The sequence below is a fragment of the Ruegeria sp. CJ9 genome, assembly GCF_056536625.1.
This window is the reverse complement of record NZ_JBQFPY010000001.1, coordinates 337,702-394,771: the sequence shown is the minus strand read 5'-3', so window position 1 is coordinate 394,771 and position 57,070 is coordinate 337,702. Positions and strand designations below refer to the sequence as shown.

Below are 57,070 nucleotides of genomic sequence, written 5' to 3'. Positions count from 1 at the left end.
CGACCGCTCTTTTGATTTTGGCGCACCGCTCTGGAGCCGTGACAGTTCAATTGACATCGGCATTCCGCTTTGGCCTGCCAAGCTGCTGGCGCCAGTGGCGTTTTCGGTCCTGTGCGCGCGGCTGGTGTTGCAGGTCTGGGGATATGGGCGTGCTTTTGTGCTGGGGCTCGAACATCCGGTGGCCGTGCCGTTGATCCAGGATGCGGCGGCGCAGGCCGCTGCCGAGGCTGAGCAATTCGAAGGGCAGGACTAACGCATGGACACAATAGATATTGGTCTGTGGGTTACAGGTGGCCTGCTTGTATTGGTCGTCACGGGGATGCGGGTCGCCTTTGCCGCTGGGCTTGCCGGGTTGGTCGGGCTGGTGTGGATCTTCTGGGCCAAATTCGGATATGACCCCGACCGGTTTGGCAAAGCCTTAACAGTTGCCGTGAAAACGGCCGGGCAGGTGCCGCATTCCAAGGTGGCCGCCCATACGCTCAGCCTGATCCCAACCTTTATCCTGATCGGATACTTGGCCTATTACGCGGGCCTGACCAAGGCATTGTTTGAGGCGGCCAAACGCTGGGTGGCGTGGGTGCCGGGTGGGCTGGCAGTTTCGACCGTGTTCGCGACAGCCGGGTTTGCCGCCGTGTCGGGCGCGTCGGTCGCCACATCCGCGGTTTTCGCCCGCATCGCCATCCCCGAGATGCTGAAAGTCGGTTACAACAAGCAATTCGCTGCCGGAGTCGTTGCTGCCGGGGGTACGCTGGCCTCTCTGATCCCACCTTCGGCCATTCTTGTGATCTATGCCATCATCGTTGAACAGGACGTGGGTAAGCTACTGTTGGCCGGGTTCATCCCCGGGGCGTTTTCGGCAGTTATCTATGGCCTGCTTATTGTGGGAATAGCGGTGATTTTCAAATCCGTTGGACCTCCGGTCACGGGGTTTACATGGAAACAGCGCTTTGCGTCCTTGCCCGGTGCCTTGCCGATTGTGGCCGTGATCCTGATCATCATCTGCTTTGTCTATAACCCGTTCGGAGAAAAGGCCTGGGGCACGCCAACCGAGGGTGGTGCCATCGGCGCCTTCATTGTCTTCTGTTTTGCCCTGTTTCACGGCATGCGCTGGACCGAGCTGAAATCCGCGTTGCTTGAAACCGCCAAACTGACCGCGATGATCTTTTCGATCATCTGGGGCGTGCTGATCTACGTGCGGTTCCTTGGTTTCGCCGACCTGCCGGGCGAGTTTTCGGACTGGATCACCTCGCTTGAGATGTCGCCGATGCTGATCCTGATTTGCATCCTGCTGGCCTATGCGGTGTTGGGCATGTTCATGGATGCCATCGGAATGCTTCTGCTAACGCTACCGGTCGTGTACCCGGCCGTCATGGCTCTGAACGGTGGGGAAGCCGTCAGCGCCGCTGAAAGCGCCTTTGGCATGTCGGGGCCGATGTGTGCGATCTGGTTCGGTATTCTGGTTGTGAAAATGGCCGAATTCTGCCTGATCACGCCGCCGATTGGCCTGAACTGCTTTGTCGTCGCTGGCGTGCGCCCGGACCTGAGCGTTCAGGACGTCTTCAAAGGCGTGACACCGTTCTTCATCGCCGACGCGATTACCATCGCGTTGCTTGTGGCGTTCCCGGCCATCGTCCTCTTCCTGCCTTCACTAGCCGGATAGAAAAAGCCCCCGGTGATGAACCGGGGGCGAGGTAATGCCATTTGCGGGTTCTTTAGCTTGCCCGCATCAGCATTCCAAATAGATCGCGCGGATCGTCAGGATCGGCCAACATGTCCAAAGGTTCAAAAAAATCAGTGTCCTCGATAGCGGACTTGATGTAGCGGAGGGCCGAGAAATCCTCGATCGCAAAGCCGACGCTGTCGAACAGAGTGATTTGACGATCATCGCTGCGCCCTTTGGCCTGGCCGGTCATGACCTGCCACATTTCTGTCACCGGATGGGTGTCGTCCAGTGCCTGAATCTCGCCTTCGATACGGGTCTGCTCGGGGTATTCCACGAAGATTTCCGACCGCAACAGGATATCACGATGCAATTCGGTTTTGCCGGGACAGTCTCCGCCGATGGCGTTGATGTGAACGCCGGGGCCGACCATGTTGTCAGTCAGGATCGTGGCGTATTTCTTGTCGGCGGTGCAGGTCGTGATGATGTGTGCGCCTTCGATGGCCTCTTCGGCGGTTTTGCAGGGCACTACTGTCAGACCCTTGCCTTGAAGGTTCGCGGCACATTTCTTGGTGGCATTCGGATCGGTGTCATACAAACGAACCGTATCAATCCCGCACATGGCCTTGAAAGCCAGGCACTGGAACTCTGATTGCGCGCCGTTGCCGATCATGGCCATAACCGACGAAGACTTCGGCGCCAGATAGCTGCCCACAAGGGCCGAGGTCGCCGCCGTACGCAGTGCCGTCAGCATCGTCATCTCAGTCAGCAGGGTGGGGTAACCGGTGTAGACATCAGCCAGCAGGCCAAAAGCGGTCACGGTCTGCAGCCCTTCGGAGGTGTTCTTGGGGTGACCGTTCACGTATTTGAATCCGTAGGCCTCACCATCCGACGTGGGCATCAACTCGATCACGCCATGCGGCGAGTGGGCCGGGATGCGCGGGGTTTTGTCGAAGCTCTCCCAACGCTTGAAATCGGCTTCGATCTGGGCCGCGATTTGGGTGATCATCTTCTCAAGCCCGACGTGATGCACCAGACGCATCATGTTGTCGACGGATACAAAGGGCACAAGCGCCTTTTCAGATGGTTGCATTGGGGTCTCCTATCGACGGGACAGGTGGATGCCTGCAATCATGCAGCGCACGGATCCACCGGCAGTTTCAATTGTGGGAACCGACAGCGGCAGCGGCGTTGCGCTGGCTTCGATTTTTGCGAGTTGATCCGGGGTCAGGGCGGCAAGCGCCCGGCTCGACAGCGCCAAAACCAGGCCATCCCGACCGCTAAGTTCGATGGCGTTGCCCGCAAATTCGGCGATCTGTTCGTGGGTCAGGTCAATGACCGTGCGACCGGATTCTTCCAACCGGGCTTTTACGGTCGCGCGCCGTTCCGGATCGGTGATCATGTCCAGACAGATCAGCGCGTACTCGCTGCCGATGCCCATCAGAACATTGGTGTGATAGACATCTCGCCCTTCGGCATCATGTGCTTCGAACACAATAGGCTCATAATTGAAATGGGTGCAGAAACGCTCCAACAAAACGGGATCGGCACGGTTGGATTTGACTGTGTAAGCGACGCGGCCGACGTGGTCCAGAACCATTGCTCCGGTGCCTTCCAGCGCCAGTTTGTCCTGCTCAAGCCCGGAATAGTCAATCACGTCCTGAACACGGTATTCCTGTTTCAGCATCTCAATGACGTCCACGCGGCGTTCCCGCCTGCGCGACGGTACAAACATCGGATAGATCGCCACATGCCCGCCGGGATGGGTCGAGAACCAGTTGTTCGGAAATACGCTGTCGGGTGTGTCGAGGTCCCCGTGATCGTCGAAGACATGAACCTTTACACCTGCATCGCGCAGCAATGCGACCGCCTGGTCATGTTCATCGCGCGCCTGAGCAGATGTGGCTTCGGCCGAGCGGTTGGCCAATGTCTGAAACGCATTGTCGTCGCGCGTCTCAGGGTTAGAAGCAAACGCATGGGGCCGGATCATCACGACGGCAGGGGGAGCTTGCAGAGAGTGCATCAGAAGCTCCGTGTTGGGCGGTCAAAAATGCGGCGGCCCAACAATGAGGCGGCCAGATCGACCATCAGTTTTGCGGTACGGCCGCGTTCGTCCAGAAACGGGTTCAGCTCGACCAGGTCCAAAGAGCAGACATGGCCGCTCTCGTGCAGCAGCTCCATCACCAGATGCGCCTCGCGTTCGGTCGCGCCGCCGGGGACGGTGGTGCCGACGGCAGGGGCGATCGAGGGATCAAGAAAGTCGACATCCAGCGAGACATGCAGGATGCCATTCTCCGCCCGGACCCGATCAAGAAACGCGTTCAATGGGGCTTTGATTCCGTGTTCGTCAATGCTGCGCATATCGGCCAGCATGGCGTGATCTTCCTCAAGCCGTGCGCGCTCGGCAGGATCGACCGAGCGCAAGCCAATCATGCCCACGCGATCTGTTGGAACCGGGGCGGGTACGGTTGGGAAATTATCAAAACCCGCCTGGCCGGTGAAATAGGCGACAGGAGTACCGTGCAGGTTGCCGCTGCCAGTGCTGTCGGGGGTGTGAAAGTCGCTATGGGCATCCAGCCAAAGCACGAACAGAGGGCGTCCGATCTGCTGGGCATGGGCGGCCATCCCTGCAACGGTTCCCATCGACAGCGCGTGGTCGCCGCCCATAAAGATCGGCAGACCCTTGGGGGCAGTTTCCTGCGCCGCACGGCTTAGCGCGTTGGTCCAGCCGATAACCTCGGGCAGGGCGAACAGAAGTGTGTCCTCAGCCACATCCGTGCTGTCCGGCTGGACATCGCCAATGTCTGAAACCTGATGACCCAGATTGGCCAAAGCCTGATCCAGACCGGCCACTCGATAGGCGTCAGGCCCCATTCGGCAGCCCTGACGACGCTTGCCAGCGTCCATCGGGGCGCCGACCAATATAACGTGTTTGTTGTCCATATGTTTGTTTAGTTCCGCAGGGTGGGTTGCGAAAAGAGAGCAAAATGTTCAAAATGAAACCTCAATAAGCGAAATGAGAAATGACTATGGACGATTTGGACAGTAGGTTGCTGAATGCGCTGCACCGGGACGCGCGGGCCTCGCTGTCTGAACTGGCCGAGACGCTGGGCGTCACCCGCACCACGGTGCGCAGCCGCCTGCAGCGTCTGAAACAATCGGGTGAGATTGTGGGCTTTACCGTCCTGACCCGTTTGGATGTGGCGGAAAGCCCGGTGCGGGGCCTTATGATGCTTGAGATCGAAGGCCGCGGGACCGAACGCACGATGGCCAGAATCGCGGCCCTGCGCCAAGTGCGTGCCGTGCATACGACCAACGGCAGTTGGGATCTGATTGCCGAGATCGGCACCGAAACTTTGGCCGAACTGGACGAGGTCTTGTTTCAGATCCGGCGGATGGAGGGGATAACTCGGTCCGAGACCAATCTGTTGCTGTCCACGCGTAAAGGGCGGGTCTGATCCCTTGTAGTGCTTTGACGTTCAAGGAAATTGTGCCAAGGTTGCCCTGCGTCGCCGATCCACGCACAGGATCGTTGCAGTGCCTCAGAGCAGGGGGGAACCATGACCACGCAGGAGACAGACAAAGAGCTTTGGGCCGTTCGTCTGGCCGAGCGGGTCACCGGGTTCCTTGAAAAGCCCGCGGTCAGAATTGCGGTTCCGATCCTGGTGACGTTGATTGCACTGGTCGTACTGCACGAACTGTCCCAGCACGTGAAATGGACCGATGTTCAGGTGGATGTGGCAAATACATCCTGGAAACTGATGTTCATCGCCCTGTGCTGGACCTGTTTCAGCTTTTTGTCCTTGTCCATGTACGACGTGCTGGCCGTACAAAGCGTGGCGGACGGAGAGGTTCCCCTGACCGTAGCTGGCATGGCCGGAGCCAGTGGTTATGCCGTATCGAACTGCCTAGGCTTTTCCTACATTACCGGAACGGCGATCCGCTATCGCATCTACGCCTCGCTTGGGTTGGACCTAAGCCGGGTTGCCGGGGTCATCGCGACCTCTTGGATCGCGTTCTGGTCCGGGCTGGTGCTGTTGCTGGGCATACTGCTTACCCTGCATCCCGATGGTATTTCAAATGTTCTACCGATCAGCGACACGACTGAGACGATAATCGGTCTGTGCCTGTTGGCCGCGCTGGTGGCCTTGTTCCTCTGGCTCGCGCGTGGCGGGCGCAAGTTGGCCTATGGCGGATTTGGGTTCAACTTGCCTGGCGGCAAACTGGCAGGCTTGCTAACGCTGGCCGCGATCGGGGACCTGTTTGGCGCTTCGATGGTGCTTTATACCCTGATGCCCGATGACCTTGGGGTCGGCTACCCCTATTTCTTCACGATCTTTATTGGGGCTATTGCCGTTGGGATCGTAAGTCACGCGCCGGGCGGCATTGGCGCGTTCGAGGCGACATTGATCGCAGGTTTGGGTGCCTCTGGCCGGTCTGACGTAATCGCGGCCTTGCTGCTGTATCGTCTGGTCTACACATTTCTGCCTTTTGTCATTGCCAGCGTGTCGATTGCTGTGGCCTCGGCGCTGACGCATCGCCACCATATCAGTGGCGCGGCCACGTGGGTCTATCGCGCGATCCGGCCGATTGTGCCGATGGTTGCCGCAGGCGTGACGGCGGTTGCCGGGATCATCCTGTTGGTGTCCGGGGCCTTACCGTCCAGCAGTCAAAGCCTTGGTGTTTTGCGAGATTTTCTGCCTTTGTCCTTTGTCGAAGCCTCACATCTGGCAGGCAGTGCAATAGGTGTTCTTCTGATCCTGATTTCGCGCGGTTTGTTCCGCAAACTTTATCGTGCCTGGATCGTGGCGATGTTGCTGATGGTAGCCGGTTTCGTTGCCTCGTTGACCAAGGGGTTGGATACGCACGAGGCGATCGGCATGCTGGCCTCAATCGCGGTGCTGGCCACATTCCGGGGTGCGTTTTACCGAGTCAGCGGCGCGTCGATTTTTCGGCTGAACATCCCGTGGCTGGTCAGCGTAGTGGCCCTGTTGGCGGTCATTTTCTGGATCGGGCTGTTTGCCTATTCGCATGTCGAATACCAGAACGCCCTGTGGTGGGATTTCGCGTGGAGCGGCGACGCCTCACGGTTCCTGCGTTCCAGCTTGGTGGTAGCGGTCATACTCGGTGTGGTGGCTGTGAACTCACTCTTCGGGCGGGAAATCCCTGAACCGGTACGCACAGAAATACCGCCTGCCGTCGAACGGTTGGCATTGGAAAGCGAAGATACCGAAGCGCAGATTTCACTGACCGGTGACAAGCAGTTTCTGATCGCGCCCGATGAATCCGCGTTTCTTGCTTATGCCGACACCGGCAACGCTCTAATCACCAAGGGAGAGCCGGTTGGCGATGAAAAAGCCGGTCAACAACTGATCTGGCAGCTGCGCGAAATGGCGGATCGCGAGGGCAAGCTCTGTGCGTTTTACAGCGTTTCTACCAAATATCTGCCAACCTTTCTGGATCTGGGTCTGTCCATCTTGAAAATCGGTGAGGTCGCGCGGGTGCCGCTGCAAGATTTCTCGCTGGATGGCAAATCCCGCAAACGGTTCCGCCAGGCCAAGAACCGGGCCGAGCGTGAAGGGTATGTGTTCGAGATCATCCCAAAGGAAGAACTGACCCCGGTCCTGCCGGAGCTACGCAAAATTTCTGACGACTGGCTCGAGCATAAAGCGGGTGAGGAAAAGGGATTTGCCCTAGGCGGGTTCGACGATGACTACCTGTCCTATTTCGATTTTGCTGTGCTGCGAAATGGGGACACAGGCAAGATCGTGGCTTTTGCCAATCTGTTCCAAGGCGGCCATAAATCTGAACTGTCGCTGGATTTGATGCGCTACGAACCTGACGGCTCGAACTTCATTATGGACGCGCTGTTTGCCGAGATGATGTCATGGGGGGCAGAGCAGGGGTTCCACTGGTTCTCGCTGGGCGCGGCGCCGTTTTCGGGGATCGAGAACCGGCAACTGGCTTCGTTCTGGAACCGTGTCGGCGGGTTCGTCTATGAGCATGGCGAACAGTTTTATCACTTTGAAGGATTGCGATCCTTCAAGCAGAAGTTCGACCCGGAATGGAGCCCGAATTATCTGGCCAGCCCGGGCGGTTTTGCAGCGCCGCGCATCCTGTATGAAGTGAACATCCTGATTTCCGGCGGGCTGCGCGGATTGACCAAATAGCGATTAGTTGAGGCTTGCCCGCGTCGGGTCTTGTTGCAGCAGGTCGCCCCAATCGGTGCGGTATGCCATCTCGGCCAGCACGGTTTCAGGCAGGAATTCCTGATTTTGGCGAATCTGCCAGCCGCCACCCAGTCCCTTGTACACGGCAACCAGATTGCTTGAGACCTGTTGCCGCGCCTCGATCAGATTGGCCTGCGACCGCAGCAACGCGGTCTGAGTGTTCAGAATGCGGGAATAGTCGGCAATTCCATCGCGATATTGGTCCACCGCGATCTGGGCGGCCTTGCGCGACGCGGTGACGCTGTTTTCGTAAAAAACCACCTGCTTGCGCGATTGGGCATAGGCGACCATCGCGCTTTCCACCTCGGAATAGGCGGTTAGAACAGTGTTTTGGTAGTTGGCGATAAGTGCTTGATAAGCCGCGTCTTGCGCACGGACGTTGTTCTTGATCCGGCCGTAGTTCAGCACGTTCCAGACCACACCTGCATTGGCCAGACTGGTTGAGCTGGCTGCGGAAAACAAATCCCGCCCGCCCGAGGCTTGCAGGCCGATGGACCCTGACAGAATGAATTGCGGGTACAGATCAGCCATCGCAATGCCGACCTCGGCCGATTGCGTTGCCGCCGCCAACTCGGCCGCGCGGACATCGGGACGGCGACGCAGCAGCTCGGCCGGAACACCCACGGCAACATTCGACCGGGCTGAAGGGATGCGCCCCGAATTACCCAGCAGACTGGTCATTCGCGAGGGCGTTGCCCCCAGCAACACAGCCAGCGCATTTTTGGCTTGCTGCAAGTCGCTTTCAATCTCTGGGACCAGCGCCTTGGTGTTGTTCAGCAGGGCAGTGGATTCCTGCACGTCCAGCTCGGTCGTCACACCGTTGTCAAAGCGCAATTGCGTCAGATCAGCAGACGCCTGTTGCAGCTGAATGTTCTCACGCGCGACTGCCAGAGATTCCTGCAAAGCGCGGATGTTCACGTACAAGGCGGCGACGTCGCCGGTCAGCGTCACCAGGGCGTCGTCGTAATTCGCCACCTGCAGCGCCAGATTGGACCGCGCCGCCTGAACGCCGCGCCTTTGCTGACCCCAGACGTCCAGCTCCCATTGCGCATCGAACCCGACCTGAGATGTCGAAAACTCGGTATCTAAGGGGATGATCCGATTTACATCCGAAATCGGCCCAAGATTGTCACTGATTTGGCGCCGCTCGATTGATCCGCCGATGGCTTGCGATTGCGGATACAGCTCGCCGAACGCAATCCCCAACTGCGCGCGAGCCTGCAGGACACGGGCACCTGCCACCTGTAGATCAAGGTTTTGGGCATAAGCCTCGGCCACCAGTTTGTTCAGGATGGGGTCGTTAAACGTCTCCCACCATTTCACCACCGGCGCGCTGCGCGAGGTTAGGCCGCTGGGTCCGGCGCTGGGGCTGTTCACCTCGATCCATTCTTTCACGACCGGAGAGTTCGGGCGCACGAAATCCGGGCCAACTGGCGTGCAGCCGACCAGCAGGGCCGCGCATAGGGCGGTGCCGATCAATCTGCGGTGAAGTCTGGCCCGGGTCATGTCATGTGTCCTCAGATGTCCAGTGGTCGGATGAAGTTGGCGAAGGAATACAGGCGGATATTGATGCGGCGCAGGAATTCAAAGCTTTTGCCCTGACCGGTGTAGATGGCGACCGCCGCGTGGCCGCCGGCGGGAAATGTGTGACCGTCTGGGATGTCGACCGAGATCTGCACCGCGATGCGACCCGGTAGTTTTGGAAACTCAAAGCCGGGCAGGCGGCCCGAGGGCAGGTACTGACCCTGACGTGTGGCCCACCAGATTGCTTCGACCTTGCCTGTTAGAATCTCGCCGGGATAAAGGTCCAGCGCGACTTCTACCTCCTGACCGGGCTCGACAAATTTCAGGTTCTGCTGGCGATAGGTGGCCAGAATGTAAGGATTGTCCTTGGTCACGAAGCTGGCAATTGCACCTAGCCGGATATCGCCAACAACCAGACCGGGACGCGCCTGTTGCGAGACGATCATGCCGTCTTCGGGTGCATAGATCGTCGTGTTATCAAGAAAATACTGGGCTTTATCTAGCTGTGCCTGCGCCTGAAGGATGCCGGTATTGACCCCGTCAATCTGGGAATCCAGCGCCAGTTGGGCCTTTTCGAGATTGGCCTCGGCCTCTTTGACCTGTGCCTGATCCTCGGTGACCTGCTCATCCCAGCGATCCAGTTCGTCCTGCCTTGCGCCACCAGCAGGCACGAGGTTCTCGTACCGCGCCTGTTGGGTCAGCGCGTAGGCCAGCTGCGCATTTGCGCGCTCGATGGCCTCGGACGCCGCGATCACGTCCTGTTCCAGGATTTTGGCATTCTGCTCGGCTGCCACCAGCTGAGCGGTCGCCTCTTCAACTTCCAAAGCGAATACCGTGTCGTCAAAGCGATAGAGGGGATCGCCCTTTTTCACTTCGGTATTCGGCTCGACCAGCACCTCGGTCAGGATCGTCGGCTCAGTCAGTCGCGGCACGATTTGGATGGTCGAACGTACTACGTGGCTGTCGAGCGAAAACGGTTGAAAAAAGCGCAGTGCGACAAGGAAAATCAGCAGCAGATGCGCGCCGACCCAGAATGAAACGACACCCCAGGTGATGTTGAACTTCAGTAACTTCGCTTTGAAGAAAATGAACCAGACGAAAATGATGTAGAACAGCGTAATGCCGAGGGCGACAAACATATTCTGTGACTTCCTTTGGCCTTAGCTTTTCTGCGTCTCGTCAGGGTCTAGCGGATCGCTGTATTCTTCGTTCACCGTTCCGCCCAACCGCTTGATTTCCTTGCGGATCGCATCTTTTTCGTCATCGGGTGTGCGCCGAATGTCGACTGTGACGCCATCGTGGAAGGCCCACATAAAGGCATGCACCCACGGCACAACAGCCAGAAAACCCATCCACCCCATGATCTTGACGGCTTCGGCATGGGGGTGATTGCGTTTGATCGCGATCCGCCCCGGTAACCCCATGATGAACAGGATCAGCGCCATCACAGCCGCAAGAAGCAGGATCAATGCCACGAAAGTCAGGTAGTCATAGTAGCCAAGTGGCTGCCCCAATAGTCCCATGCTCGTGCCTCCTTTTGGGCAGGTTGTCCTATCCTCAGCCGTCGGTGCCCAGTTCGTCAATCAATTTGTAGCTGGTGGGTGGGTCTGCGCAGATTCCAGGCCCGCATTCCACCAGTGTCGAGACCGCATTCAGCGCCGCCAGCCCCAGCATGATAAAGAATGCGCTTTTGGCCAGTACGCTGCCACCAAAACGCGGCTGTTGGGTGTTTTCGGCGTATTGCCGGTCAAACAGCAGCATACAGGCCGTACCCAGCAAGATCAGGAAAAAGCAGATCGCGGACCAGGTATAATAGTGCAACCCCAGAACCGGTGACCCATAGTGACCTGTGCCCGGTACGATATGCAGCAGAATCTGGCGTACGGCGACGCTGCCGCCGAACAGCGCCGCAAGCAGCATGATCGCATAGTGCTGCGGCCGCGCTCCGTACAGCAGGTTCAGGCCTAGACCAACGCCCACGGCCACCAGTCCAACCCTTTGCAACAGGCACAGAGGGCAGGGCAGTTCATCGAGTTTAAGCTGGTAGAAATAGGCCAGCACCAACACCAGACTGACAGCCAGCATACCAAGAGCGTTGAGATTGCGTGAAAGTTCCGGTGTCATCGCGGCCCCCTTACAATTGGATCGTCAGTTGGCTGGTGGCATGGAATTTCAGCCAATACACACTCAACGCCAGCGTGAAAAAGAACAGCACATTGGCCGCTGTTGTCCGATTAAAGTAATTCAGTCCCATCGTGGCTGTAAGTAACGCAAATAAAAGCGCTATCATGGCTCGGTTCTCCCCTCCCGTGCGACGATTGCAATATGGGGGAGTGTGTCAGGTGAATTTGGTTCTGGCAAGAAGTCGCGAAGGAAATTCCCGTTTAATGCGAATTACTTGGGGTCAGGCGCACAGCTTTAATTGTGTTCGCCATTCGGAACATTTCTTGGTCAGAGAATTGGGAAGGGCTTTGTCGGTATAGAACACATCGACATCGGACAATGAGGCAATTCGGGCGGGGGCTGAACGTTGGAATTTGGAGTGATCGGCCACCACGCAGGTTCGGCGGGCTTGGGCAATGATGGTCTGACTGACCCGGACTTCTTGAAAGTCAAAATCCATCAGATCACCTTCGGCATCCAACGCCGAACATCCGATGATGGCATAGTCGAACTTGAACTGTTCGATGGTAGCAATCGTCAGGTTGCCGACCAGTCCCCCATCCGAACGGCGCAGCACACCGCCCGCCACAACAATCTGACAGTTTGGGTTGTCGACCAGAATATTGGCGACGTTCATGTTATTGGTCACCACCATCAAGTCTTTGTGGTTCAGTAATTGCCGGGCAACAGCCTCGGTCGAGGTGCCGATGTTCAGGAACACAGATGCGCCATCGGGAATATCCTGCGCGCAAAGTTGCGCGATGCTCGTCTTGGCGTCTGCGTGAAGCGCCCGGCGATCCTCATACCCGATATTCGACACCCCCGAACGAAGGACAGCACCACCATGCACGCGGTCCAGTTTGCCCATGTCAGCAAGTTCCGAAAGATCGCGGCGGATGGTCTGAACCGTCACATCAAACCGCAGCGCCAGGTCTTCGACCATCACGCGGCCATCTTGTTTAGCGATGTTCAGAATGTCTGACTGGCGAAAGGAAAGGGACACGGTTGGCTCCAATTATGATGTGTTCGTTTTTGTTCTGTTTCCGTTGAATTGCAATAATGTGCTGGGCGAATGCACAAAAAAGCAAGTATTTTGTGGCAAAACGAACAAAAACGAAAACAAACATTGACGAAGCGCGGGCCTGTACGGTTAATGAGCGCGCGTTTTCGGCAAACGGGAATCATCCAGATATGGAACAGTCACACGACCAGATCTCAGACCTTTTTATCATTGGCGGCGGCATCAATGGATGCGGCATCGCACGCGATGCAGCGGGGCGCGGGCTGTCGGTGACTCTGGCCGAGATGAACGATCTGGCCTCGGCAACCTCGTCGGCGTCGACCAAACTGTTTCACGGCGGATTGCGGTACCTGGAGTTCTTTGAATTCCGCCTTGTCCGCGAGGCCCTGATCGAACGTGAAACCTTGCTGCAGGCGATGCCGCATATCAGCTGGCCGATGCGATTTGTGCTGCCGTACCACGCAGACATGCGGTTCGATTCCGAAACGCCGACCTCGCGCCTGTTAAGCACCGTGATGCCTTGGATGAAGGGTCGTCGTCCGGCCTGGCTGATCCGGTTGGGGTTGTTCATGTACGACCATCTGGGTGGGCGTAAAATTCTACCGGGCACGGCGTCTCTGAACCTGAAAACAGCACCCGAAGGGCGACCGCTGCAGGACAAGTTTGAGACCGCCTATGAGTATTCCGATTGCTGGGTCGAGGATTCGCGCCTTGTCGTTCTCAACGCCCGCGATGCCGCGGCACGCGGTGCTAATATTATGGTTCGCACCGAGGTTCTGGCGGCGAAGCGCGTAGACGACCTATGGGAGGTGACGGTTCGGGACCGCGACAGTGACGAGACACGCGTGATCAAGGCTAGAATGCTGATCAATGCTGGTGGTCCCTGGGTTGGGGATATCATTCAATCGAAAATCCACGTGAATTCGCGCGAGGGCGTCCGGTTGGTGCGGGGCAGTCATATCGTGACCCGCAGGCTGTTTGACCACGACAAGTGTTACTTTTTTCAGGGCGAGGATGGGCGCATCATTTTCGCCATCCCGTACGAGCGTGATTTCACCTTGATCGGCACGACAGATCAGGATCATCCGAATCCATCTGAATCTCCGGTGTGTACCGAGGCGGAACAGGAATATCTGTGCGCGTTTGCGACCAAATATTTCAAGACGCCAGTGACGCGAGATGAAATCGTCTGGACATACTCAGGTGTCCGCCCGCTGTACGATGACGGTGCCAGTAGCGCCACCGCCGCGACTCGGGACTATACGTTGAAAGTGGACGCGCAAGGCGGGGCACCGGTGCTGAATGTCTTCGGCGGCAAGATCACAACCTACCGACGTCTGGCCGAGAGTGCGTTGGAGAAAGCAGCCGAGCATTTCCCGGACTTACCCGGTCCCTGGACGGCTGGTGTGGCTTTGCCTGGCGGAGATTTCCCTGTCGACGGGGTGCAAAATCTGGTGGCTGGGTTGGAAGCTGACTTTGGCTTTTTGGAGCGCGCCTGGGCCGAGCGTCTTGTGAGCGCCTACGGCACCGAGGCCAGGATCATTCTAGGGGATGCGAAATCCGCCCAAGACTTGGGAGAGGACTTTGGTGCCACACTGACTGCGCGCGAGTTGGAATGGCTGATGGATAAAGAATATGCCCGCACGGCCGAGGATGTCGTCTGGCGTCGAAACAAGCTGGGCTTGCGTCTGAGCGTTGAGCAGATCGCCCGGATACAGGATTGGATGGACCATCGCAGCGCTCAGGCTGCTGCCTAAGAAAAAGCCCCGCCGATTTGGCGGGGCTTTTATTATTACGCTGTTTCTTCCGAGGGACCGGGGTCGTTCTTGGTGCCCTTGATCCATTCCCTGAGACTCTGCATCAGGGCATAGAGAACCGGCACCAGAATGACACCAACCAGCGTGGCTGCCAGCATCCCGCCAAAGACGGCAACACCGATCGCTTTCTGGCTGGCCGCACCCGCACCACTCGCTGCTAGCAGCGGTACAACGCCCAGCAGGAAGGACAGGGCGGTCATCATCACCGCGCGAAAACGCTGATAGGCTGCCTCGGCGGCGGCATCCCGGATCGAAAGGCCATTTGCCCGTTGCTCCATCGCGAACTCAACGATCAGAATGCCGTTTTTCGATGCCAACCCCACAAGCATGATCATCCCGATCTGTGTGTAGAGGTTGATATCACTGCCCACGATGGCCACGGCGGCCACCGCCCCGAACAGGGCCACAATCACCGACAGCAGAATCGACACCGGCATCGACCAGCTTTCGTATTGCCCCACAAGGAACAGATAGCCAAACAAGATCGCCAGCCCCAGGATCACAATCACCAGACTGCCCGAGGCCAACTGCTGCTGCGCCGTACCAGTCCATTCGAACGCGTATCCCGGGGGCAGGGCGGTCGCTGATTCCTCGGTCATCACGTTGATAGCATCGCCAGTGGACAAGCCCGGCGCTGGTACAGCTGTAACGGTCGCCGACCGGAACAGGTTGTGCCGCTTAAGCAGCACTGGTCCCAGCACGTTTTCCACGTCGATCAGCGTACCCAGTGGCACCATCTCACCTTGTTCCGAGCGGACATAAAGGTTCGAGATATCTTCGACATTGTCGCGATAGCTGCCATCGGCCTGGATCATCACGCGATACACCCGTCCGAACAGGTTGAAGTCGTTGACGTAGTACGACCCCAACTGCGCCTGCATGGTCTGGAACACTTCGGCCACGGACACTTGCAGTGTTTTGGCTTTTTCGCGGTCCAGATCGACGAACAACTGCGGCACGTTTGCGCGGAAGGTCGTATAGGACTGCCCGATTTCGGGCCGCTGGTTCGCTGCGTAGACGAACGACCCCACGGCCGAGGCCAGATCCTGCGGTGTGCCGCCCCCGGTTTGTTGCACCTCCATCTCGACTCCGGCCGAATTACCAAGGCCCTGAATAGGCGGCGGGTTAAAGGCCACGATCGAGGCGGCGGATTCACCATACGCAATCGCCAGAACCTTTTGCAGAATAGCATCCGCACTCAGGTCATCGTCCTGACGATCATCCCAGTTTTCGAGGTTCACAAAGATCGCCGCGCCATTTGTGGTGGTGCCATTCAGGATCGAAAATCCGTTGATCAGAACGGTACTTGAAACGCCAGGGATCTGCTGAATCTGATCATCCACACGAGCCGAGACGACCTCGGTCCGTTCCAGCGTTGCCGCGTCTGGCAGCTGAATGTCGACGAACAGGTAACCGTTATCCTCAAGCGGCAGGAAGCCGCTGGATGTGTTGGACATGATGGTCCCGGTGCCCATCGCCAGCGCAACGATAACGCCCAGACCGACGACCGGCAGGATCAACAGTTTGCGCACGATGGCGACATAGCCGCTGCGGATTGTGCCGATGAAGCGTTCAAACACGGCCAGCAACCCCTTGGGTGGCCCCGAACGCGCCTTCAGAACAAGGCCGCACAAGGCTGGCGACAGGGTCAGCGCGTTGATTGAGGAAATCACAACGGCGGTTGAGATGGTTACCGCGAACTGTGAATACAGCCGCCCCGAGATACCGGGCATGAAAGTCACCGGTACGAACACGGCCAGCAGAACCAGCGTGGTAGCAATAACTGGGCCGGTGATCTGTCCCATGGCCTTTCGGGTTGCTTCTGCTGGGGGCAATCCTTCGTCCGCGATGATCCGTTCGACGTTTTCAACCACAACAATCGCGTCATCCACCACGATGCCGATGGCCAGAACCAACGCAAACAGCGAGATCGTGTTCAGTGACATTCCGAACAGCAGCAAAAACGCGAATGTACCAATCAGAGAGACCGGGATCGCAACAGCCGGGATGATCGTCGCCCGCCAACTGCCCAGAAAGACAAACACAACCGAGATTACCAAAGTGAACGTCAAGATCAGGGTCGTCACCACGTCGTTCAGTGATTGCTCGACAAAGTCGGTGGTGTTGAAGGGAACGTCATATTCCACATCGTTGGGGAAGCTGCGAGACAGCCGCTGCAATTCGGCCTCGACACGTTCAGAAACCGCCAGCGCGTTTGCGCCAGGGGCCTGATATATACCAATGACGGTGGCCGGAACGCTATCGAAATAGCCGGACGCCGCATAGTATTCTGCACCCAGTTCCACCCGTGCGATATCTTTGACCCGCACGATAGATCCTGCATCGCCGGTGCGGATGACAATTTCGCCGAATTCCTCGGCCGAGGTCAGGCGGCCCTTGGTCTTGATTGTGTACTGAAATGTCTGCCCCTCGGGCACTGGTGGGGCACCGATCGAACCTGCCGATACTTCGACGTTCTGCTCGCGGATGGCGTTGATCACGTCGCCCGGAGTAATGGACAACGCGGCCATTTGATCCGGGTCCATCCAGATCCGCATGGCGTATTCCAGATTGGTCAGAACGTCCGCCTTACCAACGCCCTGAACGCGCGCCAGTGCGTCTTTCAGGTTGATCGAGGCATAATTCGACAGAAACACGCTGTCATACGTTCCCTCGGGCGAGGTCAGCGTCACCAGCAGCAGCATGTTGGTGGACGCCTTCTGCGTCACCACGCCCGAAGATGTCACTTCGGCCGGTAACGAGGACATCGCTTGTGCCACGCGGTTTTGCACGTTCACCGAGGCGATATCGGGATCGGTGCCGACCTCGAAGGTGACATTCAATGAATACGAGCCGTTATCGGCCGACGTGGACGTCATGTAGATCATGTCATCCACACCGTTCACCTGCGCCTCAATGGGTGCGGCAACGGTGTTTTCAACGGTCTCGGCGTTGGCACCGGTATAGGTGGTCGTTACGCTGACCACCGGTGGCGTGATGTCGGGGAACTGGGCCACTGGCAGAACCAGATAGCCGATGGCGCCCATGATGGTCAGGACAAGCGAAATAACAAGCGCCAGCTTGGGCCGGCTGATGAACAGGGCTGAGAACATCTGTTACTCTCCCGGCTGCTCAGATGCCACGACGGCATCGACGGCAACCCCGGGACGAACCCTTTGCAGGCCCTCGACAATGACGCTTTCGCCTTCGCGCAGGCCGTCCTTGACGATCACCGCCGTGCCTTCGTTGTCGCCGGTGGTGATATAACGCTGTTCGACCATTTGCTGGTCATTGACGACCAGAACGAATTCACCCCTCTGATCGCGTTGCAGTGCGGCCTGTGGCACCAGAACCTCAAGCGTAGGTTGCAGGGCCTCGATCCGCACGTTCAGAAATGCACCGTCCACGATCAACCGGTCGGCGTTCGAGAATTCGGCACGCATCGTAATGGCACCGGTCAGAGGGTCGATCCGGTTGTCGACAAACACGATTTTGCCCGTTTCGTCTAGTTCTGAGCCGTTTGGCAGATCTATATGAACATTCGGGCTTTTGTCGCTTTCGCTTAGGGATGCGGGGTTCTCACCCACGGTTTCAAGAACCGAGGTAAACTGCTTTTCATTCAGTGAAAAATTCACATAGATCGGTGCCTCGCTGACGATATTGACCAGCGGCGGGTTGTTCGGACCGACCACGTCTCCGACGCTGATTGCAACCCGACCAATGCGCCCGTCAAACGGGGCGTGGATTTTGGTGTAGCTCAGATCAAGTTCGGCCTGCTGGATCGCGGCTTTGGCAGCTTTGACTTGTGCTTCGGCCACCAGTTCATTTGCGCGTGCGATATCGCGTTCGGATTCAGGGGTGGCGTCTCGTTCGTACAGCTCTTGTTTGCGGGCCAGCTCGACCTTGGCGAGTTCCAGATTGGCCTCAGCCTTGTCCAGGTCGGCGTTGCGTGCCTCTACCGTCGCCTCATAGAGGTCGGGTTCAATAGTGAACAGCAAATCGCCCTGTTTCACCAGCGCGCCGTCTTCGACATTCTGACTTTCCAGAAACCCGCTGACGCGCGCCACGATGTCGGCCTTGTTCAGGGCCTCGGCGCGGCCGATAAAGCTGGCCTCTTCGGTGATTTCCTCAGTATACGCAGCCGCGATCGAAACTTTGGGCGGCGGGGCGTCGCTTTGGTCTTGTGCTGTGGCTGTGTGTGCCATGCCCAGATAAACCAAGACAGCAAAGGCCTGGACCGGTCCGCTGTAACGGATATTCAAGTTCTTCAATGCAAGGGACATGGCAGGCGCCTCGTTCATTATAAGGATTTTGCGCCCGGGCAGGTTGGTCGCCCCGGCGAGTCGACTGAATTCAGGTCAGGATGACCGTTTTAGGATTATATCTCAAGCTTCTTGAATACGACGAACGGGCAGAGACTTGCGGGAATTTTCTCGTCAACAGGCCGACTTAGGCCGATTTGCCTGCGGTCGCATGGCTGGATTCAGTTGAGACAACGGAAAACGGGGACCGTTTGGCCCCCGTTTCCAAATTCAGATGTTGCATCGGATCATTCGCGCGCGCCGGCGAACCGGTTTTCCCAATCTTCGCGCTGTTCGTCAGTGATTTTGGCGAACAGCACGTCTGGTACCGTAAAGGCATGCCCAGCGGGCAGTGCGTTCAGCGCAGCCGCGACATCGTCGGGCCAGCTGGTGTCCAGAGTATTCATCGCGCTCAGCATCCGGGCCGACGTTTCGGGGATGAAAGGGGCGCTGAGAACGGCATACAGGCGGATCAGGTTCAACCCCAGACGTACCTGAGCTGCGGCCTGTTCTGGATCTTCTTTGAAGGTTGACCAAGGGGCAGCGGCCTGCAGATATTCGTTGCCCGCGACCCAAATCGCCCGCAATTCCTGCGCGGATTTGCGAACCTCCATCGCCTCCATATGTCCTTCATAGGCCCGAACGCGTTTTGTGAGATCGTCAATCAGGTTCTTTTCACGTTCACCAAAACTACCGCCCTCGGGCACGGCCTCAGAGAATTTAGACCGGCAGAATTTGGTGATCCGGCTGACAAAGTTGCCCAGAACATCCGCAAGGTCTTTGTTCACAGATTGCTGGAAGTTCTCCCACGTGAACTCGCTGTCGCTGCTTTCGGGCGCATGGCTCAGCAGCCACCAGCGCCAGTAATCAGCGGGCAGAATCTCAAGCGCCTGATCCATGAAGACGCCGCGGCCCTGAGAGGTCGAGAACTGGCCGCCGTCATAGTTCAGGTAGTTGAACGATTTCAGGTGGTCGACCATCTTCCACGGCTCACCCGAACCCAGAATGGTGGCCGGGAAGGACAGCGTATGGAAGGGCACGTTGTCCTTGCCCATGAACTGCACATAGCGCACGTCGTCCGCTCCCTTGTCGGTGCGCCACCAGCGCTGCCAATCGGCGTCGGCTTTGCCGTTTGCGTCGGCCCATTCCTTGGCGCAGGCGATGTATTCGATGGGCGCGTCGAACCAGACATAGAAGACTTTACCCTCCATCCCCGGCCAGTCCTGATCACCTTTCTGGACCGGTACGCCCCAGTCCAGATCACGGGTGATGCCGCGATCTTGCAGACCGTCGCCATCGTGCAGCCATTTCTTGGCGATGGAGGTCGTCAGGATCGGCCAGTCGGTCTTGCTGTCAATCCAGGCGTCCAGTTGATCCTTCATGGCCGACTGACGCAGATACAGGTGCTTGGTTTCGCGCACCTCCAAATCGGTCGAACCACTGATCGCACTGCGCGGCTCAATCAGGTCGGTCGGGTCCAGCTGCTTGGTGCAGTTTTCACACTGATCGCCGCGCGCGCGCTCATAGCCGCAATTGGGGCAGGTGCCCTCAATATAACGGTCGGGCAGAAAGCGGCCATCGGCATTGGAATAAACCTGCTTTTCCGTGACTTCGCGGATCAGTCCGGCGTCATCCAGCTTACCTGCAAAATGCTGGGTCAGCTTCTTGTTCTGATCGCTGGACGAACGGCCAAAGTGATCGAAGCTCAGACCAAAGCGGTTGGCGATGTCGGCCTGAACGCCGTACATCTCGGCGCAATATTCGGCCACTGGTTTACCCGCCTTGGCGGCGGCCAGTTCGGCGGGGGTGCCGTGTTCATCCGTGGCGCACAGGAACATGACCTCATTTCCCCGGCCACGCTGATAGCGTGCGTACAGATCAGCAGGCAATTGCGAGCCGATCAGATTGCCGAGGTGCTTGATCCCGTTGATGTAAGGGATCGCCGAGGTGATGAGAATCCGAGCCATTTTGCGTTTCCACGTATCTATCTGCGCGCCCGTCTATCTTATGTGGAAGGCCAGCAAAAGCCCGGCTTTTGCTCAGGGGCGAATTAAAACAACAACAACCCCGAAAATCCATCTAGCAGAGGAATACGATTGCATCCGGCTGGTGGTCCACAATACCCCTAGGTTGAATAACGGAATCACAGCTACTTGAATTTATGTTATCGCTACCTATCTAATGTATACAAAAGTATACACAAAATGAGGGCAGTCTACTGATGTTCGACTTTCTGCTTGAGGGTGCGTTTGTGCCCTTTACTCTGGCGCTTGCGCTTCTGTTCGGTCTTCTTGGGCTGGAACTGATCGCATTGGTTCTGGGCGGAAGTCTTATGGCAGGCGAGGCCGAGGTTGACCTGGATGTGGTTGACGGTCCCGATCTGGACATTGGTGATTTTGACCTCGATGTCGACGCGGATGTTGATCTGGGCGAATTCGAATTGGCCGAGGTTGAGGCGGACGCACCGGGCGCAGCCCCTTCGGGTCCGTTGGCGTGGCTTGGGATCGGCAAGGTGCCATTCATGATATGGCTGGCGGTTCTGCTGGCTGGATTCGGCCTGTCGGGAATTGGCCTGCAATTGGCGCTGCGCGATCTGCTGGGCTTTGACCTGCCAAGCTGGATGGCGGCACTTCCGGCCGGTGCCTTTGCCCTGTGGTTTGCGCGCGGCTTTGGTGGTGTCTTTGCCCGCCTGTTGCCGAAAACCGAGACCGAGGCGATGTCGGAACGCATGCTTGCACGCCGTCGTGGCGTGATCACGCAAGGAACGGCCTCGCGCGGGCGTCCGGCTGAGGTCCGCGTCACCGACCGTTTTGGAAACTCTCACTACCTTCGCGCCGAACCGCTGCAGGACAAGGATGCGCTGAAACAAGGCACCGAAGTGCTGGTTTTGCGTGACCGACGGCGTGACCGGTTCGTTCTGGTCGGCTTGTCAGACTAACAAAATTCAAACCCCAACCTGGAGGATTTAGCATGGAACTACCATTCCTGGCCGTCACAGTTGTGACCTTATTAGCAGTCGTTTTGTTCGTCGGCCTTGTTCTTGGCCGTCTGTATCGCCGCGCGACCCGAGAGGTCAGTCTGGTGAAAACCGGGGCAGGTGGCAAGAAAGTCATCATGGATGGCGGCGTCATCATCGTACCGCTGCTGCACGAGGTCAGCCCGGTCAACATGAAGACCTTGCGCCTTGAAGTGCAGCGCAGCGGCGAGGCTGCTCTGATCACCAAGGACCGGATGCGTGTGGACGTTGGCGTGGAATTCTACGTCTCGGTCATGGCCACCGAAGAAGGTATTTCGCGCGCGGCTCAAACACTTGGTGGTCGCACTTTTGACGTCGAGCAACTGCGCGAGATGATCGAAGGTAAGCTGATCGACGGTCTGCGTGCTGTGGCCGCACAGATGACCATGGATGGTCTGCATGAAAACCGCGCTGATTTTGTACAAGAGGTGCAAAATGCGGTGTCCGAAGACCTGTTGAAGAACGGCTTGTCGCTGGAATCCGTTTCGCTGACGGCGCTGGACCAGACACCGTTTGAGGCGTTGGACGAGAACAACGCGTTTAACGCCGTAGGTATGCGCAAACTGGCCGAGGTCATTGCGACCTCAAAAAAAGAGCGTGCGCAGATTGATGCGGATGCTGAGGTCGAAGTACGTCGTGCAGCGATGGAAGCTCAGCGTCAGAAACTGCTGATCGAAAAGGACGAAGAGCAGGCACGCATTGAGCAGACGCAGCAGGTTGAAACCCTGCGTGTGGCGCAAGAGGCTGAGATTGCGGCCCGGACCGAGGACTCGGTGCGCGAAACCGAACGCGCCCGGATCGCGCGTGAAGAAGCCATCCGTGCTGCTGAGATCGAACGCGAGCGCAATATCCGCGATGCCGAGATCGCAAAAGAGCGGGAGCTGGAAGTGGCCGAGCAAGAGCGCCAGATCATCATCGCGCAGAAATCCGAAGAGGAAAGCCGCGCGCGTGCCTCTGCTGATCTTGCCCGTGCCGAGGCAACCAAGGCGACCGAAGCCGTGGCAACTGCCCGCGAAGTGGCCGAGGCCGAGCGTCAAAAGCAGATCGTACTGATCGAAGCCACGCGTGAAGCCGAACGTCAGGCCACCGCGATCCGTTTGGCCGCAAAGGCCGAGAAAGAGGCCGCCGCCGACCGCGCCGAAGCCCGCCGTGAAGAAGCGCAGGCCGAAGCGGACGCGCTGAATATCCGCGCCGAGGCCAAGAAGAACGACATGCTGGCCGAAGCGGAAGGTAAGCGCGCGATTGTTGAGGCAGACAATGCCCTGTCGCCCGAACAGATCCGCATGAAGGTTGATCTGACCCGGATCGAAACCATGCCGTCGATCATCTCGGAAATGGTGAAGCCGGCTGAAAAGATCGACTCGATCAAGATCCATCAGGTCGGCGGCATCGGCGCTGCCAATGGAGGCGGGGCTGCAAATGGCGACAAGCCGGTGGTCAATCAGGCGCTGGATTCGATCATGGGTATGGCGGTGCAGATGCCCGCGCTCAAGAAGCTGGGTGAAGAACTTGGTTTGTCGATGGAGCAAGGCGTCGGTGGCGTGGTGAACGGCGCGCTGGAGCAGTCGGTTGAACCCGCCAAAGTGGCCGAGGTGGTGGAAGACGAAACACCGCCGACACAGCAATAACGGAATAAGGGGCCGGGATTTCCCGGCCCTTTAATCTTCGCGCGACTTTTTCAACAACCGCCCGATGGTGAACGAAGTGCGTGGGGCGTAAACATAGTTGGTCCGCTCGTCCGGTGTTGGGCGGGACCGCATCCGGGCCAGGCCAAACACGATCAAAACCAGATGCCCGGCTGCCACAAAGGCAAACAGGGCACTTGGACCGAATTGCTGGATCAGGGTGGACGAAATGTAGGGCGAAGCAATAGCCCCCAGCGCGTACCAGAACATCAAAGCGGCTGATAATTCGACCCGTTCCTCGGTGGTAGCAAAGTCATTTGCGTGCGCCGATGACACCGAGAAGATCGGGAAAGTTGTCAGGCCAAAAATGGCAGCGGCCAGCATGACGCCCAAGGTGCCGGTTCCGCTGGCGGCCATTGTTACGCCACAGCTAAGCACGGCAGCACCGGACAACCAGATCAGTACCCAGCGCCGGTCGAATTTGTCGGCCAACCATCCCAGCGGATATTGCGCCAGCGCCCCACCCAGAACAAATGAGGCCAGGAAGAACGCGATCTGATCCACGCCTAGTCCGACCTCTTGCCCATAAACCGGACCGACCATTCGGAACGAGGCTGAGCTGAGCGCCGCAACAATCACACCTGCCACAGCAAGGGGCGAACTGCGCCAGGCCAGTTTGGGCCGCAAGCGGGGGGCGTTAGGTGTGATCGGCTGACTGGCGCGGGTCAGGGTCAGCGGCAGCAGGGCGGCACAGCACAAAATCGCCAACAGGTTATAAGACACGTATGAGGCGGGCGGCAGCACGGCGATGATCAACTGTGCCCCCAGTGACGCCCCCATATCCACGAACCGATAGGTCCCCATCGCCCGGCCACGGGTTTCGTTGGTGACCTTGGCATTCAGCCAGGCCTCGATCACGGTATAGCAGCCCGCCACACAGGTGCCCGAAGCGATCCGCAATGCGGCCCATAGATAGGGGTTGTCGGTCAGGGTATGCCCGATCAACCCCATTGCACCCAAAGCCGTGCAGACCGCGAAGGCGCGAGAGTGGCCGACATTCCCCATCAGTCTCGGGGCCCACCAGCAACCAATGAAAAAGCCTAGGAAATGGGACGAGCCCAGCAGACCGATCTGCTCGGTCGTGAATTCCAGTGTAATGCCCGAGATGGCGTCCAGCGGCCCGACGCCACCTGTGGAAAGTTGCAGCAGAATGACTGAAAGAAAGAGGGCGGCAAAAGAAATGATCGTACGCATGATGGGGGCACCTTGGCGAATTTTGCCGGTGATGCGCGCGCCTAATCGACGCGGGGACGTCGTTTTTTGCCTATTCGGCTTTTTTGATTTCAGCCCGGATGTCTAGCCCGACGGTGTCCTGTACCAGATCGGCATAGCCGGACGCCCCATAGTCGTGACGGTTGAGCGAGCCGGTCAATTGGATCGAGAGCATATCCAGGATATTTGCGGCGCTGCCGGGCGGTCGGTGAAGGTTGGCTTGCAGGGTGATCGGGCGGGTGACACCGCGCAGGGTCAGGTCTCCGGTAACCTCTGCACCGCGCGAAATTCGACCGCCTTCTCCAAGCTGCACCTTGGTTGACGTAAAGTGAATGGTTGGAAAGTTCTCAACGTCCAGCACCCCGGCGCTCAGCATTGCGGTTCGGGCAAAGGGCAATCTGGTGCGGGCTTCAGCCGCGTTCAGGGTCACGCTGACGCGGCTGTTGATCAGATTGCTCAAGTCGATCTGAATATCCGCCGACTGGATTGGCATGGTACCGGATTGTGCAAGGCCCGACAGATCAAAGGTAAAGTCGACGGATGTGCCCTGTGACACCAGCTCGTATTGAGTAAGCGCAGCTTGGGCTGGACGCGCCATGGGCAAGGCGGCCAACCCGGCCAGAACGATGCGCCGGGACAGCAGGCTCATGCCAACGCCCCGTGCCCGCGAGGGCGCGAGCGGTGCAGCAGCACCAGCAGGATGGCGATGTTCAACCCGTTCCAAAGAAGGCCGTTGACGAAGGCCAACTGATAGCTTCCCGTCACGTCGTATATCCACCCGGACATCCACCCGCCCAAAGCCATACCCATGATGGTCATCATCAGGACGAACCCCACCCGTGCGCCGGCCTCTTTCGGGGGCATGTATTCGCGCACCACTAAGGCATAGCTGGGCACGATCCCACCCTGCGCCAGCCCGAACAGCATACTGATGACATAAAGCGAGACCATCCCGTCATAGGGCAGGAATAGAAACAGGGCGATGCATTGCAGTGTAGAACCGATAAGCAAGGTCCTGATTCCACCCAACTTGTCGGCGACCAACCCCGAAACGATCCGGCTGAGGACGCCACCCAACAGCATTAGTGACAACATCTCGGCCCCGACCGCAGGGCCATAGCCCAGTCCGACGCAATAGGACACGATATGAACTTGTGGCATGGACATGGCTACGCAACAGCCGATCCCGGCCAGACCCAGGATGTATTGAAGGGTGCGCGGAGGTATTCCAACGCTGCGCGTATTTATTTGAGCAGTAGCAGCTGCAGTACTGTGGGCTTCGTCCGGAACCTTACGACCTAGTAGTAAGGAAAGAGGTATAACAACGATCAGTGTCACGATGGCCAATGTCAGATAGACTTGCTGCCACCCTTCTCGGGCCAGAATTCCGGCCAGCAGGGTGGGCCAGATGGCCCCAGACAGGTAGTTTCCGCTGGCGACCAGCGCGACGGCGATCCCGCGTCGCCGCATGAACCAATGGGAAATGTCCGCGATCAAGGGGCCAAACCCGATGGATGCGCCCAAGCCCATCAATAGATGCGCCACCGAGAGCATCAACATGTTCGGGGCCAATGTCGCCAATAGATAGCTGACTGCACTTAGCACAGAAGCCCCGATCAGCGCTTTGGTCACGCCCAGCCGATCCACCAGTTGCCCCAGCCACATATTACCAAACGCAAAGCCGATCATGGCGAGCGTGTAGGGCATCGACACTTCGGCTCTTCCGGCGTTGAACTGTACCTCGATTGCGGGCATCACCACGACCACCGCCCACATACCGGCATTCGCCACCATGGCGATGCCAAGCGTGATCAGAAGGCGAAGCCAGGAATATCGGCTGTCATGGATTGGATGGCCCATGCTGGCACGCTAGGGCGGGGGTCCGGCTTTTGCCAGTCACAAGTTGCGTGAACTGCGTGATGTGTCACACCAAAACATCTTCGGCTTCGGTCCGGGTCAGATTCAGCCCGGCGCGCGGTTTGATCTGGGTGGCGTGCCAGCTGACCGGAGGCAGGGCGCGGGCGCGGCGGCGGGTCAGGGTCCAGCGGCGGGCCTCGCCCTGATGGTTCGCGGCCATGTGCCAGCGGGTCTCGACCCCCTGCGCGCCACCGTCGCCGGGCGTCAGCAGCAGCCCTAGCGGCGCCCGCCCCATCGTGCCACCCTGTTCAGCAGCCAGATGCATGCGCCGCACCGGCGTCAGCCCCGGTGCGCCCGGCAGGTCGCCGATGATCAGCGGAATGGCCCCGCTGCGCAGCGCCTCTTCCATGCACCACAGCAGGTCTTCGGCGCGGGTGGGGCGGACGAACAGGAACCGGGCAGGATCGGCAAAGGGCATCATCCCGTCCGGGTTCAATTGGCCGGACTCCCAAGCTGGAGAAATCCACAGCACCGGCCCCTGCGCCTGGCCGGCCAACCACATGGCAAAGCTGCGCCGGGCGGGGCCGCAGGCCTCATGCACGCGGGCCAGCTGCAGAGTGATCTGAGGGTGTAAGGTCAGCCCCGGCGCCTCACGCGCAGGTTTGCGGCCAAGAAGGTTTGTAGACATGCCCGCAGCTTAGCATGTTCTTATTTTGTTCTCAATTCGGAAATGCCGCCGCAGACCCTTTAACGAGACAGGATCAGACGGCCATCCGCGAACTGGATATTCGAAAAGCGATGCAGATAATCCATGCCCAGTAGCGATTGGCGCAAATCGCCTTCGTTGACCCAGGCCGAGACGTTGTGATCGGTGATCGGCCCCAGCTCAAGGCTATCCAGCCGAACGGGTGCGGTGCGGACCTCTCCATTTGCGGTCGAGGCGCGGCCGAGATAGTTCAGTTGGTCAGGGTCAATACCAATGCGTCGGGCGTCCTGATCGCTCAGCACGATCTGGCTGGCACCGGTGTCGACAAGAAAGGTTATCGGCTCTCCATTAACCACAACGGGCAGGTAATAATGGCCGTCACGTGCCCGAGGCACCGCGATCGTTTCGCCAGTGACAGTCATCTGCGGGGCAGGGCCAACGGTTGATCGGATGTCTTCCCACAGTCCGACAACGGCAATGGCACCGACGAAAATGAACACCCAGGCCATCGCCTGTTGCATGGTCTTGTTCAGAGACTGACGGTTCTGCGAGACGAACCACGCCACCACCGCCGCACCAAGCACGGCCAGATATACCAAACGTCCAATGCTGTCGCCGTCCATGCCGTACCCCTTACCACGCTCACTTTAATCTATATGGGGATTTACGACGCAAAACCAAAGGCTTTAAGCCCGTCCAAAATAAACTGAACCGACAACGCCGCCAGCAGCATGCCCAGCAGCCGGGTCAACACATTCAGCCCGGTTTTGCCCAATACACGTGCCACCGCCCCAGATGTCAGATACATCACAAAGACCATTGCCAACACGACCAGCATTACTCCGACGACCACGGCCAAGCCCTGAATACCGGGCTGCTGACCTGCCAGCAGGATCATGGTCGCAATCGAGCCGGGGCCAGCGATCAGTGGAATACCCAGCGGAAATACCGATGGATCCGGATGTTCCTCTTCCTCGGCACTGTTTTCCCGACGTTTGGTGCGGCGTTCAAACAGCATGTCGAGCGCGGTCAGAAACAACAGAACGCCCCCTGCGACGCGAAACGCTTCCATCGAGATGCCTACAAACCCCAGAAGGGCCTCACCGAAGGCGGCGAAGGCGGCCAAAATCACACCTGCTGTCAAACAGGCCCTGATCGCGATTGAGCGACGGGTGTGCCAGTCCATGCCCTGGGTCAACGCCACAAAGATAGGCGTTTGGGCCGGCGGGTCGAGGACCACGAAAAGCGTCGTGAACGCGGTGATAAGGAATGCGCTGTCTATCATGCTGCTGTTTCTGCCTGTTCAAGTCGTTCGGCGGCTGCCACCCACAAAGTCTCGGCCTTTTTCATGGCTTCAACCACTTCGGCAAATTTCCGGTTCCAGGTTTCCAGATCGTTGATGCGGTCATCTTCGTACAATGCTGGATCTGCTAGTTTTGCGGACAGTTTCTCATGCATGTCCGTCAGCTTTTCAATCCGGTCCTCGCATTTGCGCAGTTCGGCGCGCAGGGCCTGCATCGTATCACGCGAAGGGCGTTTGGGTTTCGCCGCCTTGGGTTTCTCTTTGACCGGTTTGTCACGGGCCAGCAGCATGGCGCGATAAGCCTCAAGGTCTCCGTCAAAGGGTTTGACCGTTCCGTCCGAGACCAGCCAAAGTCGGTCAGCAACCAGTGACAGTAGATGCATATCGTGGCTGACCAGAACGACTGCGCCGGAGTATTCAGTCAGCGCCTCGACCAGCGCTTCGCGGCTTTCGATATCCAGGTGGTTGGTCGGTTCGTCCAGGATTAGCATATGAGGCGCGTCGATGGTTGCGATCAGCAACGACAAGCGGGCCTTTTGGCCGCCCGAAAGGCGCCCAACCAGCGTTTCCGCCTGATCCGCGTTCAGCCCGAACCCGGCCAGACGTGATCGCCATTTGCCCGGTGCCTCATCTGGGCGCAGACGGCGCAGGTGGTCCAGCGGTGTTTCGTCCACATGAAGCTCATCCACCTGATGTTGTGCGAAATACCCGATGCGGAGTTTGTTGCTGCGGGTCATCTTCCCCGCCATCAGGGGCAGGCGGTCGGATAGCAGCTTGGACAGCGTCGATTTTCCCTGACCGTTTTTACCTAACAACGCGATGCGGTCGTCCTGATCAATGCGCAAGTTCAGACGGCGCAATACTTCGGTTTCGCCATAGCCAGTCATACCGCCTTCGATCTGGATGATCGGAGGGGACAGTTCCTCGGGCTCAGGAAATGAAAACGCCCGCAGCGCGGCCTCTTGTGGGGTCGAGACCAGCTGGATGCGTTCGATCATCTTCAGGCGCGACTGGGCCTGGACGGCTTTGGATGCTTTGTACCGAAACCTGTCCACGAAGCTCTGCAGGTGAGCGATGCGGGCCTTGGCCTTGGCGTTTTCCGATTCCGCTTGCGCCAGCCGTTCCGCCCGGCGTTCGGCGAATTTGTCATAAGGCACCGCGTAGTAGGTCAGTTTGCGGTCTTCCAGATGCAAGATCGAGCCCACCGCACGGTTCAGCAACCCGCGGTCGTGGCTGATGATGATCACCGTATGCGGATATTTGGCCAGATAGCTTTCCAGCCACAGTGCGCCTTCTAGGTCCAGATAGTTGGTCGGCTCGTCCAGCAGCAGCAGATCGGGCTGCGAAAACAGCACTGCTGCCAACGCCACGCGCATCCGCCAACCGCCCGAGAAATCCGAACAGGGGCGCAGCTGGTCTTCGTCATCGAACCCCAGACCCTTGAGGATCGAGGCTGCGCGGGATTCGGCAGACCACGCGTCGATATCCGCCAGCCGGGTCTGAATCTCGGCAATGCGCGCGGGGTCTTCGGCGCTATCGGCCTCGGCCATTAGGGCGCTGCGTTCGGTGTCGGCGGCCAGTACCGTGTTGATCAGCGACACGTCGGACGAGGGGACCTCTTGCGCCACGCCGCCGATCCGTGCGCGTTTCGGCAACACGATATTGCCCGATTCCAGCGCCAACTCGCCCCGGATCAAGCGGAACAGAGTGGTCTTGCCGGTGCCGTTACGCCCAACCAGACCAACCTTGTGTCCATCGGGAATGGTGGCGCTGGCACCGTCAAACAGGGGGCGGCCTTCGACCGCATAGGTGATGTCTTCGATCCGTAACATGAGCCGCTCATAACAGAGCATGTCAGACGCCGCCAGCGGGTTGGCATGTTCATCGATCAGCCTATGTGTTAGCGCTGGTCCGGTTGGATTTTGACGGTTTTAACATGCGCGCGGCTTCTTCGCCTCCCTCTCTGATCACTTTGGTGTTCGCCACGGCGATTTCCGTGCTGACGCTGAATATGTTCCTGCCGTCGCTGGCCCGAATGGCCGGGGATTTTCAGGTCGACTATGCATTGGTGAACCTGTCGGTGGCCGGATATCTGGCGGTGTCAGCAGTATTGCAACTGATCATGGGGCCGCTGTCCGACCGATTTGGTCGCAGGCCCGTTTTGCTGATCTGTATGTCGGTCTTTGTTGTGGCCTCGGTTGGTTGCGTTTTAGCTGAATCAATCTGGGCCTTTCTGGGCTTTCGTCTGTTGCAGGCGGCTGTGGTTGCCGGGCCTGTGCTGTCGAGCGCCGCAATCCGGGACATATACCCGCCGAACGAGGCCGCCAGCAAACTGGGCTATGTGGCCATGGCGATGGCGCTGGCCCCGATGCTTGGGCCAATGCTAGGCGGTGCGCTGGACGGCCTGTTCGGCTGGCGGGCAGGCTTTGTTCTGTACTCCGGCTTAGGGGCGGGGATGCTGCTGTTGCTGTGGGTCGATATGGGTGAGACCAATACCAACCGTTCTTCAACCTTCGCGGCGCAGTTGCGTGAATACCCCCACCTTTTTCGTGCTCGCCGGTTCTGGGGTTATGCCTTGTGTGCATCGTTTTCGATCGGCGGGTTCTACAGTTTCATCACCGGCGCGCCCCTTGTCGCCGCTGCTTGGTTCGATCTAAGCCCCGCGATGTTGGGATTGGGGATCGGCATCATCACCGGTGGCTTCATGGTGGGAAATTTCATCACGGGTCGGATCGCCGCCAGAACACCACTGACAACCATGATCCTGATCGGACGCATGGTCGCGTCAACCGGGCCGCTTTTGGGTCTTCTTCTGTTTCTTGCGGATCTGGGCTCGGTCTGGGTGTTCTTCGGGTCGGCTATTTTTGTTGGCTTTGGCAACGGATTGACCAACGCCAATGCCTCGGCCGGTCTGATGTCTGTCCGGCCCAAACTGGCAGGCAGCGCCGCTGGCTTGTCAGGTGCGATGATCGTGGCGCTTGGGGCGGTACTGACCTCGCTAACCGGGTTGTGGGTCAGCCCCGACAACGGGCCGTTTCTGGTTTTGGGTATGATGTGGGCATGCAGCTTTGCCGGACTGTTGGCCGTGGTTTATGTGCGCTGGGTTGACCGTCAGGACCCACTGCCCGAGACGATCTGAGCCGCTGCGCATCATAGTCCTTTTCATATCAGACAGACCGTGCTACGCGGCGCGCGATGGATTTCGGCGCGACCCCGCGCCTTATGTTAAGGAGAGGCCGACATGGCACTGGAACGCACATTCTCGATTATCAAACCTGATGCAACCCGCCGCAACCTGACTGGCAAGATCAACGCCAAGTTCGAGGAAGCTGGCCTGCGCATCGTCGCGCAAAAGCGCATCCACATGACCAAAGCTCAGGCTGGCAAGTTCTATGACGTGCATGCCGAGCGTCCGTTCTATGACGAACTGTGCGAATTCATGTCGTCGGCTCCGGTTGTTGTTCAGGTTCTGGAAGGCGAAGGCGCCATTGCAAAGAACCGCGAAGTCATGGGCGCAACCAACCCTGCAGACGCAGCCCCCGGCACCATCCGCGCCGAGTTTGCTGAATCGGTTGGTGAAAACTCGGTCCACGGTTCGGACGCACCGGAAACCGCAGCGGTTGAAATCGCATATTTCTTCTCGGGTATCGAACTGGTCGGCTAAGCCGCCGTCAGACCGAATTCTTGAGCCGCGCCAGTTGACGGGTGCGGCTCTTTTTATTTCGGCTTGAGGTCGTCGGCTGACACGCGCACGCCGATTGCATCCAGATCCGAGATCATCTGGGTTTCAGGCATCGCGGTGACGCTGGCCTTAATGGCATCGAACCGCTGCCGCAGGGCCTTTTTCTCATCGCCCTTGCAATCGTTCCACGGGCGGCCCTGCAACCCCATGACCAGCACGTAATAGCCGATGAAATGCGGCTTGGTTCCTGTCTGCAAAAGCCGGGAATAGGCTTTATCGGGACCTAATTCGCGCAATTCCCGTGCCGAATGGATACCTGCACGGGCGCAGGCTTGTTCGTAAGCCGGGCCGAGGTTGCGGATTGAGGAGATAGGGTCGGACATGCGCTACTTCTAGCGGGGTGTTTAGGGGCTGTCGACCTGACGCACGGTCAGTAAGACATCAAGCTTGCCAGACGGAATAGTATGCGATTTCATGGCACCATGCTGTCATGAGGGTGCCGATGTTCAAGAACCGGGAGACCGCTAAGAGACACGGCAAGAACCCGCGCTGGCAGTTCGATGGCACGGCACTACGAAGCCTTGATGCCTTGAAAACGAGGCGCGGGTGATGGGGCGGAAACGCAGGGTGTTCGTCCTTTCAGGCAAGTTCGACCAGGACGAATTCTCAGGATTAGTTAAGGGGTTGACGATCGCGTTTGAACCGCATTCCGCTGCCCGCTCCTTTGACCTGCTAGACAGCCATGATCAGTCGCTACGGGCTAAAGGGCGGTTATTGATCGAAACAGGCGGCTCGTTGCAGCTGCTGAACGACAGGGACTTTCTGTTTCAAGATGGCTGCGGCACAGGCATGTTCGTACAGGACCTGCCGGATGGACCTGTCCGCGCGGCGTTGAAAGATTTCCCAAAGTTGCGCGCGCTTATGTGTATCGGCTCTGGCACCATCAAAAGCAGCACCTTTGCCGTATTGGACGATCTGCAAAAAACACAAGTTCGCGGCCGCGCCCTGACTTTGGGCACACACCACGGGCAGGTGACGATCCTGACCGTTCAACCCCTGCGCGGGTATAAACGCCCCTTTCAAAAGGTCTGTTTGGCGCTAGAGGAATTGGCGGCTGGCGCGTCAGGTGCAGAGGTGGTCATGCAAGGCTTTTTTGCAGATTTCCCTGCCTACAATGCCAAACCCGATATCGAGTTGGGCAAACAGGAACCCTCGATCGAAGTGGCGGTGGATATCATCCGCACCTATCTGGAGGTCGCGCGCAAGAACGAGGCGGGAATTGTCGCGGATATAGACACGGAATTTCTGCATGATTATCGCGTCTCGCTCAGGCGCGTGCGGTCCGTACTAAGCCTGTTCAAAGGCGTGTTTTCGCCAGAGCAGATAAGCGCACTAAAACGCGAATTCTCGGACCTGATGGCGTCTACCGGGCGGGTGCGAGATTTGGATGTCTATCTTTTGGAAAAAGACATTTACTTCAACCTAATACCGCCTAACCTTCATCCTGGTGCCGAGGCGATGTTCGCGCAGTTTGAAAAAGAACGTAACCGCGAACTTGCTGTGCTGAGTCGGCGTTTGCGCAGTGCCGCCTATGGCAGACAGATGAAGCAACTTCTAGCACTGTTTGCTGATACCAAACGGTTGGAACCCGGACCCAACGCCGAGCGCAAAGCTTATGACTATGCCCGTTCGTTGATCTGGAAACGCTACCGAAAAGTATGCAAGCTTGCCCGTGGGATTACCCCGAAAACTCCAGACGAGGCGGTGCATAAACTGCGGATAGATTGCAAGAAGTTGCGCTATCTGATGGAGTTCTTTGGGCCTTTGTTCGACAAGAGTGATTTCAAAACGCTCATTAAGCCATTGAAAAAAATGCAAGATAATTTGGGTTTGTTCAATGACTATTCGGTGCAACAAGAGGCGCTGCTTAATTTTGTTTCCACTCAAAGTGATGCCCGAAATCGGACAAGTGCGCCGCTTGCCATGGCCGCCGGAGGGCTGATCGCCGTACTCGACCAGCGCCAAAAAGCAGAGCGTGACCACGTGATTGCCAATTTTCAGCATTTCGATAGCCCCGAGATTCAGAACCTGTTCCGAGCCCTGTTTCGCCAAAAGGAGGATTGACTGATGAAGATCATTGCCTGCTACAGCAACAAGGGTGGTGTGGGTAAAACCGCAACCTCGGTAAACCTGGCCTATGCCTATGCGCAAGCAGGGTACACCGTGTTGTTGTGCGACCTTGATCCGCAGGGTGCGGCGGGGTTCTATTTTCGGGTAAAACCTTCAAAAAAGCTGACCGACGCGCGGTTTTTCGAGGATGTTTCCCGGTTCACCAAATCTATCAAGGCCAGTGATTTCGAAGGGCTGGACGTGTTGCCAGCGAACCTGACCTTCCGCGACTTTGACGTGTTCCTATCGCGTATGAGAAACAAGCGATCCCGGTTGAAAAAGGCTCTGGCCGCCGCCGGCAGTGACTACGACGTGATCATTCTGGATTGCCCCCCGAACTTTTCGACCCTGTCCGAGAACGTTTTTAAGGCGGCGGATCAGATCGTGGTGCCGGTCATTCCGACCACTTTGTCCGAGCGAACGCTTGCGCAGTTGGTGGCCTTCTTTGACCAACAGAAGCTGCCCAAGAAGAAGATTAGAGCGTTCTTTTCGATGGTGCAGCGGCGCAAAACCTTGCATCTGGAAACGATGGAGAAGATGCGTAAACAGTACAAAAAACGGTTCCTGCAAACCGAAATACCTTTTGCCACCGATATCGAACGTATGGGCCAAAACCGCGCCCCGGTCAGTATCTTTGCTGGTCGCAGTGACGCCAGCTCTGCCTATCAGTCGTTGTTCGATGAATTGGAAAACGGAGTGATTTCAAGCAAATGAGCATGGAAATTGAACGCAAGTTTTTGGTCGCAGACCTGCCGGACCTCAGCGGCGCAGAGAAAGCTGTCGTGCGGCAGGGATATTTGACTGCGCCCGACGATTCCACCGAACTGCGCCTGCGTCAAAAGAATGACCGGTTCTTCCTAACCCTCAAAGGTGGCGGCTCGATGGTGCGGGTAGAGCGTGAGGCTGAAATTACGGCCGAGCAATTCGAAACATTCTGGCCGGAAACTGATGGGCGCCGAGTGGAAAAGGAACGTTTCACAGGCCAGTTATCCGACGGGCGCGCGTTCGAGTTGGACGTGTTTCAGGGCGATCTGGCCCCGCTGCAGTTGGTCGAGGTGGAATTTGAGACCGATGTCGAGGCTATGGCCTACACTCCGCCGGATTGGTTCGGTGAGGATGTTACCGCTGATAAACGCTATAAAAACAAGACAATGGCAATCAACGGCGTGCCCACTTAGGGTTTGCGCGCCAATTTGATTTTCGCTTCAAGCCCCGGATTGCAATTGCTGGCTTCAAACGCGCCGCCATGCATGTGGGAAATCGCAGCGACAAGGGCCAGGCCCAGACCGGCATTCCGCTCGGTTCGGGCCGGGTCCAGTGTGACAAACGGCATTTGTAGGCGCGGCAGGTCTTCTTGCGGAACGCCGGGACCACGATCGCGAACGCTCAGATTTGTATAGGCACCATCTTCGGACAGGTGGATCGTGACAGTGGTGTCCTGCGGCGCATAGCGCATCGCGTTTTCCAGCAGGTTCGACAGGGCCTGGGACAACAGCGGGCGATGCCCCGGTATTGGCGCTGCTGTACCCGTGACCTCAAGCTGGATACCCTGATCGACTGCCACGGGATCGTAAAGCTCCACTACATCCGCCACCAGTTGCTGAAGATCGACCGGTTCGAATTGTTCCCGACCAACACCAGCTTCGGCGCGTGAGATTTCGGTCAGTTGCCCCAATACTCGCAACACATGGTCGATTTCCACACTGGCCCGCGCGATATCAATCTCGCGCTCTTGATCCGTTTTCGAAGGGTCAGACAGCGTTTCTACTCGTTGCTTCAACCGCGACAGGGGCGAGCGCAGATCGTGGGCGATTGAGTTTGACGTTGTACGCAGATTGCTAACCAGTTCCTCAATCCGGTCCAGCATGGTGTTGAGTGTCCCGGATACCTGATCGAATTCGTCCCCAGTGCCGCGCAGGGGCATGCGCCGGGTTAGGTCGCCCGATACGATGTTCTCTGCCGTGTTGGCGATATCGGACAAGCGAGAAAAGACCAGGCGGGTGAATAGCCAACCGGTGAGTACACTCAGCGCCAGGGCAATTGCCAGCGCGATGCCGACCGACCGCAGCAGAACCCGGTCGAATTGCTGCCGCGCCAGTGCGTCGCGTCCTACCAGCAGGCGTTCACCGCCGGGCAGGCTAACCGAGGCGGCCGAGACGGGCACCAATTCATCATTTTCGGCCCGGCGCAGTTCCAGATCGACCCAGCCGCTTCCGGCTGCGATATTCTCGGGCCATTGTTTGAGGTTGCCAGCCAGGTTGACGCCAAAGCGATCGGTCAGAAGATATAACGCATCGCGGTCTGCGGCGGTTGGAAGACGCCGCTCAATCGCCCGCATCAACCCGATCAGGCCTCGGCGTTCGTATTCATCCGCCAACCCTGTCAGCTCTGCCGACACGACCGAGCGTGTCTCGCTTTCAATGCTGCGGTTCGCCGTTACATAGACCAACGCCAGCACGGTCGCGGTCAGCAAGGTACTGAGGACCATGCTGGCCAGTACGAGGCGTGTGCGTGAATTGTTAAAGGAAAGTCGCAGGTTATCCATCAGATATCATGTAACCGGCGCCCCGGACGGTTTCAATCAACGGCGGCTCGCCGCCTTCGTCCAGTTGACGCCGAAGTTTCGAGATATGGACATCGACCACATTGGTATTGGGGTCGAAGTGATAGTCCCAAACCCCCTCAAGCAGCATGGTGCGCGATACCACGCGGTTCTTCCGGCGCAGGAAAAACTCGAGGATCTGAAACTCACGCGGGGTGAGGGTGATCTCGCGCCCGTTGCGGGTGACCTTGCGGGTCAGCAGGTCCATCTCAAGGTCGCGGCAATTCAGGGTCGGGCTTTCCTCGGCCTCTTGCGGTCGGCGCAGAAGGGCCTCGATCCGGGCGTGCAATTCCTGGAACGAGAACGGTTTGACCAGATAGTCATCCGCACCGGCACGCAGCCCTTTGACACGTTCATCAACGGCGCTCATGGCGGTTAGCATCAGAACCGGCGTTTTAACGCCCGCCGCACGCATCGATTTGATCAGCGACAGGCCATCCAAACCCGGCAACATCCGGTCCAGAACAACCGCGTCAAACCCGCCGTCGGTGGCATGGTAAAGACCTTCCCGGCCGTCCTCGGCCTGCTCGATGACATAACCTTCTTCGCCAAATCCCTTGGCGATGAACTCTCGTGTGTCTTCATCATCTTCGACGATCAGCAAGCGACGGCTCATGATGCGAGTTCCTTTCTACCGGGATTTAAACACAATTTTTGGGCAAAGCACATGGGTTGGCTAATCAATCTGCCGGGTGCGGTGTATCGCACCCGGCAGTCTCGGAGGTTTGCGGACAATTCAAACCACCGAGGAGGCGCCCGCCAGATTTCCCCATCACGTGGCGCGCGCTGGTGTCAGATCAGGCGATTTCCACCGCTACAAAGATCTGGTTTCCACCGCGATTGATAAGAACAAGCGCGGGGTCGGTTTTTTCGCTGTCCAGAGCGGCCTTCAACGCGTCCGGTGTTGCGGTTTCCTGGCCGCCCAGTTTCACGATCACATCGCCCCGTTGCAGACCGGCTTTGGCTGCCGGGCTATCGGGTTTCAGGTCAGTGACGATCACACCATCGACATTATCAGCCACACCCATCTCGGCGCGGTTGGTGTCGGTCAGCGGTGCAATAGTTACGCCCAAAGCAGTGCCCGAGACGGTTTCGTCCACTGACTTATCGATCTGGGCCGATGCGCTTTGATGCTGGCCGACGGTCAACTCGATCTGTTGTTCCTTGCCATCGCGCAGAACGGTCAGAACGCTGTCAGTGCCCACTTTGGTGGTGCCGACAAGGACCGGAAGATCGCTGCTGGAATCGACCACTTCATCGTTGAAGGTCAGAATGACATCACCCTGTTGCAGAACGCCCTCGGCCGGGCTGTCGGCAACAACGTCCGCAACCAGCGCGCCGATTGAGCTATCGATGCCCATGGCTGCCGCAAGCTCGGGGCTGACATTCTGGATCGACACACCCAGCCAACCCCGGCTGACCTGGCCGTCATCGCGCAGGTCGGCCGCGATGTGTTCCACAATGTTCGATGTCACCGCAAACCCCAGACCCACTGAGCCACCGGTGGGCGAGTAGATCGCCGAATTTACGCCGACGACTTCACCTTCCATGTTGAACAGCGGACCACCCGAGTTGCCTTTGTTGATAGCTGCGTCGGTTTGAATGAATTCAGCATACGGCCCTTGCGAGATGTTGCGCCCTTTGGCCGATACGATACCGGTCGTCACGGTTGAATGCAGCCCGAACGGGTTGCCGATGGCTACGACGTCTTCGCCCACGCGGATGGCGTCGCTGTCACCCAGTTCAACCGCCTGCAGGGTTTCATCTGCGTCGATCTTCAGAACTGCGATGTCGGTCAGCGGGTCGGTGCCAATAACCTCGGCGTCAAACGTACGGTCGTCCGACATGCGAACCGTTACGGACTCGGCATTGTCTACGACATGGTGATTGGTAACGATGTAACCCGCTTCATCCAAAACGAAACCCGAACCCAGACCTTGTGCCGGTCCACGCTGCGGGGCGTTAAACCCTTCGGGCGCGCCGAAGCGTTTGAAAAATTCTCCGAACGGGTGTTGGTCAAAGTCAAACTCCTGTCCCTGCGTGGGAACCGGTGTGGCACCTTGTTCGGCGATGATGGTGACGACCGAGGGCGATACATTTTCAACAAGATCGGCCAGTGCTTCGTCGGCCATCGAGGGCAGGGCGGTGGTCGCCAGCAATGCGGCGCTCAGTGCGCCAGCGCCAACCCAACTGGCTGTCCCGGGCAAAAGAAGTGAGGACTTGCGGATGCTCATTTTTATCTCCTGTTTATATCACGCGGGTGCGGCCGCGCGTTGAAACAGGAGATGCGCCTTCACTCTGTGTGTTTCCTGAGCGAATTGTTAAGATATCTTAATTTTGCCACAAACTAGCGGTTCTATCGCGACGTTCGAGGACTGGAGTCGGAGGATTTGTGCGAATCACTGAGCACGAATCGGTGGATTGTTGCCGGTTTGGACGCCAAAGCGCGAAAAAGGTTGAATTGAATCAAAATCGTTAACAAGTCAGCCGTCGCAAACTCCGATTTTCAGGTGATACCGTCTTGGTTGTGTCGACCTTCAAGTGTTAATGCGATTATCGAAAACAATTTATAACATTTAGACCAGATAGCACATTAGGTTTATGCTTAATGGTGAAATGTGGTGTTTCGAGCAAAAATGGCACTCATCTTATGGTTGATTCACGCTTAATAAATGTTGCGGAAAAACCATCCTGATATCGGCAAAATTAACCGTTCTTTCCAATTTTACGTTGTTTGAATCCAACGGATGGGTGACGATGAACGTGCCCAAGCGAGGGGGAGCCAAAGGCACTAGGGGGTGCCCAAGGCTTGTCACAGTCACTGGAAACGCTGAGCGGCATGTTAACGAGGGGGTCTTGTTTAGGTTCGGCGGCGGAATAGCCAGAGTGTCGACAGACATTATTGGCCGCGTTTCCGGGATTGATGAAAAGTGGTAGTCCTGTTTTGGGTACCGGCCCGGTCGTTATCGACCGGGCCGACTTACTTTCAGACCTGTCGATTTTAGATGGTCCGCTTTGCGCGCCATGTCGCCCAATCCGCGGGCGTATCCAAATCCAGCAACGCGTGTTGGCCGGGCAGGGCGTGCAGATGCACCTTGTCCGCATGCGCGCGCACCACGGATTGCGCACCTTCGTCTCCTGTCAGACGGCTGAGCTGATCAAACAGGCTGCGATCAAAGATGACCGGATGACCTGGTTTGCCGTTCTCTGTGGCGCCGCGCCATATCAGGTTGTCCGGGTGGGCCTGGACCGCGGATAGCACTGCAAGCAAATCTTCGGTTGTGATGTCCGGCAAATCTGCCAGCAAGATCATTGCGCCGCTCGCTTCGGGAGACACGTGCGCAAGTGCGCCGCGCAGGCTGGCATTCATACCTTCTTGGGCATCCGGAATTTCGACCTGATGCAGATCCAATCCATCAAGGGCTTGGTAACGGAGATGCGGGGCGGAGGGCAATGCGACGATGACTGGTGCCGCTAGCCCGGCAATCAATGCCGCGCGACGTAGCAAGGGTTGGCCGTCGATGATCTGCAACAGCTTGTCTTGGCCGCCCATGCGGCTGGATTGCCCAGCGGCCAATAGAATTATGGGTATTTGTGTCATACCACCACCATGCCGCCGCAACAGGGCAGAGTCATCCCCGCATGCGTGCGCCATCTGCGTCAAATAGTGGTTCCGAGATCACCCTAGCCTTACACAGTTGACCAAGGATTTCGATTTCGACCTGCAGTCCGTCAATCACCCGGTCCACGGGCAAGAACCCCATTGCAACCGATCTTTGGGCATGGTGCGAGTATCCGCCAGACGTGCAGAAGCCAACAACCTTACCGTCCAACCAGATCGGTTCATACGCATTCACATCGGCGTCGTCGGCGTCCACCTCAAATGCCACCAATTTGCGCGCCGGGCCCTGCGATCGGTCTTGCTCGGCGGCGGTTCGGCCGATGAAATCGGCGTTTTTCGAGAATGATATGAACCGATCCAGACCTGTTTCCGCGGCGGTATAGTCAGGTGAGAATTCCCTCATCCATGAGCCAAAGAACTTGTCCAGACGCAGGCTCATCATCGCACGCATTCCAAACGGCACCATCCCGTGCGGTTGCCCAGCCTGCCATAGAACCCACCAGAGCTGTCTTTGTGCCATCGGATCGCAATAAATCTCGTACCCCAGATCGCCGGTATAGCTGACCCGCTGCACGATGCAGTCGGTCATGCCAACGGTCATACGCCGCACGTCTAGAAAGCTGAGGTCCGAAACATTGTCGCGGGTGCAGGCGTCCAGGACTTGCTTTGCTTTTGGACCCGCGATCTGAAACCCGTTCAACCGGTCGCTGATGTTATCGATTTGTACGCCGTTCTGCTGATGTGTCAGGAACCAGCGCATGTGGAACGCCTGACTGCCGTATGATGCGGTCAGTTGAAACTCGCCTTCAGCCAGGCACGAAACGGTAAAGTCTCCGATCAGTTTACCCCTGGGTGATAGCATCGGTGTCAGAGACACTCGGCCAGGTTGTGGAATGCGTCCGGCCATAATCCGATCCAGCCACGCGCGGGCCGTAGGGCCGGCAATGCGGTACTTGCCGAAATTGTGGACCTCGTTGATGCCGACACTGTTGCGAACGGCGCGCACTTCGCGCCCCGTCGCGTCAAACGCGTCCGAGCGACGGAATGAGGGAGTTTCATAGTCCGGCTCGTCTCCTTGGGCAAAATAGTTCGGGACTTCCAATCCGTATTGCTGACCCCAGACAGCGCCCAGATCGCTGAAAATATCGTACATCGGGGTTGTTCGGTTCGGGCGCGCGGCGGGCAGTTCCTCATTCGGGTAGGCGACGCTGAAGCGCTTTTGATAATTTTCGATCACTTTCGGGCGGGTGTACCCGGGGCTGATCCAATCTCCGAACCGGGCCACGTCCATCGCAAAGACATCACGTTCCGGTTCGCCCTCGATCATCCATTGCGCTAACGTCAGGCCAACTCCGCCACCCTGGCTGAATCCGGCCATCACGCCGCAGGCCGACCAATAGTTTCGCATGCCCGGTACCGGCCCGACCAGAGGGTTCCCGTCCGGTGCAAAGGTAAACGGTCCGTGGATCACCGATTTCACCCCGGCTTCGGCCAGAACAGGAAAGCGACGATAGGCGAATTCGATACTGTCCGTGATCTTGTCATAGTCGTCTGGCAGCAGTTCATGCCCGAACTCCCACGGGGTGCCGTCGACGGCCCACGGCTTGCAGGGCTGTTCATAGAACCCGATGCACAGCCCGCGCCCTTCTTGCCGCAAATAGCTTTCGCCGGCAGGGTCCATGACATGCGGGTGTTCTCCGCCAGCGTCGATGATCGCTTCGATCTGCGGGATCGAATCTGTCACCAGATACTGATGTTCCATTGGGTGCAGCGGGAAGTAGACACCGGCCATCGCGCCAACCTCGCGCGCCCAGAGGCCACCGGCGTTGACTACATGTTCGGCGTGAATGGTGCCCTTGTCGGTGACCACATCCCAGGTGCCATCGGGGCGCTGGTTGGTCTCGCGCACCATACAATGCGTTTCGATCGTGGCCCCACCCATCCGAGCCGCCTTGGCATAAGCATGAGTGGTGCCCGATGGGTCCAGATGCCCGTCCAGCGGATCATACAGCGCACCGATGATGCCGTCTGTATTGGTGATGGGCGCGATTTTCTTGATCTCGTCCGGCCCGACGATCTCGGTCTCCAATCCCATGAACCGATGCTTGGCGCGCTCGGCCAGTAACATGTCGAACCGGTCCTGGTTGTCGGCTAAAGTCACGCCACCTACGTGGTGCAAACCGCAAGACATACCGGTGATCTCTTCCAGCTCTTTATACAGGCGGATCGTGTACCCCTGCAGCGCGGCCATGTTGGTGTCACCGTTCAACGTGTGGAACCCGCCCGCCGCGTGCCAGGTTGAGCCGCTGGTGAGTTCTGAGCGTTCCAGCAGCATGACGTCGGACCACCCCAGTTTGGTCAGGTGGTACAGCACGGAACAACCGACGACGCCACCGCCAATAACTGCTACGCGGGTTTCAAGTTTCATGAAGGCCTCCGTCAGTGTTTTTGCCAGTCTGATCAGTGAGGAACAGGATGCAATTCTGAATGCGACAAAACGTGTCGCCGCAGCAAATCGCATCTGCGGAAAACATCCGCTAAAGGGTGTAGCGGTTCTGTTACGGAATCGATCTACCAGGCATCCGGGAAGGACCCTGTGTAACTACTCTGCAAGGACATAAGATGAGCAAGTTTGATCCCCAACCCCAAGCGTTGAGCCGCCGTGAATTCATGGCCAAAGCCGCAGCACTTGGCCTGACAGCCACTGCTGCGAACCTGATCTGGGCCGAGGCCGGTCTGGCCGAGACGCCCAAAAAAGGGGGCCATTTCGTTTTGGGGCTGACGGGCGGTGAAAGCACCAACTCATTGGACCCGGCATTGTCGGCGTCGCATGTGACAGCCAAGGCGCTGCGGGCCTATGGAAACACCCTGACCGTGGTGACTACTGATGGTGGGATCGCACCCAGCCTGGCGGAAAGCTGGGAAGCGAATGAGGACGGTAGGGTCTGGACTTTCCTGATCCGCAAAGGCGTCGAATTCCACAATGGCAAGACACTGACGCCTGAAGATGTACAGCAGACCCTGGCGCGCCACTCGAACGAAGATTCGCAGTCGGGTGCTTTGGGCATCATGCGCGGGATCGAGGATGTGCGAGTCGACGGTGACTATGTGGTGATCACGCTGACCACACCCAACGCAGACCTGCCGTATCTGATGTCGGATTATCACCTGGTCATGCAGCCGGGTGGCGGGATCGATAACCCCGGCGAGGGGGTTTCGACCGGTGCTTACAAGGTGACCGCAGATGAACCTGGAGTGCGCTATGCGTTCGAGAAGTTCGCCAACCACTGGGATGAAAGCGTTGGCCATTATGACAGCCATGAGATCCTTGTTCTGAACGATGACACTGCACGTTCGGCAGCATTGCAGGCCGGTCAGGTACACGCCATTAACGTGGTGCCACCGCGTACCGCCAAGCTGTTTGGCCGCGCGCCGGGCGTAACCATCAACGCGACCTCGGGCCGGGGGCATTACATCTTTGTCATGCACACCGACACCGCACCGTTTGACAACAAAGACCTGCGTCTGGCGCTGAAATACGCCATCAATCGCGAAGAGCTGGTCGACAAGGTTCTGCGCGGTTTTGGTTCGGTCGGGAACGATATTCCGATCAACGAAGCCTATCCGCTGTTCGATGCGTCCATGGAGCAGCGCCAGTTCGATCTGGCCAAGGCAGCTGAGCACTACAAAGCGTCGGGTCATGACGGCTCGCCCATCGTTCTGCATGTGTCTGACGCCGCGTTTGCCGGTGCACTTGACGCGGCGCAATTGTTCCAGCTGTCGGCAAAAGCGGCTGGTATCCCGCTTGAGATTCAGCGTGAGCCGGCGGACGGCTACTGGTCGGAAGTGTGGAACAACAAACCGTTCTGTGCATCCTACTGGGGTGGGCGTCCGGTGCAGGATCAGATGTGGTCGGTTGGCTATCTGTCGACCGCAGACTGGAACGACACCAACTTTAAGAACGAAGAGTTCGACGCGCTGGTATTGAAAGCCCGTGCCGAGTTGGACACCGCTAAACGCAAAGACATCTACGCCCAGATGGCGCGCATCGTCTGGGAAGAGGGCGGTCTGATCAACCCGATGTTCAATCAGTTCATCGACGGATATTCGGACAAGGTGACGGGTTGGTCCGCACATGCGAACGGTGACCTGATGGATGGCTATGTCGCTAGCCGTACCTGGTTCGCGTAACCCCGGAAATGAAACCGGCGCCCGATGGTGGGCGCCGGTTTTTTCTTTAGCCGAGTTACAGCGGTCGGATTTTCAACTCGGTCACCCGGTTGCCGTCCTTCGCGGTGACTTCGAACCGAAACCCGTGGAATGAGAAGACCTGACCTACTACCGGGATCATCTGTGCCTCATGTATGACAAGCCCGGCGACTGTATTCGCCTCATCATCTGGCAATGACCAGTCCATCGCGCGGTTTGCGTCGCGGATCGTCATTGCGCCTTCGACCAGATACTGCCCGTCTTCAGTGCGGGTCACCGGAACGTCTTCTTCGATATCGAACTCGTCGGCGATTTCCCCCACGATTTCTTCCAGGATATCTTCCAGCGTGATCAAACCGCGCAATGATCCGTATTCGTCGACCACCAGTGCAAAATGGCTGTGCATCCGCAGGAATTCCCGCATTTGGTCGTCCAGCGTCGTGGTTTCCGGCACAAAGTACGGGTCGTTTGCCACTTTGGAGATATCGAATTCTTTTAGCCGGTTGGTGTCACTTTCACTGGCACCTGCATGGGCATACATGGCGCGGAATAGGTCCTTGGCGTGCACGACACCCACGATGTTTTCGGGCTCATCCCGGAAGACGGGCAGACGGGTGTGCGGGCTTTTCAGACATTGTTGCAGAATGGCCTCGGGCGCGTCGTCGGCATCGATCATCTCGATGTTCGAGCGGTGAAGCATGATCTCTTCCACCGTCCGATCACCCAGATCCAGCGCGCCAAGGATGCGGTCGCGGTCTTCTTTTTCTACCACACCTTCGGAATGGCCCAGCTGCAGCGCGCCCGCGATCTCTTCACGTACGGCAAGAATGTTGCTGTCCGGGTCGATCCGAACACCGAACAAGCGCAAGACACCGCGCACCAGCAGGCGTACGGCTGCGACCATGGGCGAGAAAACCGTCACCACAATACTGATGATCGGCGCGACCAATGCTGCCGCTTTTTCCGCGTTGGTAATGGCATAGGTCTTGGGCAGAACTTCGGCGAAAACCAGTACCAGCAAAGTCATGACAAGCGTTGCCAGCGCCACGCCGCTTTCGCCAAACAACCGGGTGAACAAGGCCGTGGCCAGCGAGGCGGCAAGGATATTCACAAGGTTATTGCCCAGCAGGACCGAGCCGATCAGCCGTTCATTGTCATCGGTGATGTCCAGCGCCTTTTGCGCCCCGCGTGAGCCTTTGTCGGCCTGCGCCCGCAACTTGCCGCGTGACGATGCGGTCAATGCCGTTTCAGAACCCGAGAAAAAGCCCGACAGGACGAGCAAAAGCAGAATGGCGCCTGTGGTAAACCAGAATGCGCCGTCGATCAGAGAAGAAGAGGGTTCCATTGGTCCTTGGTTGTTGGTGTTGCTGCATCCGTTATGGGGGCGCGCCCCCTGCGGATCAAGGGGTTAGCCCTTGTTGTCGGGGTCTTTCGCCAGTGGGTGATGCTCTAACACCAGCTCGGCCAGACGTTCGTCGAGAACATGAGTGTAAATCTCGGTAGTCGCCACATCCGCGTGCCCCAGCAGGGTCTGGATCGACCGCAAATCGGCACCGTTGGCCAGTAGATGCGTCGCAAATGCGTGGCGCAGCGTGTGCGGCGTGACTTTTTCCGGTAACACGCCGCCCTGAACGGCCAATTCCTTGACCAGCAGAAAGAACATATGCCGAGTTAGATGCCCGGATTTGCCGCGTGAGGGGAACAGGAACTTGGATCGCTGGCCGCCATCGGCAACCACTTGATCCTCGGCTTCATCCCGCACCTTTAGCCAGACCGCCAATGCGTCACGTGCAGGTGGAGATAGGGGTACCATCCGCTCTTTTCCGCCTTTGCCCAGCACCAGCAACATGCGCGGATCGCCGCGGGCTGACGACACAGGTAATGAGACCAGTTCGGTCACCCGCATACCGGTGGCATAGAGAACTTCCATCAGGCAGGTATTCCGCACCCGGTCGGCCTTAGTGCGCCCGGTCTGGCGGGCAGCTTGCAGCAGCCGGTCCACCTCGGGTACGTCCAGCGTTTTGGGCAGGCGTTTTTGGCGTCCAGGCCCTTTGATCTGAATGGCGGGGTTGGTGTCGCGCCAGCCTTCCTCGAACGCGAAACGGTAGATTTGTTTGATCGCTGACAATCGTCGGGCACGGGTGGACTGCGCCAGACCTTGGGTGTCGCAGTCGATCAGATATGCCTCGATCTGATCCCGCTCTGCCTCGGCAAAGTTGGTTTTGCGGCGCTGCAGCCAGGCGGCGAAATCCTTTAGGTCGCGGCCATAGGCCAACAGGGTATTGTTGGCTGCCCCAAGCTCGGCCGCCTGCGCTTGCAGGAAGGAGGAAATCCAAAGCTCAGAAGTTGCCGGGGACGCCATGATCATGTGCCCTGCAGGATCAAAAGGTTCAGGGCCGCACGCCGCGCCGTATCCTCAAGGCCCACCTGGCGTAGGGTCGCAATGGCAGCCGTCAGATCGACCAGATTGCCCCTGGCGCCATGAGCAAACATTTCCATCGTTTCAAGAATAGCTTCGCCCAGCTGGTTGTTGTTCAGCATCGCCTGAATGTCCGATGGGATCGGCGCCGCCCAGGCAAAGCCTTGAGCCACCGCATCGGCCAAAGGTGAAGGGCTGCGCGCACGCCCCGGATCACCTTGCGCCAAAGCGGTAAGAAAAAGCGCATCTTCTGATTTGTCCGGCGGAGACTCGGCTGCGGTTTCATAGAGATCGGACAGCAGCAGGATACGCCACCGCAGGTTTTCGGCTTTGTCATCCGGCAGAGAGACTTGTGACAGGCGACCAGCAAATAAATCGGCGAAGGGAACCTCAAGCCCGACACTGCGCATCTGTTCCCACACAAGGGGCAATGCCATGGCGATGGCTTCGGGTTTACCAGTTTCCAGCGCGTTTTCGAATTTCTGAATGGCTGACACCCGGTCCCAGACCGCACCCGACGCCGCCGGGGCACGCTCGGTATACAAGCCCAATAGCTGGTTAGGGGTCAGCGCGCCAATCCGCGTCAGGCGTTCGGCCGCTTCGATCTGGGCTTTCCAGCCCGCCACATCGCGCAGGTCAGCGTTGGCAAAAGCCCGCGGCAGAGGGGCCGAGGGCAAACGTTCGCCAATCGCTTCAAACAATCGAAAAGTCAGCGGATCGGGATTGTCGGGCTGGGGAAGGTAATCGGCATCCTCAAACAGCTCGGGGCTCAGGAAGCGGTCCAGCACATCCAGATCCTCGGGGGGCAAGACTTGCAGCGCATGGGCCGCCTCAAGCGTTAGCGCGGCAGAGTTCCAATCGCCTCGGCGCGCCTTGCAAAAAATCTGGGCTGCATAATCCAGCGATAGGTGCGGTTGCGCGATGAGCGCTGTGCAGCTGCGATCCTCATCCCCGGTCAGTAGCGTTGCATCGAACCAACGCTGAAACCGCGCGCGGCTGTCGGTGGGTCCGGCCAGTTGCACCAGCGATTGCGTCGGATCGGCGGCGCCCAGCTGCATCAAGCGGTCGAGGCGAGCTAACAAGAGGGTTTCCTCCGCACTCGGCCCGGCAGGGGCCCGCGCTTCGGACAATAGCAGCGTGAATAACAGCCGCTGCATTGCTGGGTTGTACTTAACAGGAACCCGAGCGATCAGCTGCGCCAACCGTTCGGGATCACTGTTCTGCCATAGGCTCACAGGCAGGCCCGTTACAGAGGACGACACCAACCCCAGCGGTTGCGACAGCGCCTCAAGCGGTGTGACTTCGATATCTGGCCGCACACCGGTCTGTGTCACGGGCGGTTCCAGCAAAACGGTTCCCGGCAGGTTTTCTGGCGGGTTGCTCAACCAATCAATGACAGAAAGAGGTTCCTGCTGCGCTTGCGCCGAACCGGCCAAACACAGTGCGAACACTGCGGCCTTATTCGACATTCAGGATTACCGGCTCTCGTATCTCGTCTTGCGGCGCCGAGAAATCCGCACCGAAAAACGGCCCAAGATAGGCATATGCCACCAGCCCGATAAAACCCAGGCAAATCAGATATAACAGGAACTTGATTAGACGGCCCATTGCTCAACGCTGCCCCAATTTTCTCTTTTGTCATAGTTATAGCTAGCATTTTTCCTAAGATCACGTCATTCACAGTGAAATGAGCGAAATTAAGCATAACACCCACAGCTCGGACACAGATGCGGGCTTTGCACTGCACAAAACGGTTGTACTTGTAGGCATGATGGGGGCGGGAAAGACGGCGGTGGGCCGTGCGCTGGCCGCGCGGCTGGGCGTTCCCTTTCTCGACAGCGACGCCGAGATCGAATCGGCAGCCAATATGACCATCCCCGAGATTTTCGAACGTGACGGAGAACCGTTTTTCCGCGCTAAGGAATCTCAGGTTATCGGGCGTTTGCTGGATGAGGAAAAAGGCATCCTATCGACCGGTGGCGGCGCGTTTCTGGCGGAACAGAACCGCACAATGATCACGGAACGCGGGGTCTCGGTCTGGCTGCGGGCCGAACTCGAGGTTTTGTGGAATCGCGTCAAACACAAAGACACGCGCCCCTTGCTGCGTACCTCTGATCCTTATGCGACTTTGCGCGGCTTGTATGAACAGCGTGTCCCGGTTTATGCGAAGGCGGATTTGATCGCCGAGTCCGACGGCGAGACCTCGATCGAGAATATGGTGAACCGGGTGGTGGATGCGCTGGCAACACGCCCCGATGTTTTGGAACGGAAGTAATGCATCAAACCGTACATGTAGAGCTGGGCGAGCGCTCGTATGATGTAGAAATCGGCCCGGAATTGCTGGCTCAGGCCGGTACACGGATCGCACCGTTGTTGCACCGGCCCAAAGTGGCGGTTGTGACGGACGAGAACGTGGGCGCGCTGCATCTGGACGCTTTGCGTGACGGTTTAGCCCACGCCGGGATCGAGATGACGTCGCTGACTTTGCCCGCTGGTGAAGCGACCAAAAGCTGGCCGCATTTCGAACGCACTGTAGAGTGGTTGCTGGCTGAGAAAATTGAACGCCGCGACGTCGTCGTTGCCTTTGGTGGCGGTGTGATTGGCGATCTGGTGGGGTTCGCCGCTGCGGCTTTGCGACGCGGAGTACGGTTTGTGCAAATCCCGACCTCGCTGCTGGCGCAGGTCGACAGTTCGGTGGGGGGCAAAACCGGGATCAACGCGCCGCAGGGCAAGAATTTGATCGGGGCATTCCATCAGCCGTCGCTGGTGCTGGCAGATACTTCGGTGTTGGGGTCGATGACCCAGCGCGATTTCCTTTCAGGCTATGGCGAGGTGGTGAAATACGGCCTGCTGGGAGACGCAGCGTTCTTTGAGTGGCTGGAAACCAACGGAACGGATGTCTCAGGCGGTGATATGGCCGCACGGGTGCGGGCCGTAACCCGTTCGGTGCAGATGAAGGCCGATATCGTGGCGCGGGATGAGACCGAGCAGGGCGACCGCGCGCTGCTGAACCTTGGCCATACCTTCTGTCACGCGCTTGAGGCTGCCACTGGTTATTCCGACCGTCTGCTGCATGGCGAGGGCGTCGCCATTGGCTGCGCGCTGGCGTTCGAGCTGTCGTCGCGCCTGGGTCTGTGTTCACAGGAAGACCCCAGCCGCGTGCGGGCACATTTGCGCGCTATGGGCACGAAAACCGATTTGAATGACATCCCCGGCGACCTGCCTGGGGCCGAAGCCTTGGTCGATCTAATGGCGCAGGACAAAAAGGTCATCGACGGTCAATTGCGGTTCATCCTGGCGCGTGGGATCGGTGAAGCTTTCGTGACATCGGACGTCCCGCGTGAGGCGGTGATATCCGTGCTGGAAGACGCCCTGGCGACGGCCTGATCAGCGCCCCCGGATCACCATCAGCTCACCAATGTTTTCCCGGGTGATATAGCCGACCATTTTACCAGTCTGCGTGCAGACGGCGATAGCCGGTGCGCCCTTGTGGAGCGTTTCCAGAACCATCTCAAGCCCGCTGGTCAGTTGCACCCTTGGGATATTGGTTTCCATGACCGACGTGGCGGGGTCGGACCGCGGAGTTTCCCCGGCTAGGGCTGCAAAAAGACGACCGCGGGTGACAAACCCAAGCAATGCGCCGTCATCATCCAAAACGGGAAATTCGTGCTGAGTGGTGTGGATGACTGCCTGCGCTGCCGTCGCCAGCGTATCGGACGGGGACAGAGCGTGGAATTCAGTGATCATCGCATCACGCGCCAGAACCCGCCGCGCGACCGAACGCATGGCCACGTCCTGACTTTCGGAATTGGCGGCGACAAAAACGAAAACCGCAATCAGGACCAGAATGGCGTTGCCGGTACTCAGCCCCCAAAAGCCAAAGGCGACAGCCACGATCTGTCCTGCGATTGCCGCGATCTTGGTTGCCTTCACCCGATCCATTTTGAGACATAACAAGGCGCGGAACACCCGCCCGCCGTCCATTGGGAAAGCTGGTATCATATTGAAGGCGGCCAGCAGCAAATTCACATATGCCAGACGGTTCAACAGACCCGGAACAGTGGTGTCGATCTGCGCCATTGTCTCAAGTGGCATACCGGCCCCCAGCGCGACCAGAATGATCCAGATGACGATATTCACCGCTGGACCGGCAAGGGCCACCCAAACCTCTTGCATTGGCTTTTCGGGCATCCGTTCCAGCCGCGCTAGACCGCCAATTGGCAGCAAGGTTATGTCTGGGGTTTTGATGCCGTATCGCCGTGCCATCAGCGCATGGCCGAATTCATGCGCGACGACGCAGGCAAACAAAGCCAGCACAAAGATCAGGTTTTCGATGGCGGCTGGCAGCCCGCCGCGGGAATAGGCGGCGAAACCGACCCAAGCCAGCAGCAGGAAAAAGGTGACATGGACCCTCAACTCGGACCCCAGAAACCGGCCGAGTGAGAAGGACCATGTCATGATTTGCCTCCGCTACGCTTAGAACGGAATCTCGTCGTCGTCGATTCCACCGGATGCCGGGGCAGGGGCACTGGATTGGCCGCCATAGGGATCGCCGTATCCACCCCCGGCCTGACCGCCGCCATAGCCGCCCGACTGGCCACCACCTCCGCCTTCACCGCGAGCATCCAGCATTGTCAGTTCGCTGCGATAGGGTCGCAGGACCACCTCGGTCGTGTATCTGTCCTGTCCCGATTGATCTTGCCATTTGCGGGTTTCCAGCTGACCTTCAATATAAACTTTGCTGCCCTTGCGCAGATATTGCTCCGCAACCCGAACCAAGGGCTCTGAGAAGATAGCGACCGAGTGCCATTGTGTCCGATCCTTACGTTCTCCGGTATTGCGGTCTTTCCATGTTTCGGACGTCGCGATGCGCAGGTTGCATACCTTCCCACCATTCTGAAACGATCTTACCTCAGGGTCCGCACCGAGATTGCCGATAAGAATGACCTTGTTGACTGAACCCGCCATTTATTTCCCCGTTCTGAATTGATGTATGCGCGCCGAATCTGGCGCAGTGTTTCCCAGCGACCCTATACGGCCTGCGTCTTGGTTGAAACACAGTTACTGCATGCAACACTGAGCAAGAATTTACTCAGGTTCGGTTAACCATGCTTTCATTATAAACTGAGATATCTATACTCCATAAGGTTCCTGACTAAGCGAGATTGGCTTTAATGCGTTTTCTGGTTGGTTGTTTTGTTGGTTTGTGTGTTGCTCTGGTCTCGGTTCCGGTGGCCGCGCAAAACTTGTCGACGAAAAGCCGGAAGGATATTTTCCTTAAACAATCCAAGATTTTGGACACACGCGCCGCAACCCAGTATCGGGGCTCCGAACGGCTTAAACCCAAGACTGCTCAACCGAAGTTTAACAAACGCTATACCGGGAAGTATCGCGGTCAGTATATGACACTAGCGCGTCAGGCGGCACGCAAACATAACGTCCCGGAAGAGCTTTTCCTGCGCTTGGTTCAACAAGAAAGCGGTTGGAATCCACGTGCAGTATCACACAAAGGCGCTTTGGGACTGGCACAGTTGATGCCCGGTACAGCGCAGCTTTTGGGTGTGAATCCGCATGATCCACAGCAAAATCTGGAAGGTGGCGCGCGGTATCTATCCTGGCAATACCGCAAGTTCAAATCGTGGCGTCTGGCGCTGGCGGCCTACAATGCCGGACCTCAGGCGGTTGAGAAACATGGCGGCGTACCACCTTACAAGGAAACCCAGAACTACGTGAAGGTTATCTGGGGCGGTTGAGCTAAATTCGATGCTTAGGTCTCTTTTGACCAGGTACATTTAGCTAAAATGCTTATGAGAAAATTTGTTCAAGTAATGCCAAAGGGCGCCGATCAGAAACCGACGCCCTTTGCACCAATTTTGAAGCCTATTCCGCGGCGATTTTGATGACCGGCTCCATACGGGCCAGAATATCTTCGGCCAGATGACATTTCACCTGATGACCATCGGCCAGAGTTTTCACTGGCGGTACGTCGCGTTCACACAACCCGCCCGGAACTTCGGATTTCCAACGGCACCGGGTCTGGAACGGGCAACCCGGCGGAGGATTCATGGCCGACGGGATATCGCCCTCAAGTACGATGTGCTGCTTCTCGATTGAGGTATCGGCAATAGGCACCGCGCTCAGCAAAGCCTCGGTATAGGGATGGTAGGGCGGGGCAAAGACCTGATCAGTGGTGCCCAGTTCGACCACATGGCCAAGATACATCACCATCACCCGGTCGCTGAGGTAACGCACAATGGACAGGTCGTGGCTGATGAACAGCAGCGTGGTTTTATGCTCGCGCTGAATCTCCATCAACAGATCAGTCACCGCCGCCTGAACGGACACATCCAGGGCCGAGACCGGCTCATCCGCCACCACAATGCGGGCGTCCCCTGCAAAGGCGCGGGCGATACCGACACGTTGCTTCTGTCCGCCCGACAACTGGCGCGGCATTCGATCCGCAAAGGCGCGGGGTAGCTTCACCAGGTCCAGCAGTTCCAGCATACGTTGCTTACGTTCAGCCTCGGAATTGCCGACGCCAAAGATTTCCAACGCACGAATGATCTGACGACCCACAGTCATCGATGGGTTCAGCGTATCGAACGGGTTCTGGAACACCATCTGAACCTCGCCCACGGTCTTGGTGTCGCGCTCCTCAATCGGGACAGCTTCGATATTGCGGTTGTCCAGCAGGATCTGACCGTCGGTGGCCGTTTCCAGCCCCATCAACACCTTGGCGAAGGTGGACTTGCCGCAACCGGATTCACCCACAATGGCCAGTGTCTCGGACTCGTGGGCCTCGAAGCTCAACGTTTCATTGGCTTTTACAACTTTGGTCTCTCCACCCCCGAACAGGGCATTTGCGGCCACCTCATAGTATTTCTTGAGATTGTCCATCTTCAGAATTGTGCGCCCGATTTCGCCCTTTTCCTTCTGTTCAGCCATGGTGATCGGTGCGTTCCAATCGATTTCCTGGAACTTCAGACAGCGCGTGTGGTGCCGATCATTGCCCGGTACCGGCTCCATCAGAATGTTTTGCGCGTCACAACGGCCTTCCTCAAAATAGTCGCAGCGCGGACCAAAGTTACAGCCCGGCGGGCGTTCATGCGGCAGAGGGAAGTTCCCCGGAATGGCCACCAGCGGGCGTGCGTTCTTGTCAGCGCCGGGCAAGGGGATCGAGCGGAACAGCGCCTGCGTGTAAGGATGCTGCATCTCGTCGAACACATCATGAATCGAGCCACGCTCGACCGCTTCACCCGAATACATCACGCACAGCCTGTCACAGGTCTCAAGCACTAGACCCAGATTGTGCGAGATGAAAAGCATCGAGGTGCCGTATTTCTTTCCTAGATCCTTGACCAACTCTACCACGGCGGCCTCAACCGTCACATCCAACGCGGTGGTTGGTTCGTCCAGGATCAGCAGCGCTGGTTTTGACATCAACGCCATGGCGATGACGATCCGCTGCTGTTGACCACCCGACAACTGATGGGGGAAGGAATTCAGCATACGCTCAGGGTCGGGCAAGCGTACATCGGTGACCACCTCAAGCGCGCGGGCATAGGCCTCTTCTGCGCCGACGTCTTCGTGGATCATGGGCACTTCCATCAGCTGCTTGCCGATCTTCATCGCCGGGTTCAGCGAGGCCATCGGCTCCTGATAGATCATCGCGATCTCATTGCCACGAATGTCGCGCAACTCGTCCGAGGTCATCTCGGACAGATCACGCCCCTTGAACTTGATGGTGCCGCCGACGATCCGACCGTTTTTGCCCAAGTCCTGCATGACACCCAATGCCACTGTGGATTTGCCGCATCCTGACTCACCGACCAATCCTACAGCTTCACCCGGTTGCACACTGACCGAGAAATCCATCACGGCCGGAATTTCCCGCAGACGGGTAAAGAAGGAAATCGACAGCTTATCGATCTCGAGGATCGGGCCGTCATAATCCGCCAGTTTGTTCATCGTTTCCTACTCCCTGATGAAATCGATCAAGCGACCATTTTCATCTTTTCGAAAATACTTCGGGGGTCCGGGGGCAGGGCCCCCGGCCTCGATCACATCAGTCCTTCAGACTTTCCTCACGCAGGCCGTCCGCCAGCAGGTTCAATCCAAGAACCAGTGACAACAGGGCCAGCGCAGGCGGAAGGGCAGGGTGCAGATAGATCGACAACAGCTTGCGCCCCTCGTTGATCGTCGAACCCCAGTCTGGGCTTTCCGGTGGCAGCCCCAGCCCGAAGAAACCCAAGGTTCCCAAAAGGATGGTGGTGTAGCCAATCCGCAGGCAGAAATCGACAATCAGCGGACCGCGCGCGTTTGGCAGAATTTCCCACAGCATGATGTACCATGGACCTTCTCCACGGGTTTGCGCCGCCGCCACATAGTCTCGCGTCTTAATGTCCAACGCCAAACCACGCACGATGCGGAACACGGTGGGTGAATTCACGAACACAACGGATACGAACACCACCAGGATGCCGCCAGGAATATCGAACAGGTCCAGATAAGTCGGCAGTCCCCAGATGCGATAGCTATCGGTATTGATGATGTAACCACCGGTCGAGATCAGCGACAGGTAGAACCAGATCGCAACGCCCAAAACCCCGATCAGCAGCGGTGTGCGGAAATTCGGTCGCGTGTAATAGCGTGAATTCAGCAGAACGCCTATGAATAGGATCGGAAAGACGAACAACACAGCAGCCATATAGTTCGGCACGCCCGTCGCTACGATTTCCGGTGTCACCAGCAGGTAGAACAGCAAGATCACCGGGAAGGCCAGGATAAGGTTGGCCAGGAAGGACAGGAACGTATCCAACCGACCGCCATAGTACCCCGCGGGCAGACCCAGAGTGATCCCGACCATAAAGGCAAACAACGTTGCCAGCGGCGCAATCTGCACCACGATCCAGGCACCTTTGACCATGCGGCTGAAGACGTCGCGGGCAAGGTTGTCACCCCCCAACAGATACCAGGTGTATTCCCCCTCTTCCGGGCTGGGCAGAGGTGTTCCGGGAACTTTGTTTTTCATCCCAGAAATCTGTGACAGCGGGTCATGGGTAACGATCAGGTCCAATGCCCCAAAGATGCCGGTGAAAACCCAGAACATCACAAGGCCGAAGCCGATCATGCCGATGGGGCTGTCGAACAGTTTGCCATAAAGGCCCAGACGCCGCTTAAACGCGATCGACATGGCGTACAGGATGATCAGCGACAGCCAGACAGGTAGAAACTGCTGTGAGATCGCACCGATGATCCCCGCGCTGGTACCCAACACGATGCCCAGCACGATATAGGCCACGGCAAGCGCGACACAGGCAGCAAAGCTGTAGCGCAGCGCCTTTTGCGTCAACCCACGCATGCCCGATCCTGAGCTGAGCGTGCCGTCCAGATTCACACTCATCGGCGCCTCGGGCAGTACGATACTGCCAACTATCCAAGTCACGATGGAGACCAGAAGGGCTGCGATTGCGATCATCAGCAGCGGGTTCAGGAAGGCGATAGAGCCGGTCCAGGTAAGTGGTTCCATGTTCTAACCCTCCTTAAGAAATGCGAATGCGCGGGTTGAGGTAGACATAGCCGATATCCGAGATCAGCTGGGTCAACAGCACCACAAAGACCGACACGACCGAAATCGCCAACAGCAACTGGATGTCGTTGTTGCCCGCCGCCTGCACCAGTGCCCAACCGAAGCCCTTGTAGTTGAACAGCGTCTCAACAATCACTACGCCGTTCAGCAGCCATGGGAACTGCAGCATAATGACGGTAAAGGGCGCGATCAGCGCATTGCGCAGCGCGTGTTTCATGACGATGTTGGGGAAGGATACGCCTTTCAGCCGCGCGGTGCGAATGTACTGCGCTGTCATCACCTC

Annotated in this window: 50 protein-coding genes (2 of these 50 running past the window's edge); 16 read left to right on the top strand and 34 right to left on the bottom strand. The window is 57.9% G+C overall.

Annotated features, from left to right (window positions below; translation table 11 throughout):
• Together ACR0AJ_RS01975 and ACR0AJ_RS01970 are read left to right on the top strand one after the other, a co-directional pair.
• Positions 1-253, top strand: the end of a protein-coding gene (locus tag ACR0AJ_RS01975) for a TRAP transporter small permease (RefSeq protein WP_170358049.1). 377 nt of this gene lie to the left of the window's left edge; 253 of the gene's 630 nt are visible here — the last part of the coding sequence; its start codon lies off the left edge, out of view; its stop codon occupies positions 251-253.
• Between the two features lie 3 nt (positions 254-256).
• On the top strand, positions 257-1,660 hold the full coding sequence (locus ACR0AJ_RS01970; protein WP_480739950.1) for a TRAP transporter large permease: 1,404 nt from the start codon (positions 257-259) through the stop codon (positions 1,658-1,660).
• A 52-nt stretch (positions 1,661-1,712) separates the two neighbouring features.
• On the opposite strand, the gene ACR0AJ_RS01965 is transcribed toward ACR0AJ_RS01970, so the two are convergent.
• Genes ACR0AJ_RS01965 through rocF form a run of 3 tightly spaced genes read right to left on the bottom strand, consistent with a single transcriptional unit; the run spans position 1,713 to position 4,603 of the window.
• Positions 1,713-2,753: an ornithine cyclodeaminase gene (locus ACR0AJ_RS01965; RefSeq protein WP_170374934.1), complete on the bottom strand. Its 1,041-nt coding sequence runs from the start codon at positions 2,751-2,753 to the stop codon at positions 1,713-1,715.
• Positions 2,754-2,762: 9 nt separating this feature from the next.
• Positions 2,763-3,683 carry a citrulline utilization hydrolase CtlX gene (ctlX, locus tag ACR0AJ_RS01960; protein ID WP_480739949.1) on the bottom strand — a complete coding sequence of 307 codons (921 nt, stop codon included), beginning with the start codon at positions 3,681-3,683 and terminating at the stop codon, positions 2,763-2,765.
• Positions 3,683-4,603: an arginase gene (rocF, locus tag ACR0AJ_RS01955; RefSeq protein ID WP_480646409.1), complete on the bottom strand. Its 921-nt coding sequence runs from the start codon at positions 4,601-4,603 to the stop codon at positions 3,683-3,685. The genes ctlX and rocF overlap by 1 nt, the downstream gene beginning before the upstream one ends.
• Positions 4,604-4,689: 86 nt before the next feature.
• Between rocF and ACR0AJ_RS01950 the strand changes: the two genes are divergently transcribed.
• Together ACR0AJ_RS01950 and mprF are read left to right on the top strand one after the other, a co-directional pair.
• On the top strand, positions 4,690-5,118 hold the full coding sequence (locus ACR0AJ_RS01950) for an Lrp/AsnC family transcriptional regulator (protein WP_058280995.1): 429 nt from the start codon (positions 4,690-4,692) through the stop codon (positions 5,116-5,118).
• 102 nt (positions 5,119-5,220) lie between these two features.
• The gene (gene mprF / locus ACR0AJ_RS01945) at positions 5,221-7,830 is read left to right on the top strand and encodes a bifunctional lysylphosphatidylglycerol flippase/synthetase MprF (RefSeq protein ID WP_480739946.1); all 2,610 of its coding nucleotides are present in this window, start codon (positions 5,221-5,223) and stop codon (positions 7,828-7,830) included.
• 3 nt (positions 7,831-7,833) lie between these two features.
• Here the strand turns inward: mprF and ACR0AJ_RS01940 are convergent, their stop codons facing one another.
• The 6 genes from ACR0AJ_RS01940 to ACR0AJ_RS01915 form a co-directional block, all read right to left on the bottom strand.
• Positions 7,834-9,396, bottom strand: coding sequence for an efflux transporter outer membrane subunit (locus ACR0AJ_RS01940; protein WP_480703890.1), 1,563 nt, complete (start codon positions 9,394-9,396; stop codon positions 7,834-7,836).
• Positions 9,397-9,407: 11 nt separating this feature from the next.
• Positions 9,408-10,553, bottom strand: a complete 1,146-nt coding sequence (locus ACR0AJ_RS01935) for an HlyD family secretion protein (RefSeq protein ID WP_170358063.1) — start codon at positions 10,551-10,553, stop codon at positions 9,408-9,410.
• Between the two features lie 21 nt (positions 10,554-10,574).
• Positions 10,575-10,937 (bottom strand): DUF3302 domain-containing protein, encoded by a 363-nt coding sequence (locus ACR0AJ_RS01930; protein WP_170348435.1) that lies wholly within the window; start codon positions 10,935-10,937, stop codon positions 10,575-10,577.
• A gap of 34 nt (positions 10,938-10,971) precedes the next feature.
• Positions 10,972-11,538 carry a disulfide bond formation protein B gene (locus tag ACR0AJ_RS01925; protein WP_170348436.1) on the bottom strand — a complete coding sequence of 189 codons (567 nt, stop codon included), beginning with the start codon at positions 11,536-11,538 and terminating at the stop codon, positions 10,972-10,974.
• A 10-nt stretch (positions 11,539-11,548) separates the two neighbouring features.
• The gene (locus tag ACR0AJ_RS01920) at positions 11,549-11,704 is read right to left on the bottom strand and encodes a DUF5993 family protein (RefSeq protein WP_170331252.1); all 156 of its coding nucleotides are present in this window, start codon (positions 11,702-11,704) and stop codon (positions 11,549-11,551) included.
• Between the two features lie 114 nt (positions 11,705-11,818).
• Positions 11,819-12,580, bottom strand: a complete 762-nt coding sequence (locus tag ACR0AJ_RS01915; RefSeq protein ID WP_170348437.1) for a DeoR/GlpR family DNA-binding transcription regulator — start codon at positions 12,578-12,580, stop codon at positions 11,819-11,821.
• Positions 12,581-12,768: 188 nt separating this feature from the next.
• Here ACR0AJ_RS01915 and glpD point away from each other — a divergent pair, with 188 nt between their 5' ends.
• Positions 12,769-14,355, top strand: a complete 1,587-nt coding sequence (gene glpD / locus ACR0AJ_RS01910) for a glycerol-3-phosphate dehydrogenase (protein ID WP_480662102.1) — start codon at positions 12,769-12,771, stop codon at positions 14,353-14,355.
• Between the two features lie 35 nt (positions 14,356-14,390).
• Here glpD and ACR0AJ_RS01905 read toward each other — a convergent pair whose 3' ends face one another.
• The 3 genes from ACR0AJ_RS01905 to metG all read right to left on the bottom strand — a co-directional run bounded on the left by ACR0AJ_RS01905 (position 14,391) and on the right by metG (position 20,683).
• Complete coding sequence (locus tag ACR0AJ_RS01905) at positions 14,391-17,528, bottom strand: efflux RND transporter permease subunit (protein WP_170374950.1); 3,138 nt, start codon at positions 17,526-17,528, stop codon at positions 14,391-14,393.
• Between the two features lie 3 nt (positions 17,529-17,531).
• Entirely contained in the window at positions 17,532-18,698 is a 1,167-nt protein-coding gene (locus tag ACR0AJ_RS01900; RefSeq protein WP_480646417.1) for an efflux RND transporter periplasmic adaptor subunit, read from the bottom strand.
• A gap of 266 nt (positions 18,699-18,964) precedes the next feature.
• Entirely contained in the window at positions 18,965-20,683 is a 1,719-nt protein-coding gene (gene metG, locus ACR0AJ_RS01895) for a methionine--tRNA ligase (RefSeq protein ID WP_480739943.1), read from the bottom strand.
• Between the two features lie 254 nt (positions 20,684-20,937).
• On the opposite strand from metG, the gene ACR0AJ_RS01890 reads away from it, so the two are divergent.
• Positions 20,938-21,654, top strand: coding sequence for an OB-fold-containig protein (locus ACR0AJ_RS01890; RefSeq protein ID WP_480646419.1), 717 nt, complete (start codon positions 20,938-20,940; stop codon positions 21,652-21,654).
• A 32-nt stretch (positions 21,655-21,686) separates the two neighbouring features.
• On the top strand, positions 21,687-23,360 hold the full coding sequence (locus ACR0AJ_RS01885; RefSeq protein ID WP_480646421.1) for a flotillin family protein: 1,674 nt from the start codon (positions 21,687-21,689) through the stop codon (positions 23,358-23,360).
• Between the two features lie 30 nt (positions 23,361-23,390).
• On the opposite strand, the gene ACR0AJ_RS01880 is transcribed toward ACR0AJ_RS01885, so the two are convergent.
• The 7 genes from ACR0AJ_RS01880 to ACR0AJ_RS01850 form a co-directional block, all read right to left on the bottom strand.
• Positions 23,391-24,611, bottom strand: coding sequence for an MFS transporter (locus ACR0AJ_RS01880; RefSeq protein ID WP_170348444.1), 1,221 nt, complete (start codon positions 24,609-24,611; stop codon positions 23,391-23,393).
• Between the two features lie 70 nt (positions 24,612-24,681).
• A complete protein-coding gene (locus ACR0AJ_RS01875; protein WP_170348445.1) occupies positions 24,682-25,278 on the bottom strand; it encodes a YceI family protein in 597 nt (198 codons plus the stop codon).
• Entirely contained in the window at positions 25,275-26,489 is a 1,215-nt protein-coding gene (locus ACR0AJ_RS01870) for an MFS transporter (protein WP_170348446.1), read from the bottom strand. Before ACR0AJ_RS01870 ends, ACR0AJ_RS01875 begins: the two co-directional genes overlap by 4 nt.
• Before the next feature lie 64 nt (positions 26,490-26,553).
• The gene (locus tag ACR0AJ_RS01865) at positions 26,554-27,174 is read right to left on the bottom strand and encodes an ImuA family protein (RefSeq protein WP_170348447.1); all 621 of its coding nucleotides are present in this window, start codon (positions 27,172-27,174) and stop codon (positions 26,554-26,556) included.
• Positions 27,175-27,233: 59 nt separating this feature from the next.
• Positions 27,234-27,815 carry a retropepsin-like aspartic protease family protein gene (locus ACR0AJ_RS01860; protein WP_170348448.1) on the bottom strand — a complete coding sequence of 194 codons (582 nt, stop codon included), beginning with the start codon at positions 27,813-27,815 and terminating at the stop codon, positions 27,234-27,236.
• Between the two features lie 41 nt (positions 27,816-27,856).
• Positions 27,857-28,477 carry a MarC family protein gene (locus ACR0AJ_RS01855; protein WP_170348449.1) on the bottom strand — a complete coding sequence of 207 codons (621 nt, stop codon included), beginning with the start codon at positions 28,475-28,477 and terminating at the stop codon, positions 27,857-27,859.
• Complete coding sequence (locus ACR0AJ_RS01850; protein WP_480739940.1) at positions 28,474-30,327, bottom strand: ABC-F family ATP-binding cassette domain-containing protein; 1,854 nt, start codon at positions 30,325-30,327, stop codon at positions 28,474-28,476. The genes ACR0AJ_RS01855 and ACR0AJ_RS01850 overlap by 4 nt, the downstream gene beginning before the upstream one ends.
• A 104-nt stretch (positions 30,328-30,431) precedes the next feature.
• On the opposite strand from ACR0AJ_RS01850, the gene ACR0AJ_RS01845 reads away from it, so the two are divergent.
• Both ACR0AJ_RS01845 and ndk read left to right on the top strand, forming a co-directional pair.
• Positions 30,432-31,634 carry a multidrug effflux MFS transporter gene (locus ACR0AJ_RS01845; RefSeq protein ID WP_480646427.1) on the top strand — a complete coding sequence of 401 codons (1,203 nt, stop codon included), beginning with the start codon at positions 30,432-30,434 and terminating at the stop codon, positions 31,632-31,634.
• Between the two features lie 102 nt (positions 31,635-31,736).
• Entirely contained in the window at positions 31,737-32,159 is a 423-nt protein-coding gene (gene ndk / locus ACR0AJ_RS01840) for a nucleoside-diphosphate kinase (protein WP_008757405.1), read from the top strand.
• Between the two features lie 53 nt (positions 32,160-32,212).
• On the opposite strand, the gene ACR0AJ_RS01835 is transcribed toward ndk, so the two are convergent.
• Positions 32,213-32,560 (bottom strand): TfoX/Sxy family protein, encoded by a 348-nt coding sequence (locus ACR0AJ_RS01835; RefSeq protein WP_170348452.1) that lies wholly within the window; start codon positions 32,558-32,560, stop codon positions 32,213-32,215.
• Positions 32,561-32,804: 244 nt separating this feature from the next.
• Between ACR0AJ_RS01835 and ACR0AJ_RS01830 the strand changes: the two genes are divergently transcribed.
• Genes ACR0AJ_RS01830 through ACR0AJ_RS01820 form a run of 3 tightly spaced genes read left to right on the top strand, consistent with a single transcriptional unit; the run spans position 32,805 to position 35,524 of the window.
• On the top strand, positions 32,805-34,301 hold the full coding sequence (locus ACR0AJ_RS01830) for a CHAD domain-containing protein (RefSeq protein ID WP_480739938.1): 1,497 nt from the start codon (positions 32,805-32,807) through the stop codon (positions 34,299-34,301).
• Between the two features lie 3 nt (positions 34,302-34,304).
• Positions 34,305-35,060 (top strand): ParA family protein, encoded by a 756-nt coding sequence (locus tag ACR0AJ_RS01825; RefSeq protein ID WP_480739936.1) that lies wholly within the window; start codon positions 34,305-34,307, stop codon positions 35,058-35,060.
• A gap of 2 nt (positions 35,061-35,062) precedes the next feature.
• Complete coding sequence (locus ACR0AJ_RS01820) at positions 35,063-35,524, top strand: CYTH domain-containing protein (protein ID WP_480739935.1); 462 nt, start codon at positions 35,063-35,065, stop codon at positions 35,522-35,524.
• Here ACR0AJ_RS01820 and ACR0AJ_RS01815 read toward each other — a convergent pair.
• From ACR0AJ_RS01815 to ACR0AJ_RS01795, 5 genes are all read right to left on the bottom strand, one after another.
• Positions 35,521-36,891, bottom strand: coding sequence for a sensor histidine kinase (locus ACR0AJ_RS01815; protein WP_480646434.1), 1,371 nt, complete (start codon positions 36,889-36,891; stop codon positions 35,521-35,523). The two genes, ACR0AJ_RS01820 and ACR0AJ_RS01815, sit on opposite strands and share 4 nt — an antisense overlap.
• Positions 36,884-37,564, bottom strand: coding sequence for a response regulator transcription factor (locus ACR0AJ_RS01810; protein ID WP_170348457.1), 681 nt, complete (start codon positions 37,562-37,564; stop codon positions 36,884-36,886). Before ACR0AJ_RS01810 ends, ACR0AJ_RS01815 begins: the two co-directional genes overlap by 8 nt.
• Before the next feature lie 181 nt (positions 37,565-37,745).
• A complete protein-coding gene (locus ACR0AJ_RS01805) occupies positions 37,746-39,182 on the bottom strand; it encodes a DegQ family serine endoprotease (protein WP_170348458.1) in 1,437 nt (478 codons plus the stop codon).
• Between the two features lie 767 nt (positions 39,183-39,949).
• Positions 39,950-40,549, bottom strand: coding sequence for a nucleotidyltransferase family protein (locus ACR0AJ_RS01800; RefSeq protein WP_170348459.1), 600 nt, complete (start codon positions 40,547-40,549; stop codon positions 39,950-39,952).
• Positions 40,550-40,580: 31 nt separating this feature from the next.
• Positions 40,581-42,998: a GcvT family protein gene (locus ACR0AJ_RS01795; RefSeq protein ID WP_480739933.1), complete on the bottom strand. Its 2,418-nt coding sequence runs from the start codon at positions 42,996-42,998 to the stop codon at positions 40,581-40,583.
• A gap of 194 nt (positions 42,999-43,192) precedes the next feature.
• On the opposite strand from ACR0AJ_RS01795, the gene ACR0AJ_RS01790 reads away from it, so the two are divergent.
• Positions 43,193-44,761: an ABC transporter substrate-binding protein gene (locus tag ACR0AJ_RS01790; RefSeq protein ID WP_480739932.1), complete on the top strand. Its 1,569-nt coding sequence runs from the start codon at positions 43,193-43,195 to the stop codon at positions 44,759-44,761.
• Between the two features lie 55 nt (positions 44,762-44,816).
• On the opposite strand, the gene ACR0AJ_RS01785 is transcribed toward ACR0AJ_RS01790, so the two are convergent.
• The 4 genes from ACR0AJ_RS01785 to ACR0AJ_RS01770 all read right to left on the bottom strand — a co-directional run bounded on the left by ACR0AJ_RS01785 (position 44,817) and on the right by ACR0AJ_RS01770 (position 48,806).
• Positions 44,817-46,124, bottom strand: a complete 1,308-nt coding sequence (locus ACR0AJ_RS01785; RefSeq protein WP_170348462.1) for an HlyC/CorC family transporter — start codon at positions 46,122-46,124, stop codon at positions 44,817-44,819.
• Positions 46,125-46,187: 63 nt separating this feature from the next.
• A complete protein-coding gene (locus ACR0AJ_RS01780; protein WP_480739930.1) occupies positions 46,188-47,141 on the bottom strand; it encodes a tyrosine recombinase in 954 nt (317 codons plus the stop codon).
• A 2-nt stretch (positions 47,142-47,143) separates the two neighbouring features.
• The gene (locus tag ACR0AJ_RS01775; RefSeq protein ID WP_170348464.1) at positions 47,144-48,667 is read right to left on the bottom strand and encodes a hypothetical protein; all 1,524 of its coding nucleotides are present in this window, start codon (positions 48,665-48,667) and stop codon (positions 47,144-47,146) included.
• Positions 48,657-48,806 (bottom strand): hypothetical protein, encoded by a 150-nt coding sequence (locus tag ACR0AJ_RS01770; RefSeq protein WP_170348465.1) that lies wholly within the window; start codon positions 48,804-48,806, stop codon positions 48,657-48,659. Before ACR0AJ_RS01770 ends, ACR0AJ_RS01775 begins: the two co-directional genes overlap by 11 nt.
• Before the next feature lie 79 nt (positions 48,807-48,885).
• Between ACR0AJ_RS01770 and ACR0AJ_RS01765 the strand changes: the two genes are divergently transcribed.
• Entirely contained in the window at positions 48,886-49,473 is a 588-nt protein-coding gene (locus tag ACR0AJ_RS01765; protein ID WP_170348466.1) for a shikimate kinase, read from the top strand.
• Positions 49,473-50,585, top strand: a complete 1,113-nt coding sequence (gene aroB / locus ACR0AJ_RS01760) for a 3-dehydroquinate synthase (protein WP_480739929.1) — start codon at positions 49,473-49,475, stop codon at positions 50,583-50,585. Before ACR0AJ_RS01765 ends, aroB begins: the two co-directional genes overlap by 1 nt.
• Here aroB and ACR0AJ_RS01755 read toward each other — a convergent pair whose 3' ends face one another.
• Positions 50,586-51,656 carry a site-2 protease family protein gene (locus ACR0AJ_RS01755; RefSeq protein ID WP_170374991.1) on the bottom strand — a complete coding sequence of 357 codons (1,071 nt, stop codon included), beginning with the start codon at positions 51,654-51,656 and terminating at the stop codon, positions 50,586-50,588.
• Positions 51,657-51,674: 18 nt separating this feature from the next.
• Entirely contained in the window at positions 51,675-52,166 is a 492-nt protein-coding gene (ssb, locus tag ACR0AJ_RS01750) for a single-stranded DNA-binding protein (protein ID WP_170374994.1), read from the bottom strand.
• A 206-nt stretch (positions 52,167-52,372) separates the two neighbouring features.
• Here ssb and ACR0AJ_RS01745 point away from each other — a divergent pair, with 206 nt between their 5' ends.
• Positions 52,373-52,951, top strand: coding sequence for a lytic transglycosylase domain-containing protein (locus ACR0AJ_RS01745; RefSeq protein WP_170374996.1), 579 nt, complete (start codon positions 52,373-52,375; stop codon positions 52,949-52,951).
• A 127-nt stretch (positions 52,952-53,078) separates the two neighbouring features.
• Here ACR0AJ_RS01745 and ACR0AJ_RS01740 read toward each other — a convergent pair whose 3' ends face one another.
• The 3 genes from ACR0AJ_RS01740 to ACR0AJ_RS01730 all read right to left on the bottom strand — a co-directional run.
• Positions 53,079-55,166: a dipeptide ABC transporter ATP-binding protein gene (locus tag ACR0AJ_RS01740; protein ID WP_480739927.1), complete on the bottom strand. Its 2,088-nt coding sequence runs from the start codon at positions 55,164-55,166 to the stop codon at positions 53,079-53,081.
• A 97-nt stretch (positions 55,167-55,263) separates the two neighbouring features.
• Complete coding sequence (locus ACR0AJ_RS01735; RefSeq protein ID WP_170348472.1) at positions 55,264-56,727, bottom strand: ABC transporter permease; 1,464 nt, start codon at positions 56,725-56,727, stop codon at positions 55,264-55,266.
• A gap of 13 nt (positions 56,728-56,740) precedes the next feature.
• Positions 56,741-57,070 carry the 3' portion of an ABC transporter permease gene (locus ACR0AJ_RS01730; RefSeq protein ID WP_170348473.1) on the bottom strand. 717 nt of this gene lie beyond the right edge of the window, so only the last 330 of its 1,047 coding nucleotides appear in the window; its start codon lies beyond the right edge, outside the window — the gene reads right to left on this strand; the stop codon is at positions 56,741-56,743.

What these genes read in the sequence shown, in the direction of transcription:
- ACR0AJ_RS01885 (WP_480646421.1), top strand. Translation starts at nt 21,687, where the DNA reads ATGGAACTACCATTCCTGGCCGTCACAGTTGTGACCTTATTAGCAGTC.
- ACR0AJ_RS01845 (WP_480646427.1), top strand. Translation starts at nt 30,432, where the DNA reads ATGCGCGCGGCTTCTTCGCCTCCCTCTCTGATCACTTTGGTGTTCGCC.
- ACR0AJ_RS01795 (WP_480739933.1), bottom strand. Translation starts at nt 42,998, where the DNA reads ATGAAACTTGAAACCCGCGTAGCAGTTATTGGCGGTGGCGTCGTCGGT.
- ACR0AJ_RS01930 (WP_170348435.1), bottom strand. Translation starts at nt 10,937, where the DNA reads ATGGGACTATTGGGGCAGCCACTTGGCTACTATGACTACCTGACTTTC.
- ACR0AJ_RS01780 (WP_480739930.1), bottom strand. Translation starts at nt 47,141, where the DNA reads ATGGCGTCCCCGGCAACTTCTGAGCTTTGGATTTCCTCCTTCCTGCAA.
- ACR0AJ_RS01770 (WP_170348465.1), bottom strand. Translation starts at nt 48,806, where the DNA reads ATGGGCCGTCTAATCAAGTTCCTGTTATATCTGATTTGCCTGGGTTTT.
- aroB (WP_480739929.1), top strand. Translation starts at nt 49,473, where the DNA reads ATGCATCAAACCGTACATGTAGAGCTGGGCGAGCGCTCGTATGATGTA.
- ACR0AJ_RS01865 (WP_170348447.1), bottom strand. Translation starts at nt 27,174, where the DNA reads ATGTCTACAAACCTTCTTGGCCGCAAACCTGCGCGTGAGGCGCCGGGG.
- glpD (WP_480662102.1), top strand. Translation starts at nt 12,769, where the DNA reads ATGGAACAGTCACACGACCAGATCTCAGACCTTTTTATCATTGGCGGC.
- ACR0AJ_RS01815 (WP_480646434.1), bottom strand. Translation starts at nt 36,891, where the DNA reads ATGGATAACCTGCGACTTTCCTTTAACAATTCACGCACACGCCTCGTA.
- mprF (WP_480739946.1), top strand. Translation starts at nt 5,221, where the DNA reads ATGACCACGCAGGAGACAGACAAAGAGCTTTGGGCCGTTCGTCTGGCC.
- ACR0AJ_RS01785 (WP_170348462.1), bottom strand. Translation starts at nt 46,124, where the DNA reads ATGGAACCCTCTTCTTCTCTGATCGACGGCGCATTCTGGTTTACCACA.
- ACR0AJ_RS01890 (WP_480646419.1), top strand. Translation starts at nt 20,938, where the DNA reads ATGTTCGACTTTCTGCTTGAGGGTGCGTTTGTGCCCTTTACTCTGGCG.
- ACR0AJ_RS01905 (WP_170374950.1), bottom strand. Translation starts at nt 17,528, where the DNA reads ATGTTCTCAGCCCTGTTCATCAGCCGGCCCAAGCTGGCGCTTGTTATT.
- ACR0AJ_RS01965 (WP_170374934.1), bottom strand. Translation starts at nt 2,753, where the DNA reads ATGCAACCATCTGAAAAGGCGCTTGTGCCCTTTGTATCCGTCGACAAC.
- ACR0AJ_RS01740 (WP_480739927.1), bottom strand. Translation starts at nt 55,166, where the DNA reads ATGAACAAACTGGCGGATTATGACGGCCCGATCCTCGAGATCGATAAG.
- ACR0AJ_RS01850 (WP_480739940.1), bottom strand. Translation starts at nt 30,327, where the DNA reads ATGTTACGGATCGAAGACATCACCTATGCGGTCGAAGGCCGCCCCCTG.
- ACR0AJ_RS01940 (WP_480703890.1), bottom strand. Translation starts at nt 9,396, where the DNA reads ATGACCCGGGCCAGACTTCACCGCAGATTGATCGGCACCGCCCTATGC.
- ctlX (WP_480739949.1), bottom strand. Translation starts at nt 3,683, where the DNA reads ATGCACTCTCTGCAAGCTCCCCCTGCCGTCGTGATGATCCGGCCCCAT.
- ACR0AJ_RS01855 (WP_170348449.1), bottom strand. Translation starts at nt 28,477, where the DNA reads ATGATAGACAGCGCATTCCTTATCACCGCGTTCACGACGCTTTTCGTG.
- ACR0AJ_RS01755 (WP_170374991.1), bottom strand. Translation starts at nt 51,656, where the DNA reads ATGACATGGTCCTTCTCACTCGGCCGGTTTCTGGGGTCCGAGTTGAGG.
- ACR0AJ_RS01935 (WP_170358063.1), bottom strand. Translation starts at nt 10,553, where the DNA reads ATGTTTGTCGCCCTCGGCATTACGCTGTTCTACATCATTTTCGTCTGG.
- ACR0AJ_RS01820 (WP_480739935.1), top strand. Translation starts at nt 35,063, where the DNA reads ATGGAAATTGAACGCAAGTTTTTGGTCGCAGACCTGCCGGACCTCAGC.
- ACR0AJ_RS01875 (WP_170348445.1), bottom strand. Translation starts at nt 25,278, where the DNA reads ATGAGCCTGCTGTCCCGGCGCATCGTTCTGGCCGGGTTGGCCGCCTTG.
- ACR0AJ_RS01925 (WP_170348436.1), bottom strand. Translation starts at nt 11,538, where the DNA reads ATGACACCGGAACTTTCACGCAATCTCAACGCTCTTGGTATGCTGGCT.
- ACR0AJ_RS01775 (WP_170348464.1), bottom strand. Translation starts at nt 48,667, where the DNA reads ATGTCGAATAAGGCCGCAGTGTTCGCACTGTGTTTGGCCGGTTCGGCG.
- rocF (WP_480646409.1), bottom strand. Translation starts at nt 4,603, where the DNA reads ATGGACAACAAACACGTTATATTGGTCGGCGCCCCGATGGACGCTGGC.
- ACR0AJ_RS01825 (WP_480739936.1), top strand. Translation starts at nt 34,305, where the DNA reads ATGAAGATCATTGCCTGCTACAGCAACAAGGGTGGTGTGGGTAAAACC.
- ACR0AJ_RS01745 (WP_170374996.1), top strand. Translation starts at nt 52,373, where the DNA reads ATGCGTTTTCTGGTTGGTTGTTTTGTTGGTTTGTGTGTTGCTCTGGTC.
- ACR0AJ_RS01765 (WP_170348466.1), top strand. Translation starts at nt 48,886, where the DNA reads ATGAGCGAAATTAAGCATAACACCCACAGCTCGGACACAGATGCGGGC.
- ACR0AJ_RS01920 (WP_170331252.1), bottom strand. Translation starts at nt 11,704, where the DNA reads ATGATAGCGCTTTTATTTGCGTTACTTACAGCCACGATGGGACTGAAT.
- ACR0AJ_RS01805 (WP_170348458.1), bottom strand. Translation starts at nt 39,182, where the DNA reads ATGAGCATCCGCAAGTCCTCACTTCTTTTGCCCGGGACAGCCAGTTGG.
- ACR0AJ_RS01735 (WP_170348472.1), bottom strand. Translation starts at nt 56,727, where the DNA reads ATGGAACCACTTACCTGGACCGGCTCTATCGCCTTCCTGAACCCGCTG.
- ACR0AJ_RS01950 (WP_058280995.1), top strand. Translation starts at nt 4,690, where the DNA reads ATGGACGATTTGGACAGTAGGTTGCTGAATGCGCTGCACCGGGACGCG.
- ACR0AJ_RS01860 (WP_170348448.1), bottom strand. Translation starts at nt 27,815, where the DNA reads ATGGACGGCGACAGCATTGGACGTTTGGTATATCTGGCCGTGCTTGGT.
- ACR0AJ_RS01835 (WP_170348452.1), bottom strand. Translation starts at nt 32,560, where the DNA reads ATGTCCGACCCTATCTCCTCAATCCGCAACCTCGGCCCGGCTTACGAA.
- ACR0AJ_RS01790 (WP_480739932.1), top strand. Translation starts at nt 43,193, where the DNA reads ATGAGCAAGTTTGATCCCCAACCCCAAGCGTTGAGCCGCCGTGAATTC.
- ACR0AJ_RS01810 (WP_170348457.1), bottom strand. Translation starts at nt 37,564, where the DNA reads ATGAGCCGTCGCTTGCTGATCGTCGAAGATGATGAAGACACACGAGAG.
- ACR0AJ_RS01880 (WP_170348444.1), bottom strand. Translation starts at nt 24,611, where the DNA reads ATGCGTACGATCATTTCTTTTGCCGCCCTCTTTCTTTCAGTCATTCTG.
- ACR0AJ_RS01970 (WP_480739950.1), top strand. Translation starts at nt 257, where the DNA reads ATGGACACAATAGATATTGGTCTGTGGGTTACAGGTGGCCTGCTTGTA.
- ACR0AJ_RS01800 (WP_170348459.1), bottom strand. Translation starts at nt 40,549, where the DNA reads ATGACACAAATACCCATAATTCTATTGGCCGCTGGGCAATCCAGCCGC.
- ssb (WP_170374994.1), bottom strand. Translation starts at nt 52,166, where the DNA reads ATGGCGGGTTCAGTCAACAAGGTCATTCTTATCGGCAATCTCGGTGCG.
- ndk (WP_008757405.1), top strand. Translation starts at nt 31,737, where the DNA reads ATGGCACTGGAACGCACATTCTCGATTATCAAACCTGATGCAACCCGC.
- ACR0AJ_RS01870 (WP_170348446.1), bottom strand. Translation starts at nt 26,489, where the DNA reads ATGGGCCATCCAATCCATGACAGCCGATATTCCTGGCTTCGCCTTCTG.
- ACR0AJ_RS01900 (WP_480646417.1), bottom strand. Translation starts at nt 18,698, where the DNA reads ATGTCCCTTGCATTGAAGAACTTGAATATCCGTTACAGCGGACCGGTC.
- metG (WP_480739943.1), bottom strand. Translation starts at nt 20,683, where the DNA reads ATGGCTCGGATTCTCATCACCTCGGCGATCCCTTACATCAACGGGATC.